The organism is Streptomyces sp. NBC_00457, assembly GCF_036014015.1.
Lineage (GTDB): Bacteria > Actinomycetota > Actinomycetes > Streptomycetales > Streptomycetaceae > Streptomyces.
The window spans coordinates 7095012-7152682 of the sequence record NZ_CP107905.1 but is presented as its reverse complement, the minus strand read 5'-3'; the positions used below and the strand labels follow the sequence as shown (position 1 = coordinate 7152682).

Sequence of the window (57671 nt, the reverse complement as noted above, 5' to 3'; positions counted from 1 at the left end):
CACGGTAAAAAGGTTGTACCGGTTGCTTCTAGTAATCAAACGCCATGCAAATTTAACGTGAACGCCGTGCCACCTAAAGATCGCCAGGGCGCCCGTGTGCAGCGCATTCTGCTCCGTTCCGGGAAGAGCCCGTACGACGTCGTCCCCATCGAGGAAGCCCTTCACCGGGACGTGTTCGCCACCAACTCCGGCAACCTGATCTTCAGCGACGCCGCGCACAAGATCCTCGAGACTCCGGATACCGAGGTCGTCTCCAACGGCATCCGTACGGACGTCTCCGCGGCAGCCCGGATCAACGAGGAGTACGACGCCTTCGTCGTGCCGCTGGCCAACGCCTTCCGGCCGTCGTTCGAGCAGCAGCTGAAGCGGCTGACGCGGCTCATCGGCCGGCTGCGGATCCCGGTCGTCGTGCTGGGCGTCGGCGCGCAGACCGGGCTGACCTACGACCCGGCACGGCTGAAGCCCATCGAGCCGACCGTGCGTGAGTTCGTCTCGGCGGTGCTGGACCGCAGCGCCTCGATCGGTGTGCGGGGCGAGTTCACGGAGACGTACCTCAAGGACATGGGGTTCAGGGACGTCGAGGTGATCGGCTGCCCGTCGCTGTTCCTCTACGGCAAGGAACTCGCCGTGTCCAAGCGGCAGCCGGAGCTGTCCGCCGCTTCCCGGATCGCCGTCAACGGCTCACACAGCGCCGTACGGTCGCAGGGCCTGGACCGGATCATCCGCCACGCCCACGAGCGCTACCCGCACCTCCGGTTCATCGGCCAGAACCTCAGCGACGCACGGCAGTTGCACTGGCGGGACCTGTCCGACCCCAACGGCCGGATCACCGCGATGCCGACGCACCCGGACCATCCGATGTACCGGGAGGACAAGGCCCGCGTCTACGTCGATCCGATCACGTGGATCGACGATCTGCGCCCGTTCGACTTCTCTTTCGGCTCCCGTATCCACGGCAACATCGCGGCGCTGCTGGCCGGTACGCCCGCGACCGTGCTGTGCGGTGACTCGCGCACGCTGGAGCTGTGCCGCTACTTCGGCATCCCGCACCGCAGGATCGACCAGCTGCCCGAGGACCCCGGAGCGACCGACCCCGCGCGGCTTTACGAGGAGGCCGACTTCGCCGAGCTGACGGGCGGCCACCAGGAGCGCTTCGAGCGGTTCACGGGGTTTCTGGACCGCAACGGGCTGCGGAACACGTTCACGCATGGTGACGGCGGTGCGGCCTTCGACGCACGCATGCGCTCCCTGGCCTTCCCGGCGGGCATCCGCCCCTGGAACGACGCGGACATCGCCTCGCTCACGTCCCGGTTCGGGTGGCTGCACAGCCGTATCGCCGAACTGGCGGTGGACAACGCGAAGTTGAAGCGGGAACTGAAGCGCGCGGCCACGCCGGCCGCGCCTGCGCCCTCGACCTCGGTCTATCGCAAGGCCCGGCGGGTCGTGGGACGACCGATCCGCCGGGCGCTGCAGTCGGGTCGCTAAGCGCTTCGCTGGAGGGCGGTGCTCTGAGCTCCGCAGGCAGTCCGTTGCGCGTCCGCGGGTCCGTCGTGGCTGGTCGCGCAGTTCCCCGCGCCCCTTCGGGGCGCTGCGGGCAGCGCCCTGCGTACCCGGCGGATCACCTTGCGCGCGAACCCGTCTGCGCCGCCCTCGCGGTAGCCGGGGGCGGCGCGGGCCTCGCGGGGCTCGGCGAGGTAGACGGAGTCGGGTATGGCGGCCGTGCGGTCGCGGAAGAGGGGGTAGGCGAGGTAGACGCGGCGGCCCTTCTTCTCCAGCAGGGGGGCGGCCTGCTTCTTCGTGCGGAGGAACTCCAGGACCTCTACGAGGAGTTCGGACCGCTGCCCGGCCACCAGGTGCAGCCGCAGCCGCTCCTCTACCTTGAGGCGGCGGGCCACCTCTTCGGTCCAGTAGGCCTCCATCAGCGGCTTGGCCAGCTCCATCTTGTGGCGCCGTACCTCCTCGCTGTCCTTGAGGTACTGGGGGCCGAACTGCGGCAGCAGCGTGACCGTGAAGGGCCGGACCATGAGCATGTCGCGGCGCGGGCCGGCCGGGACGAGGTCGGTGATCAGGCGCATCAGGGCGCGGGCGGAGTCGAAGCGCAGGGTGTAACCGCCGCTCTTCGTCACATGCTTGCCGTCGTCGCGGCCGACCAGGTAGTAGCAGACGTGGTCCGCGACCACCGAGACGCCGTCGGCCCGCAGATACGCCTCCATCGTGAACAGCGCGTCCTCGCCGGTCCACAGGGACTCGTCGAACCGCATGCCGTGCCGGTCCAGCAGCGCGCGGCGGAACAGCTTCTGGGCGCTGAGCGTGAACTTGATGTTGGAGGAGTAGACGTCGGTGCGCTCCAGCGTCTTGCCCCACATCGACCTGGGCGCCTTGCGGTTGATGCCCTCGACCTTGCCGAGGACGACGTCCGTGCCGTTGCGGTCGGCCATCGCGACCATCCGCTCCAGGGCCTCGGCGCCCAGCCGGTCGTCGGCGTCGAGGAAGAAGACGTACCGCCCGGCCGCCTTGCCCAGGCCGACATTGCGCGGGCCGCTGGGGCCGCCCGAGTTCGCCTGCCGGATCACCGTCACGTGCATCGGCGCGCGGGCCGCGAACTCCTCCAGGTACTCCCCCGTGCCGTCCGTCGAGCCGTCGTCGACCGCGATGACCTCGATGCGCTCCGGGTCGATGGTCTGTGCCTCGACGGATGCCAGGCACTCGACCAGATACGGCATCGCTTCGTACGCCCCGATGATCACGGTCACATCAGGCTGCGCCACGGTCACATTTTCCCCCTCGCTAACGGGACATTCCCCCCGTATCTCTTTATTGCAACCTTGTAGACGGGCGAGTGGGTGAAGCGGTTGCTTCCAGGCCATGAATTAGTGACCTACGTCATACGAATTCCAGATGACGAAAAGGCCCCCGAGGAATTCGCTCCTCGGGGGCCCTGTCGGGCTTGTGGCGGTCGGTCAGCCCGTCAGCTCCGCCTCCGTCGCCGCGGTCCGTGCCTCCTGGCCGAGGTTGCGGGTCTGGGCCTTCAACGCCAGGTTCGCCACGGCGGTGTTGAACTGCTCGATGGACTTCGGCTCGTCCGGGCCGAGCAGATACCGCTTCAGCTCCTTGCGGTCCGCGGCCAGCGGATCGGCGGCCCGGTCACGGACGGCGGCCAGCAGCCCGCCCAGCTCGGCGGCGCTGTTGCTGAGAATGACGGCGGCCCGCACGGCGGTGTTCTGCCGCTTGAACTCCTCCTCGCCCAGCTCGGCGGAGTCGGTGACCGCGTACGGCTTGCCGCTGGCGATGAAGTCCGAGACCACGCTGGAGATGTCGGAGACCATCGCGTCGGAGACGTTGAAGCAGTCGTACAGGCGCGGTTCGGCGCCCTCGATGACACGGTGCTCATGGGCGGGGAAGGAGCGCCAGTAGGCGTCGTTCCACTCGGCGCGCAGCCGGGCGAGCTCCTCGTGCTGCGCCACGTCGACCACGCCGTCCCGGGTGGCCTCGGCCTCGTCGCGCTTCTCGGCGCCGGTGCCGGACAGCTCCGCGATACGGGCCTCGATACGGGCCAGCTCGGCCTTGGCGGCGTCCTGCGCGGCCTCGTCGACCGGGCCCCGGGCCTCGGCGGCGGCCTTCTCGACCAACGCGGTGATGCGCTGATGGGCGGTCTTGGCGGCGGCGCTGCGGGTGCCGGTGAAGGGGTGCGGCTTGTACAGGACGCGGACCGGCGGGTCGGCGGTGATGAGGGTGCGGACGATGTTCTCGCCGGCGAGCAGCAGGGAGGTGTTGCCGGGGTTGTCGTCCCAGCCCTCCCAGGTGGGAGCGTAGAGAACGGTCGGGATACGGCCGCCCTCCGGCACGCCCTGCCACGTCTCGATCGGCGCCAGCTGCGGGCGGCCGACCTCCACGATGTCCTCGTCGCGGACGCCGACGTCGGCGATGGCGTAACGGTCGCGGCCCGCCCGCCCGGCGGTCCACACCTCGTCGTACACCTTGCTGAACGGGTTGACGCTGGCCAGCTTGTCGCTGTCGCCGTGGCCGATGAAGACGTGCTTCATGGTCGGGACGCGCAGCATGTGGATGTTCTTGCCGACGTTCGCCGCGTACAGCGTGACGCGCACCGTGGAGAGGTCCATGTTCATCAGGTGCACCCCTCCGGGCACGCAGATGACGGGGACCGTGGTGGGCGCCATCCGTTCCAGGACGGCGCGCTCACGCAGGATGATCAGCGGCCTGGAGTCCAGCTGCTCCATGGTCTCCAGCCACATGTTGACCTGGTACGCGGAGTCCTTGGACCCGGAGAAGTACAGCGCCGTCTGAGGCCGGTACTCGCCCAGCCAGCCGTCCACGGCGGCCAGCACCTTCTCCGCGTTCGGCGGGATCTTCGAGCCGCGGACGTACGGCACCAGCGCTAGGACGTACAGGCAGCCCAGGAACAGCGTCACGCCGATGCCGATGAAGCCCGCCGCGGCCGACTTCATGCCCGCGGAGACGATCACGCCGGTGACGGCCGCGAGGTCGAGGTGGAGCATCCTCTCCGCGGAGCGGTGCAGCAGCGGGCGCGGCGGGGCGTCCGGGATGCGGATGCGGGAGGCCAGGTCGACATTGCGGGTGGCGACCGGCATCCGGCGGCGGTTGCGGATGAGGGTGACCAGCGCGCCGTGCGGGGCCTGGAGGCCGTAGAAGGCGATGAAGCCGGCTATCGCGCCGTAGAAGATCAGGTCGTCCGCGAGGGAGAGGCGGGCCAGCAGCAGGACCAGCAGGAGCTGCCGGATCAGGAAGCGGATCGACAGACCCGCGCGCACCTTGCTCAGGCGGTTGATCAGATAGCTGCCCTTGTGGTGCAGATAGTGGTCCGCCAGATACGTCACGGCGGCCGCGGCCGCGAAGGTGGGAACGCTCGGGACGAGCGCGGCCAGCATGAGCGCCGGGTAGCCCAGCATCATGAGGGCCGCTGCGGCCAGCTCGGCCGTGCTGCCCACCCGGGCGACGCGAATAGCGGTGGAAATCACGGAGAAACCTGCTCCTGGAGGGGGAATGCCGGTTTTGTTCTGTACGGCTTCAGGCCTCTGTGAACACCCCGTAAATGGGTATCCACAAAGGCCTGAATTGAAGATCTATTTGGCGGTAATTATTACACGCCGTCCTGGCGGTCGAGGACCGAGGCCAGCGCCGCGTCGAAGCCGGAGGCCTTCGCCGCACCCGCCGTCGGGTCCTGCTGACGGACGTCGATGACATGGCCGGTCAGCTCGGACAGCAGCACGTCGAGCGAGGTGCGGGCGACGGCCTCGGAGGACAGCAGGCTGCCCGCGGGCTCCTGGCCGAAGGCCTTGGTGCGCATCGGGGTGGCGGTGCGCTCCGGGTTGATGCAGTTGACGCGGATGCCGTCGCCGGCCCACTCGTCGGACAGGGCCTGGGTGAGGTTCACCATGGCGGCCTTGGTGGAGGAGTAGAGGCTGTACTCGGCACGGCCGCGGGTGTAGCTGCTGGAGGTGTAGAGCAGCAGCTGGCCCTTGGTCTCCGCGAGGTACTTGTACGAGGAGCGCGCGATCTGCACCGGGGCCAGGTAGTTGACCTTCAGCGCTTCCTCGATGGTGGCGTTGTCGGTCTCGGCGAGCTTGCCGATGCGCAGCACGCCCGCCGTGTTGACGACGTAGTCGATGCGCCCGGTCTCGGCGTACGCCTTGGACAGCGCGTCGTCGACCTCCTCCGGGTTCTCCACGTGCGTGCCGGTGGTGGAGCGGCCCAGCGCGTAGACGTGGGCGCCGTACGCCTGCGCGAGTTCGCAGATGTCCTTGCCGATGCCGTACGAGCCGCCGAAGACGACGACCGTCTTGCCGCCGAGCAGCTCACGGTAGGCCTCCTCGCCGAACTGCTCGGGCGTGGCGGTGGAGGCCAGCTGGAACAGCTTGTCGGCGATGAACACGTCGACGGGCTGGGTGACCTTCATGTTGTACTCGTCGCCCGCGACGACGTGGATCGGCACGTCCGGCAGATAGCGGAGTACGACGGTGCAGTCGTCCGTGGCCTGGAAGTTGGGGTCGCCGGCCGCGACCTCGTAGGCCCGCTTGATCGTGGACAGCTTGAACGCCTGGGGCGTCTGGCCGCGGCGCAGCCGGGAGCGGTCCGGGATCTCGGTGATGAACTCGCCGTCCTCGCCGTGCGTGCGGGTCACGATGATGGTGTCGGCGGACGGGATGGCGACGTCGACGGCCTGGTAACGCTCCAGCGCGGTCACGCAGTCGTCGATCACGCGCTGCGACAGCAGGGGGCGTACGGCGTCGTGGAACAGGACGTTGCGGTCCTCGCCCTCGGCCAGGCCCTCGCTGAGCGCCTCGATGGCGCGCTCGGTGGTCTCGTTCCGCGTCGAGCCGCCTTCGATGATCCTTGAGACCTTCTGGAACCCGGCCTTGGCGACGATCTTCTCTACGTCCGGCACATAGCCCGGCGCCATCAGCACAATGATGTCGTCGATCGAGTCGGCCTTCTCGAAAGTGGTCAGGGTGTGCTCGATGACTGCCTTGCCGGCGATCTTCAGCAGCTGCTTGGGGATCGAGAGACCCACACGCTGGCCGGTGCCACCGGCCAGGATCACTGCGGTGGTACGGGGCTTGGCAATGTGCTGTGACACAGGTGACCTACCTCGGGGCGACTGGGGACCTGGAAATGGTCCCACTTGTGGTCACCGCAGTGCAAGGTGAGCGCCCTCCACTGCATATGTGCGCGCAACCTGGTATTCACCTTGCACGCCTGGTCATGAGCGAGAACGTTCCATGACCGGGCGTGCAATTGCTGTGAGTAACTCCACAGGTGATCGGCGTCGCGGAGCGTGACGAATTAAGAAGAGCCTGGAACTCAGATGAGTCCCAGGCTCTCCCCCAAAACGTTTACACCACGTGCACGCCCGGCTTGCCGGACTCCACCCACAGCTTGGCCAGCGTGCTCGCGGCCGCCGTCGGCTGTCGCACCGTGTCCACGACCCGCACCCGCGCGTCGATCCCGTCGCGGCGGAGGTCGAAGAGGTGGTAGCCGCGGTGGGCGTCGAGCAGCTTCCAGTGCGGGTTGTCCGGCATCCGCGGGTCCCACTCCTTGCGGAAGGCCGCCTGGTCCTGGTCGCCGTTGCTGGAGATGGACGTGCCCACGAACTCGGCGCCGACGACGTCGGAGCCCGGGTCCGCGTAGTCCTTCTTCAGGTCGCTGATCATCGTCAGATGGCGGTCACCGGTGAGCACCACCGGGTTGCGGACCTCGGCGAACTCCGCCATCAGTGCGTTGCGTTCGACCTGGTAGCCGTCCCAGGCGTCGTAGAACCACTGCTTGCCCTCGCCGATCAGCAGATCCGTCTCGGCGACCATGATCTGCGAGGCGACCAGGTTCCAGCGGGCGGGCGAGCCGTGCAGCCCGTCCAGCAGCCACTGCTTCTGCTCGGCGCCGAGCATGGTGAGCGACGGGCTCTTGGCGGCTTCCTGGCTGGTCACCTGGTCGCTGCGGTACTGCCGGGTGTCCAGCACATTGAGCCGGGCGAGACGGCCGAACTCCAGGCGGCGGTACATCTGGATGTGCGGTCCGCTGGGGATCGCGCTCGCCCGGACCGGCATGTGCTCGTAGAACGCCTGGTAGCCCGCGGTCAGCCGGGCCACGAACGCGTCGTGGGTCTGCTTGTCCGGGTCCTGCGGGATCTCGCCGGCGAAGTCGTTGTCGATCTCGTGGTCGTCGAAGGAGACCACGAAGGGCGCGTTGGCGTGCATCGCCGCGAGATCGGGGTCGGTGCGGTACTGCGCGTACCGGTTGCGGTACTGGGTGAGGCTGTACGGCTCACCGGTCCCCTCGTGCTTGCGCAGCGCGGTCGCCGACGGCGTCGACTCGTAGATGTAGTCGCCGACGAACACCACGACGTCCGGGTCCTGCGCGAGCATGTCGGCGTACGGCGTGAAGTAGCCGTGCTGCCAGTTCTGGCAGGAGGCGAGCGCGACGCGCAGTTGTCCGCCGGAGCTGAGGCGCGAGGGCGCGGTGCGGGTGCGGCCGACCGGCGAGAGCTGGCCCGAGGTGCGGAAGCGGTACCAGTACGTACGGCCCGGGCGCAGTCCCCGTACATCGACGTGAACGCTGTGCCCGTACTCGGGCCGCGCCTGGGCGAGCCCCCGGCGCACTCCCTTGCGGAACCGCTCGTCCTCGGCGATCTGCCACTCCACCGGCACGGTGCGCGCGGGCATGCCGCCGCCGTTCAGCGGGTCGGGGGCGAGCCGGGTCCACAGCACGATGCCGTCGGGCAGCGGGTCACCGGAGGCGACACCGAGGCTGAACACCCCGTCGGGAAGCGGGTTTTCGGCTGCTCGGGCGGCCGCAGGCAGCCACAGCTGGGCGGAGGCGGCGGCGCCCAGGACGGCGGCTCCCGCGGTCAGAAAGCGGCGTCGGTCGGGGGATACGGCTGGGGTCATGCGCGAACTCCCTTGCCTCGCTGGCCTCTTGGACACTGCAAGGCTCACAATTCCGGGCAGTCCACCCGTTGAACACAGGGGTTCGCGTGCATGACAAATAGGAAGACAAGAGGAGACCCGTTGCGGCATGGATGGTGAAACGACCGATGCGATCGCGCCGTAACGCCCTGATGGCCCGTCAGGCGGTAGGACCAGCGCCCCGAAGGGGCGCGGGGCTGTATCGATTTGCGGCTCCGCCGCGTGGGCGCGACCAGCCCCCACACACCCGCAGACAAAGGACGGCCCCCGCGAAGCGCTATCGCGCGAACTCGCCGCCGAGGTTCGCGTCCGCCGGCTCAGCGCCCAGCGTCCCCGCGCCGAAGCTGAGGGAGCCGGTCGTGGTCGGGCCGGTCGCGTTGGAGCGGAACGCCCAGACCGCGCCGTCGCCCTGGTTCTCGCTCGCGACACCGGCGTACAGGTCGGCCCTGCCGTCGCGGTCGGTGTCGACCAGCGCGGTGTGGGCGCCGAAGTAGTCGTTCTGCTCCGCCGTACCGGGCACGTTCGCGGTGTTCTGGCTGAAGGACTTCGCGCCGCTCCCGGTGAGCCCGGCCGCGCTGCCGCGCAACACGTTCACCTGGCCGGCCGCGATCACGTTGCCGAGATCCTCGCCCGCCGAGCCCGCGGCGACATCCGCGTAGCCGTCACCGTCGACGTCGGCCACCGCGATGTCCGAGCCGAACAGGTCGCTGTACTCGGCGGCGCCGGGCACGCCCGGGGTGTCCTGCGTGATGGTCGTCGTACGGGAGGTGTCGGGCCCGGCGGCCGAGCCGTACACGACGCCGATCTGACCGCCGATCAGCTGCGGGTCGACGTCCGGGACCTCGCCCCACCCGTCCTTGGTCCGGCCGATGACGACATCGCCGTACCCGTCCTTGTCCACATCGCCGACGCCCACGCTCTCGCCGCCGCGCATCACGGTCCCGTCGGGGTTCTTCAGGGTGGCCGGGGCGGACAGGCCGTCCGGGGTGCCGCGCAGGTGGACGGCGCGGCGGTTGAAGGCGTCCGGGTCGTGCGTGTCGCTGTCGCTGGGGTCGTGGAGGAGCGCGACGAGGTCCGTGACGCCGTCGTGGTCCACGTCGCCGGCCGCTATGTCGTCCGTGACGTAGGAGGCGTCGAGCTGGAGGGCGGTGGTGCCGGCCGCACCGGTCGTACGGCTGAAGGGCCCGGCCAGAACGCGGTCGGGCGTGGCGAGGTCGAGGTGGCCGTCGCCGTCGAAGTCGCCCACGGCGGTCCGGACGTCGAGGTCGTCGGTCTGTTCGCCGCTCGCGATCCCGGTCCCGCCGGACAGCCCCTCCGATCCGCCCCACAGCACCGCGAGCGTGCCCGGGTCGCGGATCTCCCCGACATCCTCGCCGGAGGAGCCGACCACGAGGTCCGCGTAGCCGTCGCCGTCGAGGTCGCCGGTGGCGAGGCTGTCGCCGTAGGAGTCGTCGGCCTCGGCGACACCAGGTACACCGGGGCTGTTCTGGGTGACGACCTGCCGGTGCGCGAGGTCGAGTCCCTCGGCCGAGCCGTACACCACGGCGACGTACCCGGCACGCGCCTTCCCGTCGACCTTGGCGCTGGGCGCGGCGACGGCGAGGTCCTGATATCCGTCCCCGTCGAAGTCGCTGCGCAGCTTCACCGCGGTGGGCCGCGCCTCGGCCGCCGTCGCGGTCACCGGCGCGATGACGGCACCGGCGACGGCGATGGCGGCGGCAAGTCCGATACGACGGAGTGACGTGCGCTTACTCATATGGCTCCTGGAGTCGGGAGGTAGAGCTGTCACTTTCTACGACCCACCCACGAGCGACGGGGTTGCCTCACGGCAGCCCCAACTTTCCCCGCCGTTAACCCAGTTCACCGCCCGGCGGCGCTCACAGGGCCCCTTCGGCTGCGCCTAGAACGGATTGAAGTCGTCGAACTCCTGCTCCGACTCGTCCCGCTCCGCCTGCCGGTCCCGGCGCCGCTGCGCCGCGGGCCTCGGCTCCTCCAGGCGATGGTCCTCGCCCCGTCGGCCCAGCATCTCCGCACCGGCCATCACCGTCGGCTCCCAGTCGAAGACGACCGCGTTCTCCTCGGGTCCGATGGCGACGCCGTCTCCGGTCCGGGCGCCCGCCTTCATCAACTGGTCTTCCACACCGAGGCGGTTGAGCCGGTCGGCGAGGTAGCCCACTGCCTCGTCGTTGTTGAAGTCGGTCTGGCGCACCCAGCGTTCGGGCTTCTCGCCCCGGACCCGGAACAGCCCGTCTTCCTCACGTGTGACGGTGAAGCCCGCGTCGTCCACGGCCTTGGGCCGGATGACGATCCGCGTCGCCTCCTCCTTCGGCTTGGCGGCCCGTGCCTGCCCCACCAACTCCGCGAGCGCGAACGACAGTTCCTTCAGCCCGATGTGTGCCACCGCGGACACCTCGAAGACCCGGTAACCACGGGCCTCCAGATCCGGCCGCACCATCTCGGCGAGGTCCTTGCCGTCCGGTACGTCGACCTTGTTCAGGACGACCATCCGGGGCCGGTTGTCCAGCCCGCCGTACTCCCGCAGCTCGGCCTCGATGACATCGAGGTCGGACACCGGATCGCGCTCGGACTCCAGGGTGGCGGTGTCGAGGACGTGCACGAGCACGCTGCACCGCTCCACGTGGCGCAGGAACTCCAGGCCGAGCCCCTTGCCCTGGCTGGCACCGGGAATGAGTCCCGGCACGTCGGCGATCGTGTAGACGGTGGACCCGGCGGTCACGACACCCAGGTTCGGGACGAGGGTCGTGAACGGGTAGTCCGCGATCTTCGGCTTGGCGGCGCTCAGCACGGAGATGAGGGACGACTTGCCGGCGCTCGGGTACCCGACCAGCGCCACGTCGGCGACCGTCTTCAGCTCCAGGACGATGTCCTGCAGATCCCCCGGCTCACCGAGCAGCGCGAAGCCGGGCGCCTTGCGGCGGGCGGAGGCGAGAGCGGCGTTGCCGAGCCCGCCCCGGCCGCCCTGCGCGGCGATGTACGACGTGCCGTGCCCGACCAGGTCGGCGAGCACATTGCCCGCCTTGTCGAGGACGACGGTGCCGTCCGGCACGGGAAGGACCAGGTCCTGCCCGTCCTTGCCGGAGCGGTTGCCGCCTTCGCCGGGCTTGCCGTTGGTGGCCTTGCGGTGCGGGGAGTGGTGGTAGTCGAGCAGCGTGGTGACGGACTGGTCGACGGTGAGGATGACGTCGCCACCGCGCCCGCCGTTACCGCCGTCGGGCCCGCCGAGCGGCTTGAACTTCTCACGGTGGACGGAGGCACAGCCGTGGCCTCCGTTACCCGCGGCGACATGCAGTTCGACGCGGTCCACGAAGGTGGTCATGGGGGGTGCCTCCAGTTACGTACGCGAATGTCTTCTGATCAACACGCGAAAGGCGGACCCGCTTCCCGTGAGGGAAGTGAGGTCCGCCTCGCGAAAGCTTCCGATCAGGCGACCGGAACGATGTTCACGACCTTGCGGCCACGGGCGGTGCCGAACTCCACAGCACCGGCCTGCAGCGCGAACAGCGTGTCGTCGCCGCCACGGCCGACGCCCGCACCGGGGTGGAAGTGGGTACCGCGCTGGCGGACCAGGATCTCGCCCGCGTTGACGACCTGACCGCCGAAGCGCTTCACGCCGAGGCGCTGAGCGTTGGAGTCACGACCGTTACGGGTGGACGATGCGCCCTTCTTGTGTGCCATCTCTCCTCAGTCCCTTACTTCGCAGCCGCGGGGATCTCAGTGACCTTGATCGCCGTGTACTGCTGGCGGTGGCCCTGACGACGGCGGTAGCCGGTCTTGTTCTTGTAGCGAAGGATGTCGATCTTGACGCCCTTGTGGTGGTCCACGACCTCGGCCTGGACCTTGATGCCGGCCAGCACCCACGGGTCGCTGGTGACGGCCTCGCCGTCGACAACGAGCAGGGTCGAGAGCTCGACCGTGTCGCCAACCTTGGCAGTGGAAATCTTGTCAACCTCAACGATGTCGCCGACAGCAACCTTGTGCTGGCGACCACCGCTGCGCACGATGGCGTACACGCGGATCTCACTCTCTCGCTCGGGAACGGCACCCCCGCAGTCCAGCCGCCCGGCAGAGCGAGCAGCCTCTCCCGGCCGGTACTGGCCCGAGAGGAAGAGGTTTACGGGGATGTGGCTTGTCACCTGTGGACACGCCGACGGTCAAGGCTACGGGGCCGAGGCCGAACGGGTCAAACCGGGCCCCGGCGCCCGAGGCTCGCCCGGTGGGCCACGCACTGCTCGTAGGAGGGCAGCAGGCCCTGTTCCCGGGCCTCGGCCAGGGTGGGCGCCTGCTCGTCCTTGGCGGAGAGCAGCGGCGCGAGATCGGCCGGCCAGTCGATGCCGAGGGCCGGGTCGAGCGGGTGAATGCCGTGCTCGCGTTCGGGGGCGTAGCCCTCGGAGCAGAGGTAGACCACGGTGGCGTCGTCGGTGAGTGCCATGAAGCCGTGGCCGAGGCCCTCGGAGAGGTAGACGGCGTGGTGGTCCCGGTCGTCGAGGCGGACTATCTCCCACTGGCCGAAGGTGGGCGAGCCGGTCCGGATGTCCACGATCACGTCGAGGACCGTGCCGCGCACGCACTTGACGTACTTGGCCTGGCCGGGCGGCACATCGGCGAAGTGGATGCCGCGCAGGGTGCCCCGGGCGGAGACGGACATGTTGGCCTGGGCCAGCGTGAGCGGGTGGCCGGCTGCCTCGGTGAAGAGGGGTGCCTTGAACCACTCGTGGAAGCTGCCCCGGCCGTCGGGGAAGACCTTCGGCTCGTGCACCCACGCGCCGTCGATCGAAAGAGGTCGCATTACGGGGTCCTCAGCTCTTCTTCTGCTGGTTCGACAGGGCACGCCTGAGCCGCCCCGCAGCCCGGCGCCACAGCGGACGCGGCGGTGCGGGCTTCTTCTTCGGCGCGGGCTTCGGCGCGGGCTTGGCCGGCGGGGTGTGCCGGTCGATCACCTGGGCGTTGCCATCGGCGTCCACCACCACGTCGACCGGAAGCCGGGTCCATTTCGCCTGCCCCCGGGCGGCGGACGGCACACCGATCCGCACCGCCCAGCGCATCCCGGTGAGCTTCTCCAGCGGCAGCGGGGCGCTCACCGTTCGGCCGTCCAGCACGGCGTCGGCGGGGTACTTGCCCACGTTCTTGCGCTCGAAGCGGAGCCGCACCGGGTCTCCCGCATCCGCCGCGAGGTGCAGCGGCAGCCGGAGCCGCACGGTGGAGCCGTCGACCACGGCCACAGCCGGGTCCATCAGCGCCACGGCCTCGCGCTCCAGCTTGTCGGTGTGCTGGTCGACGTCGAGGGAGAGGTTGCCGGGTCCGTCGGTCCAGTACGGGAGGACCAGCCGCCGCGGCTCACCGGTGAGCGCGGCAAGCCGCCCGGCCTCCACGTCCTCGCCGCGTACGGCGCCGAGCCGGGTCTCCTTGCTCCAGCCGCAGGTCTTGATGCGCAGATGCAGGTCCCAGATGCCCCGGGTCAGGGGCGTACCGCCGGCCGCGGTCTCCGGGTCGAGCACGGCACGCGCGGTGATCCGCTGGCGGAAGGAGCCGTCCCCGGCGTCCGCGCGGTGCCGCTCGCTGTCCAGCGGGAGGTAGAACTGGGTGGCCTCCTCGCGGTGCCGGACCACCAGGTCGACGTCACTGGCGTCCACCGGGGCGTCCAGGGTGATGCCCTGTCCGGTCAGGGCCTCGATCGCCTTGTCGGAGAGCGGCAGGCCGAGCAGGTCGCGCTCGCCGTCCCGACGGAAGGTCATCGGCGTGCCGTCGACCTCGTACTCGGCACTGAAGCCGATGTTCAGGGTGCCGTTCTCCCAGGCCAGGGAGTCCAGGGTGCCGGTGGGCCTGATACCGGCCTCCCAGCGGGCCAGTTCCCGGATGTCCTGGTAGAGGTCGGCGGCGATCAGCCCGGCCACCACCCGCTGCGTCGGAGCGATGTGGGCGAAGACGCCCGGTCCGAAGCGTTCGACGACCACGCCGCGGATCTCGCGGTAGAGCTCCTCGGCGTAGTCCTCAGGGAGCTTCAGGAGCCGGTTGCCGCGCAGCCGCTCGACCATCTCGTTGCGCAGCCAGCGGCTGAACATCCGGTCGCGCAGCGGGCCTGGCTCGGTGAGCTCCTCGACCACGTCGAGGGCCTCGCGGAGGTTGTTGAAGTAGCCGACCGGGTCGAAGCGCTGGAAGCCCGCGTTGGAGCCGTCGTCGCGGGTGATGTGGTAGTAGCACAGGTAGTCGCCGAGGACGGCGACGCTCTTCGCCCGCAGGTACGCCTCGACGACGAAGACGTGGTCCTCGAGTCGGCGGCGGCCCTCCTTGAAGCGCATGTCGTGTTCCGCGAGGAACTCCCGGCGGAACATCTTGTGCGGGGTGAGGCTGTCCATCAGCGGCGCGTTCGCCACCGTGGCGCGCGGCCGGTTGATCCGGAACAGCTCCTGCGGGACCGGGCGGCCGATGCCCGCCATCTTGCCGATGACCACGTCGGCGTCGTTCGCCTTGCCGTACTCGTACATCCGCTCCAGGGCTTCGTCGCCGAGCCAGTCGTCGTGGTCGACGAACATCACGTACTCGCCCCGGGCGGCGTCGATGCCGGTGTTGCGGGGGCGGCCGGACCAGCCGGAGGCGTCCTGGTGGATGACGTGGAAGTGGGAGTGCTCGGCCGCCAGCCGGTCCAGGCGGGCCGGGGTCTCGTCGGTGGACCCGTCGTCGACGAAGAAGACCTCGAACTCGTCCGGGGTGAGGCTCTGCCGCAGCAGGCCCGTGATGCAGTCCTCCACGTACTTGCCGGGGTTGTAGACCGCGATGACGACGCTGACCTTGACCGTCACGCCGGATTCTCCTTCGTCTGGGCCCGGTGGATCTCCGGGAATGCCTCGGCGAGCGCCGCACGCCAGTCTCGCGGCGGCTCGATGCCGGCCGCGCGGAAGCGGTCGTGGCCGAGGACGCTGTACGCCGGGCGGGGCGCCGGGCGTACGAATGCCTCGCTGGTGGTGGGACGGACCCGGTCCGGGTCGGTGCCGAGCAGCCGGAAGATCTCCCGGGTGAAGCCGTACCAGGTGGTCTCGCCGGAGCTGGTGCCGTGGTAGACGCCGGCGGGGGCGGTGCCGGCCAGGGCGCCGCACCCGAGGGCGAGCAGCAGGCCGGCCAGGTCGGCGCTCCATGTGGGCTGGCCGCGCTGGTCGTTCACCACGTCCAGGGTTTCGCGCTCGCCCGCCAGGCGGATCATGGTGCGGACGAAGTTGGGGCCGCCCGTGCCGTACAGCCAGGCGGTGCGGACCACATAGCCGTGCTCCGGGAGGGTCTTCAGGACGGCCTGCTCACCGGCGAGCTTGGTGCGGCCGTAGGCGCTGCGCGGGGCGGTGGGCGCGTCCTCGGCGTACGGCTCCTCGGCGTCCCCCGCGAAGACGTAGTCGGTGGAGACGTGGAGCAGGACGGTGCCGGTGCTTGCGCAGGCGGCGGCGAGGTGGGCCGGGCCGTCGCCGTTGATCGCGAGCGCTTCGGCCTCGCGGGTCTCGGCGTCGTCCACGGCGGTCCAGGCCGCGCAGTTGACGACCACGGCGGGGCGGTGCAGCTCCAGCGCCTGCTGTACGGCGGCCCGGTCGGTGAGGTCCAGCGCCGCGCGGTCCAGGGCGACGACCTGCTCGCCCGCCTCGGCCAGCCGGCCCAGGACGTCCTGGGCCAGCATCCCGCCCGCACCCGTGACCAGCCAGGGGCGATCGTCGGTCACAGCGCGGCCCGCTCCTTCAGCGGCTCCCACCAGGCACGGTTGTCGCGGTACCACTGGACGGTCTCCGCGAGTCCCTGCTCGAAGCTCTTGCGCGGCTGGTAGCCGAGTTCCTCGCGGATCTTCGTGCAGTCGACGGAGTAGCGGCGGTCGTGGCCCTTGCGGTCCTCGACGTACTCGACGCTGGTCTCCCAGTCGGCGCCGCACGCCTTCAGCAGCAGCTCGGTGAGCTCCTTGTTGGACAGCTCGGTGCCGCCACCGATGTTGTAGACCTCGCCCGCGCGGCCCTTGGTGCGGACCAGCTCGATGCCCTGGACGTGGTCGTCGATCTGCAGCCAGTCGCGGACGTTGCCGCCGTCGCCGTACAGCGGGACCTTCTTGCCGTCGAGGAGGTTCGTGACGAAGAGCGGGATGACCTTCTCGGGGAAGTGGTGGTGCCCGTAGTTGTTGGAGCAGCGGGTGACGCGGACGTCCAGGCCGTGGGTGCGGTGGTACGACAGCGCGATCAGGTCGCTGGACGCCTTCGCCGAGGAGTAGGGCGAGTTGGGCTCCAGCGGGTGGGTCTCGGGCCAGGAGCCCTCGTCGATCGAGCCGTAGACCTCGTCGGTGGAGATGTGCACGAAGGTCTTGATCCCGGCCCGGTGGGCCGCGTCGATGAGCGTGTGCGTGCCGACCACATTCGTCCGGACGAACTCGGCGCCGCCGTCGATGGAGCGGTCGACGTGCGACTCGGCGGCGAAGTGCACCACCTGGTCGTGCTCGGCCATCAGCTTGCCGACCAGCTCGGGGTCGCAGATGTCGCCCTGCACGAAGGCGAACCCGGGGTGCTCGCGCACCTCGTCGAGGTTGGCCGGGTTGCCCGCGTACGTCAGCTTGTCCAGGACGGTGATCGCGACATCACCGGGGCCCTCGGGGCCGAGCACGGTACGGACGTAGTGCGAACCGATGAACCCGGCACCGCCGGTCACCAGAATGCGGGTTGTCATGAGGAGATCTGCACCTTGCTGTGATCACCGAGCACGAGTCGGTGGGCCGAGGGGTTACGGGGAGCGGGCGTGACCTCGACGTCGCGCCCGATGAGCGAGGCCTCCACCCGGCGCACGCCGATCACGGACGAGCCGCGCAGCACGATGGAGTACTCGATTTCGCTGTCCTTGATCCGGCAGTCCTCGGAGACCGAGGTGAAGGGGCCGATGTACGCGTCTTCGACCACCGAGCCGGCACCGATGATCGCGGGGCCGACGATCCGGCTGCCTTCGACGCGGGCGCCGGCCTCGATGCGTACCCGGCCGATGATCTCGCTGTCCGCGTCCACCACACCCTCGTTCAGCGGCGCCACGGTCTCCAGGACGGACCGGTTGACCTCCAGCATGTCCGTGACGTTGCCGGTGTCCTTCCAGTAGCCGGAGATCGTGGTGGAGCGGACGTCACGCTTCTCGTCGATCAGCCACTGGATGGCGTGCGTGATCTCCAGCTCGCCACGCCAGGACGGCTCGATGGAGCGGACGGCCTCGTGGATGGCCGGGGTGAACAGATAGACACCGACGAGCGCCAGATCGCTCTTGGGCTGCTTCGGTTTCTCCTCCAGGCCCACCACCCGGCCCTCGCCGTCGAGTTCGGCGACACCGAACGAGGTGGGGTTGGGAACCTTGGTCAGCAAGATCTGCGCGTCGGGCCGCTCGGCCCGGAACTCCTCCACCAGACCGGTGATGCCACCGACGATGAAGTTGTCGCCGAGGTACATCACGAAGTCGTCGTCACCGAGGAACTCCCGGGCGATCAGCACGGCGTGGGCAAGCCCCAGCGGTGCCTCCTGCGGGATGTAGGTGACCTTGATCCCGAGCCGGGAGCCGTCTCCCACCGCCTCGCGGATCTCGTCCGCGGTGTCACCGACGACGATGCCGACCTCGCTGATCCCGGCGTCCGCGATCGCTTCCAGGCCGTAGAAGAGCACGGGTTTGTTGGCGACCGGCACGAGCTGCTTGGCCGAAGTGTGGGTGATCGGGCGGAGGCGCGTGCCCGCTCCCCCGGAGAGCACGAGTGCCTTCACGTATTGAGCCCCAACTAAGTTGATTTGTCGCAATTCTCGGATCACATCGTAACCGAGCGGCGCAAACGTCGATTCTCCGGTCGTTCACCCATTCGACACTTGTATGACGGCTCGAACCCCGGAGTGGTTGTGCAAGCAATGGAAAAAACTGATCCGCCCCCGGTCGGACCGGGGGCGGATCAGGTACTTCGTCCGAAGAGGCGTCAGCTCTCGTCGGCGGAGGCCGTGACGGACGGCTGCGCCTGCTCCGCCGCCGCGGTCTTCTTCGACGTCGACTTCGCGGCCTTCTTGGTGGCGGTGGACTTCGCCGCCTTCTTGGCCGTCGCCTTCTTGGCGGCGGTCTTGGGGGCCGCCGTCTTCTTGGCGGCGGTCTTCTTCGCCGTGGCCTTCTTCGCGGTCTTACGGGCCGTCTTCTTGGCCGGAGCGGCCTCCTCGGCGCCCTCTGGTTCAGCAGGGGCCTCGGAAGGAGCCTCCGCGGCCGACGGCACGACCACGACGGCCGCGTCCTCGGATGTGGTCGGCGCGGTGGCCTTCCGTACCGCGCGGCGCCGCGTACGGGCCGGAGCGGGGCTCTCCTCGGCGGCCGGAGCCTCGACCGGTGCCTCGGCCCGCGGTTGTTCGGCGACCGCCGTGGGCGCGGACTCGGCGACCGTCACCACGGCAGCCTCGGCGCCCGCGGGGGAACCGGCCGGTGCGGAGACCTTGCGGGTCGCGCGGCGACGCGTACGGCCCTTGGGCGCGGCCTCCTCGGCGGCCGGAACGACCGGGTCCTCGACCGCGACCGGCTCGGCCTGCGCCTCGGCGGCCGACTCCGGCTGCACCGGACGCTCGACCTCCCGCTCGACCTCGGCGGCCCGCTCCGCGCGGTCGGCCCTGTCCGCCTCACGCTTGGGCGCACCCGCCGGAGCCGAAGCCCGACGGCCGGCCCGGCGCCGCGAACGGCCTCGCCCGACCGCGGCCTCCGCCTCGGCGACGCTGCTGTACAGCTCCTCGTCCGGCGCATAGTCAGGAGCGGTCAGCGCGACCGGCTCGGCGACCTCGGCGGCCACCTCGGCCTCGCTCTCCGCCTCCTGCTCCACGGTCTCGAAGACCTCGGCGCCCTCGACGACGGCCGCGGCCTCGTGCTCGTGGACCTGCCCGTCACCGCCACGTCCGCGCTTACGGCGCTTGCCGCCGCCTCCGGTGGAGGTCGGCTGCTCCATGTGCACGATGACACCGCGCCCGTTGCAGTGGACGCAGGTCTCCGAGAAGGACTCCAGCAGCCCCTGTCCGACCCGCTTACGGGTCATCTGGACCAGGCCCAGCGAGGTCACTTCCGCCACCTGGTGCTTCGTACGGTCCCGGCCCAGGCACTCCAGCAAGCGCCGCAGCACCAGGTCCCTGTTGCTCTCCAGCACCATGTCGATGAAGTCGATGACGACGATGCCGCCGAGGTCCCGCAGCCGCAGCTGGCGCACGATCTCCTCGGCCGCCTCCAGGTTGTTCCTGGTCACGGTCTCTTCGAGGTTGCCGCCCTGACCGGTGAACTTGCCGGTGTTGACGTCGATCACGATCATCGCTTCGGTCTTGTCGATCACCAGCGAACCGCCGCTGGGCAGCCAGACCTTGCGGTCGAGGGCCTTCATCAGCTGCTCGTCGATCCGGTACGTGGCGAAGACGTCGACCTCGGAGGTCCACCTCTGCAGCCGGTCCGCGAGATCGGGCGCGACATGGGCGACGTATCCGTGGACGGTGTCCCAGGCCTCGTCACCGCTGACGATGACCTTGGTGAAGTCCTCGTTGAAGATGTCGCGGACGACGCGGACGGTCATGTCCGGCTCGCCGTACAGCAGCGTCGGCGCGTTGCCGCTCTTGGCCTTCTTCTGGATGTCCTCCCACTGCGCCTGCAGCCGCTCGACGTCCCGGCGCAGCTCGTCCTCGCTCGCGCCCTCGGCGGCGGTGCGCACGATGACGCCCGCGTCCTCGGGGACGATCTTCTTGAGGATGGTCTTCAGCCGCGCCCGCTCGGTGTCGGGCAGCTTGCGGCTGATGCCGGTCATCGAGCCCTCGGGGACGTACACGAGGTAGCGGCCCGGGAGGGAGACCTGGCTGGTGAGCCGGGCGCCCTTGTGTCCGATCGGGTCCTTGGTGACCTGCACGAGGACGGACTGGCCCGACTTCAGCGCGGACTCGATGCGCCGCGGCCCGTTGGCCATGCCGAGCGCCTCGAAGTTGACCTCACCGGCATAGAGCACGGCATTGCGGCCCTTGCCGATGTCGATGAAGGCTGCCTCCATCGAGGGCAGGACGTTCTGCACCTTGCCGAGATACACATTGCCGACGTACGAGGTCGCCTGCTCCTTGTTGACGTAGTGCTCGACGAGCACGCCGTCCTCCAGGACGCCGATCTGCGTACGCTCACCGCTCTGCCGGACGACCATGACGCGCTCGACGGCCTCGCGGCGGGCCAGGAACTCGGCCTCGGTGATGATCGGGACGCGGCGGCGCCCCTGCTCACGGCCTTCGCGGCGGCGCTGCTTCTTGGCCTCCAGACGCGTGGAGCCCTTGATGGACTGCACCTCGTCGGACGGCTCAGCCTTCGGGCGGGGCTCGCGGACCTTGACGACGGTACGCTCGGGGTCGTCCTCGGACAGCTCACCGGCATCCCCGCCGTCACCGGAGCGACGGCGACGACGGCGCCGGCGACGGCTGCTGCTGGAGCCGCCGGACCCACCGCCCTGCTCCTCGCGGCCCTCGGCCTCTTCCTCGTCTTCCTCGACCTGCTCGGCGGTGTCCTCGGCGTCCTGCACGGCCTGCTCGGCGGCGACCTCCTCGGTCTCCTCCGACTCGTCCTCGCCACCCGACTCCGCGGACTCACCACGGCGACGGCGACGGCCGCCACGACGGCGGCGACGACGCGAGCCGGTCTCCTCGGCCTCGTCACTGTCGACGGTGTCCTCGGCCTGCTCCTCGGCCTCGTCCGCCGCGTCCTCCACGGCGGTCTCGGCGGCGGCCTGCGGCTCGGCCTCCTCAGCGAAGGCAGCCCCCCGGCGCCGGCGCCGACGCCGCGTCCCGGCCGGCTCCTCCTCCGGGAACTCCTCGGGCTCCACGACCTCGGCCTCCGCGGCCGCCTCGGCGGCAGCCCGCTGGGGCGTCTGGAACTTCGGCTCGGTGAAAACGGGCGCCTGGAACACCGGCGCGACCGGCCGCCTCGGCCGACGCGTCTTCCCTTCCTCGCCCTCGGCGCCCTCCGCCGCCGCAGGCTTCGCGGGCTCGGCGAACCCGACGGCAGCCGAACGCACGGAACGGCGACGCGAACGCTTGGGGGCAGCCCCTTCGGCAGCCTCGGCGACGGGCTGCTCCGCAGCACGCGGCTCTTCCGCGGCCTCCTCGGCAACCTGCTCCGCCTCAGCGGGAGCAGCCTCTACGGCGGACTCGGCGGCGGTCACCCGCCGGGTGGCCCGGCGACGCGCACGACGCGGGGCGGCCTCCTCGGCGACTTCGGCGACCGGCTCCGCCTCAGCGGCGGGCACCTCCGCGGTCTCGGTGGACTCCACGGCCGCAGGAGCGGCGGCAGGCGCGGACACCCGCCGAGTGGCACGCCGACGCGCACGGGGCGGAGCGGCGTCCTCGGCGGCGTCCCCAGCCGCGACCGGCTCGGCGGCCACGTCGGCAGCAGGCTCGACGGTCTCAGCCGCGGGCACGACCGCCTCGGCGGCCGGTACGACGGTCTCGGCGGCCTCGGCCGCCGCCGGAGCCCCGGCAGGCGCCGACGCACGGCGGACAGCACGGCGACGCGTACGACCGGCGGGCGCGGCCGTCTCCGCGGCCTCAGCAGACTTCTCAGCCTCTTCGGCCTCTTCAGCCTTTGCGACCTCAGCGGCCTCTTCAGCCATCACGGCGTCTCCGGCCTCTTCAGTCTCTTCGGCCGCCGCAACCGCCGCGGCCTCTTCGATGTTCTCGGTCACGTCACTCACGACGCTCGCCTCAGGCGCAGCGGTCGCAGCGGCCCCGACTGCCTCTTCGGCAAGGTCGGCGGACTCGGCCACGGCCGGTATGGCCGGCGCGACGGTCTCCGCCGCGGCCTCTGTGGTGCCGGCGGGCGATCCCGCCGGGCGGGAAGCGGCACGGCGCCGACGACGCGGCGGCAGGGTGTCGCTGGGAGTGTTCGGTTCGGAGTCCGTGACGGACTCGTTCGGTTCGGTCGGCTCGAGCATGCGGGGGTTTCTCCCGTCAGGCTCCCGGGCGCCGCACCTGGTCCGGCGTGGATGCCGGTGACGTCCGCGGCTCGCGCGATGCGCGGTGCCGCCGTCCGGGGCGCGGGCGCCGCTCGGGAGCTCTCTGTGTCCTGTCTCGCCGGTTCCGTACGCCGATTTGCGTACGGCCTGGCGAAAGTCTTGTGGTCGGTGCGCTGCCCGACCCAGGTGGCTCCCGAGTACCAGGGCGGCGCTACGACGTCCGTCCTACGCGGAACCTTCCTTACGCCGGCGCCTTCGCGGCGGCAGACGATGGTTCGGCCGATGGGGGGGCCGTGTCTGCCTCGCGGTCGGGCGCGAGCGGGTCGGTCACCGTGCCGGTCTCTTCATCGAACAGCCCCTGCGCCAGCCTGGTCACCCCTGCGGGGACCGGCGGCGCCAGGTCGGCCACGGCGCGGAGACCGGACAGGACGTCGTCGGGTCGTACGGCAGGCGTCACGTGCCGAACAACCAGCCGCAGTATCGCACAGGGCTGGTCGGTCGGCCTATCAGCTGCCGAACTGTGCGTTTCAAGGCTGACGACCGCCGGGCGGGCGTCGAAGGTCCGTAGGCCGTTCTTGGTTCTCCGCTGGACCTCTACGGACTCGGCGGCGGTGAAGGCCCGGACCGCGCGCTCGGCGTCGGCCGGGTCCACTCCGTCGAGCCGCAGCTCCCATTCGGATGCCGTGAGCCGGTCGGCGAGCCCCGAGGTGCGGGACTCGACCGCCTCGATGATGTCGAGCCCGGCGGGCATCGACTCGTCGAGCAGAACCTTCAGCTTCTCCGGGTCGCGCGCCTCGGTGAGCGCGATCTCCAGGTACTCCGCCTCACTGCCCGTGCCGGTGGGTGCGGCATTGGCGTACGACACCTTCGGATGCGGCGTGAACCCCGCCGAGTACGCCATCGGCACCTCGGCACGGCGCAGCGCACGCTCGAAGGCGCGCTGGAAGTCACGGTGGCTGGTGAACCGGAGGCGGCCGCGCTTGGTGTAGCGCAGTCGGATGCGCTGCACCGCGGGTGCGGGCGGCGGGCCTTCGGGCTGTCGCTTGCCCAGTGTCGTTCAGTCCTTCGTGAGAGCGGTCGTACTGCTACCAAGAGTACGTGTCTCGGCGCCCGCAGGTTCCCGCCGTACGACCTCCTCCGGCTCCGGCGGCCGGCCGAACAGCATCTGCCGGACGTCGGCCCTGGCCCGCCGCACGGACTCCCGCGCGGATTCCAGCGCCTGCCGGGCGACCCGCCCCACAGCGCGCGCGGCCTCGGCGGCGGGCCGCAGCACGACGTCCCGCACCGCATGCCCCACCGGCGTCAGCACACTCCGGTACACCCACCGCACCGGCTCGACGAAGATCCACCGCAGAAGCGTTCCGAGGAACCGCCCCACGGCCCGCGAGATCCGCCCCGCGACCCGCCACGCATGCCCGAGCGCCTCCCCGATCTCCCGCCCGATGACGGCGAGCACTTGACCGACGGGCACGAGGATGTACCGCCACAATCCGAGGGCGGGCAGCACGATCAGAATCCGCGCGGTCCAGTACAGGGCCGTGCCGATCCCGGTGACGGTGATGCGCACGACCCACACGAGCCCGTTCACGCACCACGCGATGGCCTGTCCGATGGGCGTGAGGACCCACATGATCCCGTGTCCGAGAGGCGTCAGCAGCCGTACGTAGATCCACTCGAGACCGGCTCCGATCCCCCGGGCCACCCAGGCGATCGCGTGCCCGACCGGAGTCAGCACATACCGATACAGCCACACACACGGCACGACGACGAACACGTTCCCGAGCCATGCGAGCCCCTTGCCGAGGGGCACGACGACATACCGCCACAACCCCACGAACGGCCACACGAAGACCGCCCGCCCCACCCACAGCAACGCCCGCCCGAGCGGCCGGAACACCGTGTCGTTCAGGAACCGCCCGGCGACGACCAGCCCGTCCCACACCATTCGTACCGGCACGACCAGCACAAGCACCACGATCCGTACGGGTATCCGAATCGCGACGACAAGGCACCCCTCGGGGTTCTGCTGCTGCGGCGGGGGTGACTTCTCGAGATCCATACCTGCGTAGACGCTGCAACGCCCCGTCCGGATGCAGTAAGCATCAAGGGCCGGAACTGGAGGCGGCAGTACCCGGGGCTGTGAGGATCTCGATCAGCGCTGTGGTGGCGGGTGGGTCCGGCGGGTCGCCGTACGTGGCGGCGTAGATCCGGCGGGCGTTGCCGGTGAGCTGTGTGGTGTGGATGCCCGGCGCCCGGTGAGCCTGCAACGCGAGTCCGTTGAGTATGGCGACACCCATCCCGGCGGCCACCAGCGCCTGGGCGACGACCGTGTCGTCGCAGGAGTAGGCGATGCGTGGGGAGAAGCCGGCGCGTTCGCATGCCGTGACCGTGGCGGCTCGGCAGCGTTCGCAGCCGCCGACCCAGGCGGAGTCACGGTGGTCTTCGAGGCGCGGACGGGGCTGGTCGCTGATGAGATAGAGGGGGTCGTCCAGCAGGTGGGTGAGCCGGATTCCCTCCTCCTCCAGCGGAGTGTCGGCGTGCCGGAAGATCAGGGCGATGTCGACGTGTCCCGAACGCAGCATCTGCAGGCCCTCGACCGGGTGGGCGTCGACGAGGTTCAGCTCGATTCCCGGGTACGAGCGGGACAGTTCGGCGGCGGCCCTCGGTACGAGGGTGCTGAGGACGGTCTGGAAACCGGCGAGCCGTACCCGTCCGGCGCGAAGACCCACACGGGCGGCCAGCTCGACAGATGCGGCGTCGACGCGGCCCAGTATCTCTGTGGCCCGTTGGGCGAGGAGTTCACCTTCGGGGGTGAGCCGGATACCGCGGCCGGCTCGTTGGATGAGCCTGGCTCCGGTGGCTGCTTCCAGCCGCCCCAGGTGATGGCTGACCGACGGCTGGGAGTAGTGCAGTTCCTTCGCTGCCTCGGTCACCGATCCATGACGGGCGACCGCCTCCAGCACCTTGAGATGCGTCAGGTTCAGCATGGATTAAGTTTATCTATGAGACCTGGGAAGAAATGACATTAGACGTCATGGCACCGGGACGGCCATCATCGCTTCATGAAGAGCTGACCCAACGACAGCTGACGCAAGGGAGCACCAGCCATGTCGCTCGCCCGTGTCCACAACTTCTCCATCTCCCTCGACGGCTTCGGCACCGGTGACGGTCTGAGCCTTGACGCACCGTTCGGCCATGCCGGCGAAAGGCTGCACGAGTGGATGTTCACCACCGGGTTCTGGCACAACATGACCGGCCGGCCCGGCGGGACCCGCGGCCTCGACGACGCCTTCGCGCGGCAGTTCGAGCCCGGGGTCGGTGCCGAGATCATGGGCGCCGGCAAGTTCGGCTACCCCGGATGGCACGAGGACCCGGACTGGAAGGGATGGTGGGGGCCCAACCCGCCGTTCCACACACCGACGTTCATCCTCACCCACCACACGCGCCCGCCGATCGAGATGGAAGGCGGCACCACCTTCCACTTCCTCGACACGTCGCCCGCCAAGGCACTCGAGACGGCCCGCGAGGCCGCGGGCGGCCAGGACGTACGCATCGGCGGCGGCCCCACCGTGATCCGCGACTTCCTCGCCGCCGGCCTCATCGACCACATGCACGTCGTGGTGACCCCCATCCTGCTCGGCCGAGGCGTCCGCCTCTGGGACGGACTGGAGGCCACCGAGGAGAACTACAAGATCGAGTCCGCCTCCTCACCCAGCGGGGTCACGCACCTGACCTTCACGCGCGCGGGCCTCTGAACCATGTCGGCGGCCTGCGCAGACGGATTCAGTGAGTGTGTCCGCTGGTGGCAGTCTCAGACTTCTTGACCGTCAGCGGCAGCAACTTCTTCCCCGTAGGCCCGATTTGGATGGACGTGTCCATCTGCGGGCACACCCCGCAATCGAAGCACGGCGTCCACCGGCAGTCCTCGACCTCCGTCTCGTCGAGGGCGTCCTGCCAGTCCTCCCAGAGCCAGTCCTTGTCGAGGCCGGAGTCGAGGTGGTCCCAGGGGAGGACTTCCTCGTAGGTGCGTTCGCGGGTGGTGTACCAGTCGACGTCGACGCCGAAGGGGGCCAGCGCCTTGTCGGCGGACTGCATCCAGCGGTCGTAGGAGAAGTGTTCGCGCCAGCCGTCGAAGCGGCCGCCGTCCTCGTAGACCGCGCGGATGACCGCGCCGATGCGGCGGTCGCCGCGGGACAACAAGCCCTCCACGATGCCCGGCTTGCCGTCGTGGTAGCGGAAGCCGATCGAGCGGCCGTACTTCTTGTCGCCGCGGATCTTGTCGCGGAGCTTCCCGAGGCGGGCGTCCGTCTCCTCGGCGGAGAGCTGGGGGGCCCACTGGAAGGGGGTGTGGGGCTTGGGGACGAAGCCGCCGATCGAGACCGTGCAGCGGATGTCGTTCTGGCCCGAGACCTCGCGGCCCTTCTGGATCACGTTCATCGCCATGTCGGCGATCTGGAGGACGTCGTCATCCGTCTCGGTCGGCAAGCCGCACATGAAGTACAGCTTCACCTGGCGCCAGCCGTTGCCGTACGCCGTCGCCACCGTCCGGATCAGGTCCTCTTCCGAGACCATCTTGTTGATGACCTTGCGCAGGCGCTCCGAGCCGCCCTCGGGGGCGAAGGTGAGGCCGGAGCGGCGGCCGTTGCGCGTCAGCTCGTTCGCCAGGTCGACGTTGAAGGCATCGACACGGGTCGAGGGGAGGGACAAGCCGATCTTGTCCTCCTCGTAGCGGTCCGCGAGGCCCTTCGCGATGTCGCCGATCTCCGAGTGGTCGGCGCTCGACAACGAGAGAAGACCCACCTCCTCGAAGCCCGTCGCCTTCAGGCCCTTGTCGACCATCTCGCCGATGCCCGTGATGGAACGCTCACGGACCGGGCGGGTGATCATGCCCGCCTGGCAGAAGCGGCAGCCGCGGGTGCAGCCGCGGAAGATCTCCACCGACATGCGCTCGTGGACGGTCTCCGCGAGCGGGACGAGGGGCTGCTTGGGGTACGGCCACTCGTCCAGGTCCATCACCGTGTGCTTGGACACACGCCACGGGACGCCCGACTTGTTGGGGACGACGCGGGCGATGCGGCCGTCGGGGAGGTACTCGACGTCGTAGAAGGCCGGGATGTACACGCCGCCGGTCTTCGCGAGGCGGAAGAGGACCTCCTCGCGGCCGCCGGGACGTCCCTCCGCCTTCCACTCGCGGATGATCCGCGTCATGTCGAGCACGGCCTGCTCGCCGTCGCCGATGATCGCCGCGTCGATGAAGTCGGCGATCGGCTCGGGGTTGAAGGCGGCGTGGCCGCCGGCCAGGACGATCGGGTCGTCGAGGCCGCGGTCCTTCGACTCCAGCGGGATGCCCGCCAGGTCCAGGGCCGTCAGCATGTTCGTGTAGCCGAGCTCCGTGGAGAAGGAGAGGCCGAAGACGTCGAAGGCCTTCACCGGCCGGTGGCTGTCCACCGTGAACTGCGGGACAGCGTGCTCCCGCATCAGCGCCTCCAGGTCCGGCCAGACGCTGTAGGTGCGCTCGGCGAGGACGCCCTGCTGTTCGTTCAGAACCTCGTAGAGGATCATGACGCCCTGGTTGGGCAGCCCGACCTCGTACGCGTCCGGGTACATCAGGGCCCAGCGGACGTCGCACGACTCCCACGGCTTGACCGTGGAGTTGAGCTCTCCGCCGACGTACTGGATCGGCTTCTGCACATGGGGGAGCAGAGCTTCGAGCTGCGGGAACACGGATTCTGCGGCCGCAGCGACTTCGGAGGGCATCTCGCGAACCTTCGTGGGCTGGACGGTACTGACAGGGGTGACCATCCAGCCTAACGCGGCCGACGACCTCCCCCGCCCACCCAGCTGTCCGTCCGGGCCTTGATCTCGGCCCAGAGTCCGGGCAGCTCCGCCTCGTCCGCGGCGGCGCGCTGCTCCTCGCGTCCGTACAGCAGCCCGTAGGTGAAGGCGCTCTCCCCCGCCGCGTGCGCCTGCTGCGCGAGCTCCCGCAGGGCCTCCCGGGCCATCACGCTGTCCTGGTGGTCGCCGAGCAGGTTCTGCAGGGACTTCATCGAGTTCAGCAGGGCGGCAGCCGGATCGCCGAGTGCCGGGACCGCGGACTCGGCCGAGTAGCGGGTCCGCTTCGCCTCCTTCCGCGCCTCGTGCAGCGGGACGTCGCGGTCATGGCCCGACGGAAGACCGAGGCCCTCCTCGACCAGCGCGGACACTCTCGAGAAGTCCTTGCGTACGGCCTTCCCGATCACCTTCTCCGGACTGCCGGCCGCCGCTGCCAGCAGGGGCGGGTCGGCGATCAGGGCGTCGAGGGTTTCCAGCAGCGCGAGATACCGCTTCCCGTCCAGTACGGCGATCAGCCGCCGCCGGGAGCCGCCGCGCCGGGCGTGGGACCAGGTGCGCAGCCGGGTGCGGACGGGGCCGGACACCAGGGTCCTGGGCAGTTCGTCCAGCGCGGCGGTGAGGCGCTCGGTCAGCACCTCCTGGTCGCGGTCGACGCCCAGCTCGCCGGCGAGCCATTTCAGTTCGTCGCCGATCGGGTCGGTGACGGTGCGGTCGAGGACTTTGCCGTACGACCTGAAGGCGCTGCGCATCCGGCGGGTGGCGACGCGCAGGCGGTGCACGGAGTCGTACACGTCCCGCCGGACGGCCGGGTCGAGCTCGACGATCGCGTCCCGCTGGGCCCGCAGATAGGCCAGCACATGGTCCCCGGCGGTCCGGGGCGCGGCGGTCGCGGGGGTCTGCTTCTCCTTGCGCCGCTTCTTCTTGGGGGCCGTGTCGGCCAGGGCGCGCGCCAGTTTGGAGGGCGATGCGGACGGTCGTACGCCTGCTTTGCGGAGTCGTTTCTCCACCTTGTCGAGGAAGGCCGGGTCGCCGCCGTCGGCGAGTTCCACCTCGATCTCGCTCCACTGGGCGGTGCCGCCGCCCTCGGTGAGCCGCTCGGCGCGTACGGCGTCGACGCTGACCTCGGCGAGCAGCCGACCGTCGGCGTCCAGGAGGTCGCGTACGTCGCGGGCGGAGCGGAGGCGGACGACGGGGACCAGGTCGGAGTCCCGGACGCGGGAGCGGACGAGCCCGGCGAGGGTGCGCGGCAGGGTGTCGGAGAGGGGGGCCTGGATCTCGTCACGGACCCCGGGGCCGACCGGGAACTTCAGATGCCAGCCGGCGTCCGAGCCGCCGGTCCTGCGGCGCAGGGTGATCGAGGCCGCCGCGAGGCGGGTGTCGACCGTGTCGTAGTAGGTGGCGTCGAGTTCGGCGACACCTTTGTCCATGACGGCCGCGACTCCGGCGACGCCGGTGAGGTCGGGAAGACCACTCTCGTCGGATTCGTACTTGCGCTCGATTTCGCGCTTCGTGTCCGCCATGGACCGAATCTAGTGGCAGTCGGGATCAGATGACAGTGCCTACAGGAGGTGAATCGTGAATGAACGTCAGGGTTCCGGGAGGTTGAATGACTTACGCCGACATGGGTCTTTGCACCCGAATCGACTGCAGCAGTCCCACTGCCACCCACACCGCGAACATGGACGAACCTCCGTACGACACAAACGGCAGCGGCAGCCCCGCCACCGGCATGATCCCGAGCGTCATCCCGATGTTCTCGAAGGACTGGAAGGCGAACCAGGCGATGATCCCGGCGGCGACGATCGTGCCGTACAGCTCGGTCGTCTCACGGGCGATCCGGCACGCGCGCCACAGCACCACACCCAGCAGCGCGATGATCACGACACCGCCGACGAAGCCCAGCTCCTCCCCCGCGACCGTGAACACGAAGTCGGTCTGCTGCTCCGGCACGAACTGGCCGGTGGTCTGCGAGCCGTTGAACAGGCCCGAGCCCGTCAGTCCGCCCGAACCGATCGCGATACGGGCCTGGTTGGTGTTGTAGCCGACGCCCGCCGGGTCCAGCTCCGGGTTGGCGAAGGCGGCGAAGCGGTTGATCTGGTACTCGTCCAGCACACCCAGCTGCCAGACCGCGATCGCGCCCGCGACGCCGACGCCGAGCAGCCCGAAGACCCAGCGGTTGGAGGCGCCGGAGGCCAGCAGCACGCCCAGCACGATGATGACCATGACCATGACCGAGCCGAGGTCGGGCATGAGCAGCACGATCAGTATCGGCACGGTGGCCAGGCCGAGGGCCTGCAGGACCGTGCGATGGTCCGGGTACTGCTTGTCGCCCGCGTCCACCCGTGCCGCCAGCAGCATCGCCATGCCGAGGATGATCGTGACCTTCACGAACTCCGAGGGCTGGAGCGAGAATCCGGCGCCGAGCACGAGCCAGGCGTGGGCGCCGTTGATGGTCGCGCCGAGCGGGGTGAGCACCAGCAGCACCAGGAACACCGAGAGGCCGTACAGGATCGGCACGGCGGTGCGCAGGGTGCGGTGGCCGAGCCAGACCGTGCCGATCATCAGGGCGAAGCCGATGCCGGTGTTGAGCAGATGCCGGACCAGGAAGTAGTACGGGTCGCCCTCGTTGATCTCGGTGCGGTTGCGGGTCGCCGAGTAGACGAGGGCCGCGCCGATCAGCGACAGCGCGATGGCCGACAGCAGTATCGGCCAGTCGAGCCGGCGGGCGAGGGAGTCACGGGCGAACAGCCGGGTCCAGCCCGCGCGCTTGGGACCGTACCCGGAGACGGAGAAGCTGTTGCCGGTCATGTGCGCCTCCTGAGACGCCGCTGCCTCCTGCGGGTGTCACGGTTGCCCGTCGCCGGCGTCTGCACGGTCGCCGCCTGCTGGGCCGCGTCCGACTCGGCCGCACCCTTCTGGCTGGCCTGCTGCTCCTTCGCCGGGTCCCCCTTGACCTTGGGCGCGGTGATCGAACCGTCTGTCTTGATCTTCGGCAGGCTCTTCTGCGGGGTGGGCAGCAGCGCGTTCTTCGGGTTGATCCGGCCGTCGTCGGAGACGCCGTACAGCGCGTCGTAGATGTTGCGGACGGCCGGGCCCGAGGCGCCGGAACCCGTACCACCCTGGGAGATCGTCATGACGACCGTGTAGTCCTTGGTGTACGTCGCGAACCACGACGTCGTCTGCTTGCCGTAGACCTCGGCGGTACCGGTCTTGGCGTGCATCGGGATCTTGTCCTGCGGCCAGCCGCCGAACCGCCAGGCGGCGGTACCGCGGGTGGCGACGCCGGCCAGGGCCTCGTTCATCTCGGCGAGGGTCTTCCGGCCGACGGGCAGCTTGCCGTGCGCGCTGGGCTTGATCGGCGAGACGGTCTTGCCGTCGGCGCTGATGATCGCCTTGCCGACGGTCGGGTCGTACAGGGTGCCGCCGTTGGCGATGGCCCCGTAGATGGTGGCCATCTGGATCGGGGTCACGAGGGTGTCGCCCTGGCCGATGGAGTAGTTGATCTCGTCACCGGCGCGCATCTTGTTGCCCTCGAGGCAGTTCTCGTACGAGATCTTCTCGACGTAACTGCCGTTCTTCTTCCCCGTCTTGCACCAGGCGTCCTTGTTGGCCTCCCAGTACGACTGCTTCCACTGGCGGTCGGGGACGCGGCCGGCGACCTCGTTGGGCAGGTCGATGCCGGTCTCCTTGCCGAGGCCGAACTGGTGGGCGGCCTTGTAGAAGTAGTCCTTGGGCTCCCCCTTCTTGGGGTTGATGCCACCGTCCTTCTGCCACTCGCTGTGCGCGAGCCGGTAGAAGACGGTGTCGCAGGAGACCTCCAGGGCCCGGCCCAGACCGATCGGGCCGTAGCTCTGCGACTCGAAGTTCTTGAAGACCTGGCCGCCGACGGAGTAGGAGCTGGAGCAGTCGTAGTTGCCGTCGAACGGGTAACCGGCCTCGACCGCGGCGGCCGTGGAGACCACCTTGAAGATCGAGCCGGGCGCGGCCTGACCCTGTATGGCCCGGTTCAGCAGCGGGTAGTTGGAGGACTTGCCGGTGAGCCGCGTGTAGTCCTTGGCGGAGATACCGCCGACCCAGGCATTGGGGTCGTACGTCGGGTTGGACGCCATGGCGACGAGGCGGCCGGTCTTGGCCTCCATCACGATGACGGCACCGGAGTCCGCCTTGTAGTTCTCGCCGGTGTTGTCGTCGAACACGTCGCGGGCCTTCTTCATCGCCTCGTTCAGCTCGTACTCGGCGACCCGCTGGACCCGGGCGTCGATGCTGGTGACGAGGTTGTCGCCGGGCTGGGCCTCGTCGGCCTCGGCCTGGCCGATGACGCGGCCGAGGTTGTCCACCTCGTAGCGGGTGACGCCGGCCTTGCCGCGCAGCTCCTTGTCGTACGCCCGCTCCAGACCCGAGCGGCCGACCTGGTCGGAGCGCAGATAGGGCGAGTCGGTGTCCTGCGCCTTGGTGATCTCCTCGTCGGTGACCGGGGAGAGATAGCCGAGGACCTGCGCGGCGTTGGCCGCGCCGGGACTGGTGTACCGGCGTACGGCCTGCGGCTCGGCGGTGATGCCGGGGAAGTCCTCGGAGCGTTCACGGATCTGCAGGGCCTGGCGGGGCGTGGCCTCGTCGGTGACCGGGATCGGCTGGTACGGCGAGCCGTTCCAGCAGGGCTGCGGGGTCTTCGCGTCGCACAGCCGGACCTTGTCCATGACCTCCTTGGGCTTCATGCCCAGGACGCTCGCGAGCTTGGTGAGGACGGCCTTGCCGTCGTCCTTCATCTTCAGCAGCTCGGTGCGCGAGGCGGACACCACCAGCCGTGTCTCGTTGTCCGCGAGGGCGACTCCGCGCGCGTCCAGGATCGAGCCGCGTACGGCGGGCTGGACGACCTGCTGGACGTGGTTGCCGGACGCCTCCTTGGCGTACTCGTCGCCCTCGCGGATCTGCAGGTACCACAGGCGTCCGCCGAGGGTGCCGAGCAGGGAGAGGACGAGGATCTGGATGACGACGAGCCGGATCTGCACGCGTGGCGTCCGGCCGGTCTCCGGGATGTTGGTCACTACTGCCTCCCCCTCTCAGTACGTGTGCGACGTCTTCATATCCGACGGACCTGTGCGCGCTGTCGCCAACTGCCTGGGGATCACAGTCGCTTGACCCCCTTGATGCGTCCGGCGCGGGCCACCCGGGCGCGGGCCGCCTTCACCTTGAGGCCGCCTCGCTGGCCGCCGATCCGCAGGCCGGTGCCGGAGGAGAGCCAGCCGGTGGAGATGTCGGACTTGGCGGCCGAGGTGGTGTCGGCGAGCGGATCGTTCTCCGCGCGCCGGGCCAGCGCCATGATCCCGGGGACGACGAAGGGGGCGAGCAGCAGGTCGTACAGCGCGGCCGTGAACAGCAGGCTGCCGAGGCCGACATGGCGGGCGGCGGTGTCGCCGACGAGGGCGCCGACTCCGGCGTACAGCAGGGTGGAGCCGATGGCGGCCGCGGCGACCACGACCATGGGGCCGGTGGCCGACTTCAGCCGGCCGTTCTCCGGTCTGACGAGCCCGGCGAGATAGCCGATGACGCACAGCACCAGGGCGTACCGGCCGGCGGCGTGGTCCGCGGGCGGGGCGAGGTCGGCGAGGAGACCGGCGCCGAAGCCGACGAGGGCCCCGCCGACATGGCCGTACACCAGGGCCAGGCCCAGGACGGTGAGCAGCAGCAGGTCGGGGACGGCGCCCGGGAGGTGGAGGCGGGCGAGGACGCTCACCTGGAGCACCAGGGCGACGACGACGAGCGAGGAGGAGAGCAGGATCCGGTTGACACGCATGACTCAGCTCCTACTGCTCTTGCTCGTACTGGCCGCCGAGGGGCGCTTCGGCGGACGGCGTGACCGTCACCGTCACGGTAGGCGTGGGTTTGGGCTGCGGCTTGTCCGGCAGCACCGTGTCGCGCGGATCCTGCTTCGGGGTCTCGACGACCACGCCGACGACGTCGAGCTTGGTGAAGCTGACATACGGCGTGACGTACAGCGTGCGGGTCAGGTCGCCGCCGGAGGGGTCGACGCGGGAGACCACGCCGACCGGGACGCCGGGCACGAACGGCTTGTCGGCCTGCGAGCCGAAGGTGACCAGCCGGTCGCCCTTCTTCACCTCGGCCTTGCCGTTGAGGAGTTCGACGCGCAGCGGACGGTCGCCCTGCCCGGAGGCGAAGCCGAGCTCGTCGCTGGCTTCCATCCGGGTGCCGACGGTGAAGTCGGGGTCGCTGGCGAGCAGCACGGTGGCGGTGTTGGGGCCGAGTGTCGTCACTCGCCCGACCAGGCCGTCGCCGTTGAGGACGGTCATGTCGCGCTTGATGCCGTCGTTGGCCCCCGCGTTGATGGTGATGGTCCAGGAGAAGCCCTGAGCCGCCCCTATGGCGATGACCTCGGCGCCCTTGATGCCGTACTGGCCCTTGCCCGCGATCTTCAGCATCTTGTCGAGCTGGGCCAGCCGGCTGCGGTTGCGGTCGTCGCTGCCGAGCTTCGCCTTGAGGGCCGCGTTCTCCTGCTCCAGTGCGGCGAGCCGGTCATGCCGCTCGCCGGAGTCACGGATCGCGGAGACGGCGTTGCCGACCGGATCGACCGCACTGGACACGCCGTCCTCGATCGGGCCGAACACGGCCGCCGCTCCCTGGCGCGCACCGTCGACCGGTGAGTCCTCCCCGCCGCGGATGTCCACCGTGATCAGTGCGAACGCGATGGCGATCAGCAGCACCAGAAGCAGCCGGCTCTCTTTCGTGTCCCTCACGTGCGGCGGCCGTGCCTTCCCTCTAGGAATGTGCAGGTGTTGAAGAGCAGCGTTTATGAGTGAGCTTATGTCTCTATATCAACGATCCGCCGTACAAGAAGAGATCGTCTCGTACGGCGGAATCGAAGAGTTACGTCATCTGCGGGGCTGGGCGTCGAGCACCTGCTGCAACGCCTCGAACTCCTCGACACACTTACCGGAACCGAGCGCCACGCTGTCCAGCGGATCCTCGGCGATATGGATCGGCATCCCGGTCTCCCGGCGCAGCCGCTCGTCGAGGCCGCGCAGCAGAGCACCGCCGCCGGTGAGCACGATTCCGCGGTCCATGATGTCGCCGGACAGCTCCGGCGGGCATTTGTCGAGGGTCGTCTTCACGGCGTCGACGATGGCGTTGACCGGCTCCTCGATCGCCTTGCGCACCTCGCCGGCCGAGATGACGACGGTCTTGGGCAGCCCGGAGACCAGGTCCCGGCCGCGGATTTCGGTGTGTTCGTCGGCATCGAGGTCGTACGCGGAACCGATCGTGATCTTGATCTGCTCGGCCGTCCGCTCACCCAGCAGGAGCGAGTACTCCTTCTTGATGTGCTGGATGATCGCGTTGTCCAGCTCGTCGCCGGCGACGCGGATGGACTGGGCGGTGACGATGCCGCCGAGGGAGATGACCGCGACCTCCGTGGTGCCGCCGCCGATGTCCACCACCATGTTGCCCGTGGCCTCGTGGACCGGCAGACCGGAGCCGATGGCCGCCGCCATGGGCTCCTCGATGATGTGCACCTGGCGGGCGCCGGCCTGGGACGACGCCTCGATGACGGCACGGCGCTCGACACCCGTGATGCCGGAGGGCACACAGACGACGACCCGCGGACGAGCCAGATACCGCCGCTTGTGGATCTTCAGAATGAAGTAGCGGAGCATTCGCTCGGTGATCTCGAAGTCGGCGATCACGCCGTCCTTCAGCGGACGTACGGCAACGATGTTGCCGGGCGTGCGCCCGATCATCTTCTTCGCTTCGGCGCCGACCGCGAGAATGCCACCGGTATTGGTGTTGATCGCGACCACGGACGGCTCGTTGAGTACGATCCCGCGACCCCTGACGTACACCAGCGTGTTGGCGGTCCCGAGGTCGACAGCCATGTCACGGCCGATGAACGACATTGAGTTCCCCATCAGGATTCGTCTGGCCTTCCCACAGAGCTTTTGAGGGCTTTTCAGGACGGCGAAGTGGGTGCTGTGACGTGAAGGCTTCCATCGTAGACGCGCCTTCCCGAACACTGCGCGAGGGTCTTCGCCATTGTCAGCAGATGATGAGCCGCCTCGCTGCCTCAGACGGTCCATCGGGGGCTCTCGTTCCCCCGATCGGCACGCATATGCCGGGGGACGGCGGGAAATAGCCAGCCGTCCCAGGTCAAGCAGGGTGACATGGCGGAACTGACGGGCCCTCAGGTGACGGCTCGGTGACGCACGGGCCTACGGTCAGGAGCGGCCCGGGAAGAAGATCTTCACCTCGCGCTCGGCGGACTCCTCGGAGTCGGAGGCGTGGATCAGGTTCTCCCGGACGATCACGCCGTAGTCACCGCGGATGGAGCCGGGAGCGGCGGCGATCGGGTCGGTCGGACCGGCCAGGGCACGCAGCCCTTCGATGACCCGCTCACCCTCGACGATCATGGCCACAACCGGACCCGAGGCCATGAACTCCACCAGCGGCTCGTAGAAGGGCTTGCCCTTGTGCTCGCCGTAGTGCTGCTCCAGGGTCTCCTGGTCCAGCGTGCGCAGCTCCAGCGCGGTGATCCGCCAGCCCGCCTTGCGCTCGATACGGCCGATGATCTCGCCGGTCAAGCCACGACGTACGGCGTCGGGCTTGAGGAGGACGAGGGTGCGCTGGGTCACGAGCGAGCTCCTTTGAATCAAAGGTTGTGCGGGGTGGTGTTGGAGCCTGGGTCCCATCTCCGGCCGGATCAGCGCGCGGCGTCTGGTGCGTGCGATCGCAAGGCGCCGGATCGCCCTCGTGGCGGAGCCACGTGGGCGGTTCGGCAACGCGGCGAGCGTGCGTGCCAGGCGTCGCGCGCCCGGCCGGGGGTGGGACCCAGGCTCTGAGCATACGGGGCGCAACCTGGTGCTTGTTACGCAGCGTCAGGCTGATCCGCCTGGGCTGCCGCGAATCTGGCCTTCGCCTCGTCGATCTTCCGGCCGTAGTGCACCGAGGCCCACCACAGCGCCGCGAAGACCGCCCCCAGGAAGAACATGCTCGGCACGATGAAGCCGGAGGCGATGAGGGCGATCTGGAGGGCCCAGCCGAGGGCGACGCCGCCGGGGCGGGTCACCAGGCCGCACAGCACCAGGCACAGGAACATCGCGATGCCGCTGACCGTCCACACCGTGGTCATGGACAGATCGTCGTCCTTCATCGCGACCAGACCGGCGAAGCCGATGACGAACAGCTCGCCGATCAGGGTCGAGGAACAGAGCGTACGCATGCGTGGATTCAGCCCTTCCCCAGCAGCAGCCGGGCCTCGCCGACAGTGATGACAGAACCGGTGACGAGCACACCGCCACCGGCGAACTCGCCCTCCTCCTCGGCCAGCGTGATCGCGGCCTCCAGGGCGTCCGGCAGCCGCGGCTCGACCTGCACCCGGTCGTCCCCGAACACCTCGACGGCGATCGCGGCCAGCGCGTCGGCGTCCATCGCGCGATGGCTGGAGTTCTGCGTCACGACGACCTCGGCGAAGATCGGCTCGAAGGCCTCCAGCAGCCCCCGTACGTTCTTGTCCTCGCTCGCCCCGACCACCCCGATCAGCCGGCTGAAGTCGAAGGCCTCCCCGACCGCCTCGGCGGTGGCGCGGGCGCCCGCCGGATTGTGGGCCGCGTCCAGGACGACGGTCGGGGAACGGCGTACCACCTCCATCCGCCCCGGCGCGGCGACGGAGGCGAACGCCTTGCGGACGTGGTCGATGTCGAGCGGGTCGGAACGCTGCGCGCCGACGCCGAAGAACGCCTCGACGGCGGCGAGCGCCACGGCCGCGTTGTGCGCCTGGTAGGGGCCGTGCAGCGGCAGATACACCTCGGGGTACTCACCGCCGAGCCCGCGCAGGGTGACCAGCTGCCCGCCGACGGCGACCTGCCGCGCGACCACCCCGAACTCCAGCCCTTCGCGAGCCACGGTGGCGTCGACCTCGACCGCCTTCTTCAGCATCACCTGCGCCGCCTCGACGGGCTGCTGCGCCAGGATGACCGTCGCGTCCTGCTTGACGATCCCGGACTTCTCCCCGGCGATCGCGGCGGCCGTCTCGCCGAGCCGGTCGGTGTGATCGAGGTCGATGGGGGTGACGACGGCGACATCACCGTCGATCACATTGGTGGCGTCCCAGGAGCCGCCCATGCCGACCTCGACGACGGCCACATCGACGGGCGCGTCCGCGAAGGCGGAGTACGCCATGCCCGTCAGCACCTCGAAGAACGACAGCCGGAACTCCTGCTGGCCGTCCACCATCTCGATGTACGGCTTGATGTCCTGGTACGTCTCGATGAACCGCTCGGCGGAGATCGGCGCACCGTCCAGGCTGATCCGCTCGGTGATCGACTGCACATGCGGGCTCGTGTACCTGCCGGTGCGCAGCTCGAAGGCGCCGAGCAGGGCCTCGATCATGCGGGCGGTGGAGGTCTTGCCGTTGGTGCCGGTGATGTGGATCGAGGGGTACGCGCGCTGCGGCTCGCCCAGGACGTCCATGAGAGCGGAGATCCTGGCGACCGACGGCTCCAGCTTGGTCTCGCCCCAACGCGTCGCCAGCTCCCCCTCGACCTCACGAAGGGCCTTGTCGACCTCGGGGTCCTCGGGGCGCACCGGCACGGCGGCCTCCGGCGGGCCGCCCTGGGTCCGCAGGGTACGGCTGCCGGCCTCGATGACCGCGAGGTCGGGGTCGCGGTCGGTTTCGGCGGCGACGATCTCGTCGAACGGGTCGCTTTCACTCACGGGGTCAGTCTACGTACCCAGCCTGCGGGCAGTCGTGCCGCTGGGGCGGCACGGGTGGGCGCAGGCGGCACCCTGCAAGCGCGGGCTAGCGACTCGCCCCCTACGGCAACCAAAGGCCCCCGGTGCTCAACAGCTCCGGGGGCCTTCAGCAACGTACAAACCCTTACGCGGCCGGCAGACGATCCAGCTGCGCCTTGATCCGCGCGATGTCCTCGTCCGCCTTGACGAGCCGCGCCCGGATCTTCTCGACGACATGATCCGGCGCCTTCGCGAGGAACCCCTCGTTGCCGAGCTTGGCGGTGGACTGGGCCTTGTCCTTCTCCGCGGCAGCCAGGTCCTTGGCGAGGCGCTTGCGCTCCGCGGCCACGTCGATCGCGCCCGAGAGGTCCAGCGCGACCGTCGCCCCCGCGACCGGCAGCGTCGCCGTCGCCGAGAAGCCCTCGCCCTCCGGCTGCAGGCGCCCCAGCTGGCGGATGGCCGGCTCGTGCGGGGCGAGCCCCGTGCCGTCCAGGGTCAGGCGGGCCGGGACGCGCTGGCCCGGCTGGAGGCCCTGGTCGTTGCGGAAGCGGCGGACCTCCGTGACGAGCTGCTGCAGCGCCCCGATCTCCTGCTCCGCGGCCGCGTCACGGAAGCCGCTGTCCTTCGGCCAGTTGGCGATCACGAGGGACTCGCCGCCCGTCAGCGTCGTCCACAGCGTCTCCGTGACGAAGGGTACGACCGGGTGCAGCAACTTCAGGGTGACGTCCAGGACTTCGCCCAGGACGCGCTTGCTGACCTCCGCCGGCTCGCCGCCCGCGTTGAACGTCGTCTTGGACAGCTCGACGTACCAGTCGAAGACCTCGTCCCAGGCGAAGTGGAACAGCGCGTCGGAGAGCTTCGCGAACTGGAAGTCCTCGTAGAGCGCGTCGACTTCGGCGACGACGGAGTTGAGGCGGGAGAGGATCCAGCGGTCCGTCGCCGACATCTGCTCCGGAGAAGGCAGCGGGCCCTCGACCGTCGCGCCGTTCATCAGCGCGAAGCGTGTCGCGTTCCAGATCTTGTTGGCGAAGTTGCGGGAGCCCTGGACCCAGTCCTCACCGATCGGGACGTCGGTACCGGGGTTGGCACCGCGCGCGAGCGTGAACCGGAGCGCGTCGGAGCCGTACTTGTCCATCCAGTCCAGCGGATTGACCGCGTTGCCGAAGGACTTCGACATCTTCTTGCCGAACTGGTCGCGGACCATGCCGTGCAGGGCGATGGTGTGGAACGGCGGGGTGCCGTCCATCGCGTACAGGCCGAACATCATCATCCGGGCGACCCAGAAGAAGAGGATGTCGTAGCCGGTGACCAGGACGGAGTTCGGGTAGAACTTCGCGAGCGACTCGGTCTGTTCGGGCCAGCCGAGGGTCGAGAAGGGCCACAGGCCGGAGGAGAACCAGGTGTCGAGGACGTCGGTGTCCTGGTGCCAGCCCTCGCCGGAGGGGGGCTCCTCATCCGGCCCGACGCAGACGACTTCACCATCGGGCCCGTACCAGACGGGAATCCGGTGACCCCACCACAACTGCCGCGAAATACACCAGTCGTGGAGGTTGTCGACCCAGTCGAAGTACCGCTTCTCCATCTCCTGCGGATGGATCTTGACGCGCCCGTCGCGGACCGCGTCGCCGGCGGCCTTCGCGAGCGGGCCGACCTTGACCCACCACTGCATGGACAGGCGCGGCTCGATGGTGGTCTTGCAGCGCGAGCAGTGGCCGACGGAGTGGACGTACGGCCGCTTCTCGGCGACGATCCGCCCTTCGGCGCGCAGCGCCGCGACGATCGCCGACCGCGCTTCCAGCCGGTCCTGGCCCTGGAAAGGCCCGTGAGCGGTGATGACCGCGCGCTCGTCCATGATCGTGATGGCGGGCAGGTCGTGCCGCTGGCCGATCTCGAAGTCGTTCGGGTCGTGGGCCGGGGTGACCTTGACGGCGCCCGTGCCGAACTCGGGGTCGACGTGCTCGTCGGCGACGACCGGGATGGAACGGTCGGTCAGCGGCAGCTTGATGAGCTTGCCGACCAGGTGCTTGTACCGCTCGTCCTCGGGGTGAACGGCGACGGCCGTGTCGCCGAGCATGGTCTCGGCACGGGTGGTGGCGACGACGATCGTGTCGTCCCCGTCCCCGTACTTCATGGAGACCAACTCGCCGTCGTCGTCCTGGTATTCGACCTCGATGTCGGAGATGGCGGTCAGACACCGGGGGCACCAGTTGATGATGCGCTCGGCGCGGTAGATCAGCTCGTCGTCGTAGAGCCGCTTGAAGATGGTCTGAACGGCCTGGGACAGGCCCTCGTCCATGGTGAAGCGCTCACGCGACCAGGCGACACCGTCACCGAGCCGCCGCATCTGTCCGGAGATCTGCCCGCCGGACTCGCCCTTCCACTGCCAGACCCGCTCGACGAAGGCCTCACGGCCCAGGTCGTGCCGGGACTTGCCCTCCTTGCCCAGCTCGCGCTCGACGACGTTCTGCGTCGCGATGCCCGCGTGGTCCATGCCGGGCTGCCACAGGGTCTCGTACCCCTGCATGCGCTTACGACGGGTCAGCGCGTCGATGAGGGTGTGCTCGAAGGCGTGCCCGAGGTGGAGCGAGCCGGTGACGTTGGGCGGCGGGATGACGATGGTGTACGGAGGCTTGTCGCTCTTCTCGTCCGCCTCGAAGTAACCCCGTTCTACCCAGCGCTCGTACAGCGGCCCCTCTACATCGGCCGGCGCGTACTGGGTCGGCAGTTCGGTGTCGGGCGCTGGTGGCTGCTGCTGAGCGTTCTCGGTCACCCGCTCAGTTTAGAGGTGTCGCGGGCGTGTCCCGAAACGCCTTTGTTCTGTAACACTGCGCACCCCGACGCCGTGCGGTCCCTGTGCCTGCGCCAGGATGTCGGGAACACGTAAGCATCTGGAGGGGAACCCAGAAATGAGCTACAACCAGCCGGGCCCGTACGGCGGGCAGCCCCAGCAGCCCGGACCGTACGGCCAGCCGGGTCCGTACGGCCAGCAGCCGCAGGCCCCCCAGCCCGGCTATGGCTACCCCCAGCAGGCTCCGCCCGCCCAGCCCGGTTACGGCTACCCCCAGCAGCCCCCGCAGGGCGTCCCGCCCCAGACCCCTCCCTACGGTCAGCAGCAGCCCTACGGCCAGCAGCCTCCGTACGGCCAGGCCCCGTACGGCGCCCCGCAGCCGCCGGCTCCGGGCGGCGGCAAGAAGAAGGCGGGCATCATCATCGGCGCGGTCGCCGTCGTGGCGGCGATCGGCGTGGGCGCGTTCTTCGCCATCGGCGGGGCCAGGGGCGGCGGCTCGGGCGGCATCGAGGACGACGGCGCGCACAAGCTGACGACGCCGGAGACAGTGCTCAGCGAGTACAAGCTGTTCACCAAGGACTCCGAGGGCTCCGGCACGGACACGGCCGAGGACCTGGCGAAGAGCGGCGTCAAGAACGGCACCGCGGTCTCCGGCATCTACTCGACGGCCGACCTGAGCGACTACGACCCCAGCGACCCCTCCACCGCGCCCGACCCCAGCGAAATCGCGACGGCCAAGGGCATCACCTACATCGGCGCCTACGGTGAGATCGCCGATCCCGAGAAGTCCCTGGACGAGTTCTTCGCGCTGATCAAGAAGGAGTCCCAGGACAACTCCTCGGCCTCGGGCAGCACGGCCGCTCCGAAGACCGAGATGGTCGGCGAGCCCGAAGCGGTCGAGATCGACGGTGCGGTGATGAAGTGCCAGGCGGCCAAGGGCACCAACCTGGCGACGCAGAAGGCGAAGACCGACTGGTTCTGTGCCTGGGCCGACTACAGCACGATGGCCATGGTCTCCCCCGGTGACGCCAGCAAAGGCATGACGAAGGATGTCGCCGCCGACCTCACCAGCAAGCTCCGCGAGGAAATTCGCGTCAAGGCCTGACGCCTCGCGCACGCTCGTCGAGCGCGAAGGGGCCCCGGTCGGATGACCGGGGCCCCTTGCCGTATGCGTTCGGCGGCTACGCCGACTTCTGCTCGCCCGAGCCCCGCCCTCGCGCGTCGCGCGGGATCAGGGTCGGGTTGACGTTCGAGTGGACGACCTCGGCGGTGATGACGACGCGGGCTACGTCCTTGCGGGACGGGATCTCGTACATCACGCCCTGGAGGACTTCCTCCATGATGGCGCGCAGGCCGCGGGCGCCGGTCTGGCGGAGGATGGCCTGGTCGGCGATGGCTTCGAGGGCCTCGCGTTCGAAGTCGAGTTCCACGCCGTCGAGTTCGAAGAGGCGCTGGTACTGCTTCACCAGGGCGTTGCGCGGCTCGACGAGGATCTGGAGCAGGGCCTCGCGGTCCAGGTTGTGGACGCTCGTGATGACGGGGAGGCGGCCGATGAACTCGGGGATCATGCCGAACTTGACCAGGTCCTCCGGCATGACGTCCTCGAACTGGTCCTTGGCCTCCAGCTCCCGCTTCGAGCGGATCGTCGCGCCGAAGCCGATGCCCTTCGCGCCGGCCCGGGACTCGATGATCTTCTCCAGTCCGGCGAAGGCGCCGCCCACGATGAACAGGACGTTCGTCGTGTCGATCTGGATGAACTCCTGGTGGGGGTGCTTGCGCCCGCCCTGCGGCGGCACGGAGGCCGTCGTGCCTTCGAGGATCTTCAGCAGCGCCTGCTGGACGCCCTCGCCGCTCACATCCCTGGTGATCGACGGGTTCTCGCTCTTGCGGGCCACCTTGTCGATCTCGTCGATGTAGATGATCCCGGTCTCGGCCTTCTTGACGTCGTAGTCGGCCGCCTGGATGAGCTTCAGCAGGATGTTCTCGACGTCCTCGCCGACGTACCCGGCCTCCGTCAGCGCCGTCGCGTCGGCGATGGCGAACGGAACGTTGAGCATGCGCGCGAGGGTCTGGGCCAGCAGGGTCTTGCCGGAGCCCGTGGGGCCGAGCAGCAGGATGTTGGACTTCGCCAACTCGATGGCGTCCTCGCGGCTTTGGGCGCCGCCGTTCTCACCGGCCTGGACCCGCTTGTAGTGGTTGTACACCGCGACGGAGAGCGCCTTCTTGGCAGCCTCCTGGCCGACCACATAGCCCTCGAGGAACTCGTAGATCTCGCGCGGTTTGGGGAGTTCCTCCCAGCGCACCTCGCTGGTTTCCGCGAGTTCTTCCTCGATGATCTCGTTGCAGAGATCGATGCACTCGTCGCAGATGTACACACCGGGGCCTGCGATGAGCTTCTTGACCTGCTTCTGGCTCTTGCCGCAGAACGAGCACTTGAGCAGATCGCCGCCGTCACCGATGCGTGCCACGGTGTGCTTCCCCTTCGCCTGGGAGACGCCTAGGTCCAGCGGCTCCTGGTGCTGCCTTATGTCCGACGGTACCTTGCCGGGGCCCTCGTTCGGGCCCCCCTTGGCACGGTTCACTTCCACGCGCGCTTTGTCGTGCACAGTCCCGAACCGTGCCAAGGAGCGGCAGACGATACAGCCTTCCGCGTCAGCGGACCGATTCGTTGTTAATCTTCCGGGTCGAGATGATCTGATCGATCAGGCCGTACGACAGCGCGTCCTCGGCCGTGAGGATCTTGTCGCGCTCGATGTCCTCGCGGATCTTCTCGATCGGCGTGGTGGAGTGCTTGGCCAGCATCTCCTCCAGCTGCGCACGCATCCGGAGGATCTCGTTCGCGGCGATCTCCAGGTCGGAGACCTGACCGCGGCCCGTCTCGCTGTAGGGCTGGTGGATCAGGATGCGGGCGTTCGGCAGCGCCATGCGCTTGCCGGGCGAGCCGGCCGCGAGCAGGACGGCCGCGGCGGAGGCCGCCTGGCCCATGCAGACCGTCTGGATGTCCGGCTTCACGAACTGCATCGTGTCGTAGATCGCAGTCAGCGCCGTGAAGGAACCGCCGGGGCTGTTGATGTAGACCGAGATGTCCCGGTCGGGGTCCATCGACTCCAGGCACAGCAGCTGCGCCATGACGTCGTTGGCGGAGGCGTCGTCGATCTGCACGCCGAGGAAGATCACGCGCTCCTCGAAGAGCTTCGCGTACGGGTCGTACTCGCGGACGCCCTGCGAGGTGCGCTCGACGAAGCGGGGGATGACGTACCGGGACTCGGCGACGGGCACCTTGCTCTCGGCGCGTGCGCGGTCGTACATGCCGCGGCCGGGGAAGTCGTTCACTGTCTGTCTCCTAGAAGGCTGAGGCGGTCGGCTGGGGGCTGCGCGGGGGCCTCAGGCCCCGGTGCCGCCGCCGCCCGGCAAGCTCGCGGCGTGCGTGATGACATCGTCGATCAGGCCGTACTCCTTGGCCTCGTCGGCGTCGAACCACCGGTCGCGGTCGGAGTCGCGGGTGATCTGCTCGATGCTCTGGCCGGTGTGGAAAGACGTCAGCTCCGCCATGCGCTTCTTGGTGTGCAGCAGCCGCTCGGCGTGGATCTTGATGTCCGAGGCCGAACCGGCGAGGCCTGCGGAGGGCTGGTGGATCAGGATCTCGGCGTTCGGGAGCGCGAAGCGCTTGCCCGGGGTACCCGCGCTGAGGAGGAACTGGCCCATCGAGGCGGCGAGGCCCATCGCGATCGTCACCACGTCGTTCTTGATGAACTGCATGGTGTCGTAGATCGCCATGCCGGCCGTGATCGAGCCGCCGGGGCTGTTGATGTAGAGGTTGATGTCCTTGTCCGGGTCAGCGGCAAGGAGCAGCAGCTGCGCGGTGATCTTGTTCGCGATGTCGTCGTCGACCGGCTGGCCGAGGAAGATGATCCGCTCGTTGAGCAGCCGGTTGTAGACCTGGTCGCCGAGGCCACCGAAGGAAGGCTCGCCGGCGGCTGTAGGCATCAGATTCGTCACGTATCCACCTGCTCGTCTAAAACGACGGCGCCGGGCCGTCTTCACGTATCCCTGCGGGGGCCTCCGGCGGTTTGGCCGAGGTTCTGGCCCCCTATTCATGGACCCTAACGCGCTGGTCCCTTCGGGGAATCCCGGAGAGGTGAGTGTTCGCCGGGGGCGTAGAGGGTTCGGCGGGTGGGGCGGTTGCTACTCGCCGTGATTGTGCGGGTACGTGGGCGGGTGCGGGTGCGTCGTGGTTGCTCGCGCAGTTCCCCGCGCCCCTGGGTGGGCTGCCTCGCCGCATGACAGAAGGGCCCCTGGGTTCGCACCACCCAAGAGCCCTTCCGTACGACCTACCTGGCGCCGTGGGCTCAGCCCTCGGTCTTCTGCTCGGCGGGGGTCTCGGCGTCGGTCTCCGCGAGTTCGACCGTCTCCGTGGTCTGCTCGTCCTCGTCCTCGTCGTCCAGGTCGATGATCTCGCCGTTGGTGTCCTTGACGGTGGCCTTCTCGACGACGACGGCCAGGGCCTTGCCGCGGGCGACCTCGCCGACCAGGAGGGGGACCTGGCCGCCTTCGACGACGGCCTGGGCGAACTGGTCGGGGGACATGCCGGAGGAGGCGGCGCGGCGCATGAGGTGCTCGGTGAGCTCCTCCTGGTTGACGTTGAGCTTCTCCTGCTTGACGAGCTCGTCGAGCACGAACTGGGTCTTGATGCCCTTGACCGCGGCCTCGCGGGTCTCGGTCTCGAACTCCTCGACGGTCTTGCCCTGGATCTCCAGGTACTTCTCGAGGTCGAGGCCCATCTGGCCGAGCTGGTGGTGCTCGAGGTTGTGCTTACGGGTGTTGATCTCGTCCTCGAGCAGCTTCTCGGGGACGGGCACCTCGACCAGCTCGAGCAGCTTCTCCAGGACGCGCTCCTGGGCCTGCGTGGCCTGGTCGTACTGCTTCATGTTCTCGAGGCGCTTGCGGCTGTCGGCCTTGAGCTCGTCGAGGGTGTCGAACTCGGAGGCGAGCTGCGCGAAGTCGTCGTCCAGCTCGGGGAGCTCGCGCGCGGCGACCTGGGAGACCTTGACGGTGACCTCGGCCTCCTTGCCGGCCGCGGAGCCGCCCTTGAGCTCGGAGGTGAAGGTGGCCTCGCCACCGGCCTCCAGGCCCTTCACGGCGTCGTCGATGCCGTCGAGGAGCTCGCCGGAGCCGATGGTGTAGGAGACACCGCTCGCCACGCCGTCCTCGAGGATCTCGCCCTCGGCCTTGGCCTCCAGGTCGAGGGTGACGACGTCGCCGTCCTCGGCGGCACGCTCGACCGGGGAGGTGGAGGCGAAGCGCTCGCGGAGCTGCTCGACGGACTCCGCGATGTCGTCCTCCGTCACCTCGACGGCGTCGACCTCGACCTCGATGCCGGAGAAGTCCGGGATCTCCAGGGTCGGGCGGATGTCGACCTCGGCGGTGAAGTTCAGCGTCTCGCCGTCCTTCAGCTCGGTGATGTCGACCTCGGGCTGGCCCAGGACGTCGATCTCGGCCTCGTTGACCGCCTCGGTGTAGAACTTGGGCAGCGCGTCGTTGACGGCCTCCTCCAGAACCGCACCGCGGCCGAACCGCTGGTCGATGATGCGGGCGGGGATCTTGCCCTTGCGGAAGCCCTTCACCGTGACCTGCTGGTTGATCTTCTTGTACGCCGCGTCGAGGCTGTCCTTGAGCTCCTCGAAGGGCACCTCGACAGTGAGCCGAACCCGAGTCGGGTTCAGGGTCTCCACGGCGCTCTTCACGGTTCGGTCTCCTTGTGGCTGACTTCTTGGTTTCTGCCGGAGCCAGACTGGCCCGGCGGATTTCGCCGCCCGGAGGACTTCAGTGATCTTCACTGCCGAGACACACGGACGCGCAGCTTGCATAGTAGCCGTAGCCGCCGGACGCCCCCAAAGGCGATCATGCGAGGTGATCCGTACGTGGTCGGGGTGGCGGGATTTGAACCCACGGCCTTCCGCTCCCAAAGCGGACGCGCTACCAAGCTGCGCCACACCCCGTGCTGGTGCGACACGTAGGGTACATGCCCGCAGGCAGTGCGGCTGCCGCAATTATGGGGTGTGCGATGAGGGGGCACGACCCGCTACGATGCCTGCAGTGCCGCGGTCACCTGACCTGCGGCGCGTGTTGTGCGGGCGTAGCTCAATGGTAGAGCCCTAGTCTTCCAAACTAGCTACGCGGGTTCGATTCCCGTCGCCCGCTCCATGAGGGCCCGGTTCTTCGGAACCGGGCCCTTTCGCATGTCACGAGTGCATGTCACGAGGCCGGCCGGTCAGAACTGGATCTCGTTGATCGTCTGAGCTATCGAGTCGAGGAAGCGCTGGATGTCGTCGGCCATACCCGTCGAGGCGAGGAAGAAGCCGAAGAGGACCGCGACGACCGCGGGGCCGGCCTTGATGTTCCCTGCCCGGATCATCACCACCAGGATGATCGCCAATAGCAGCACCACTGACAGTGAAATGGCCACAACTGATCACACCCTCGGTCGGATCCGCTCTCCCGGCCCGGGATGCCGCCCCGCGCACCCCCGCCAGAACCATCGTGCCACCAACGGGGCCCCGGTATGCGGCCCGTGACGCATCGTCTGCCACGCCTGTATCCGACAAGTCTGGATCTGTCCGTACGAACTCATATCTCTGCCACAGCTTGCGACACAATTCGCCGGTCAACTGCGCAAGGAATTCGGCCGGTTCGTTTCGGTGTCCACACAACGCGTTCGCAGGGAATTCGATTTGTTGCGCACAAAGACAACGGAAGCGGACATTCCGGCTCTCGGCGCAAGTGACCCACTGTGTTCACCGTCACGTCATCCGCGATGCCAACTTCCGGCAAACACAGGCGGTCGGACCGGAAAAGCAGGAATGACGTCGGGGTTTTACGAGAGCCCACAGGCAACGCTAGGGTGCCTCAGATGTTCCACGCCGCCACGCCCTCCACCAGCGGTCACACCCGAACGCCGCTCCCCCCGGCACAGTCGCCGACAGCGGGAGCGCCGAGTACGGGAGCACCGCAGAGACAGCAGAAACAGCAGCGCGACGCTTTCTTCGACAACGCCAAGTATCTGGCGATCGTGCTGGTGGCGATCGGCCACTCCTGGGAACCGCTCAAGGCCGACAGCCGGATCCTGGAGGCCGTGTACTCGGTCGTGTACTCGTTCCACATGCCGGCCTTCATCATCATCTCCGGCTTTTTCTCGCGCAGTTTCGACATGCGCCCGGACCGGCTGAAGAGATTGATCACCGGTGTGGCGGTGCCGTACATCCTCTTCGAGACGGCCTACCCGCTCTTCAAGCGTGTCGTCGCCGACGATCCCGGCCAGGAGGTCAGTCTTCTCGACCCCTGGTACCTCACCTGGTTCCTGTGCGCGCTGTTCATCTGGCGGATGACGACGCCGATCTGGAAGCTGGTGCGTTGGCCGCTGCCCCTCGCGCTCGGTATCGCCATGCTGGCGTCGGTGACCCCGGAGATCGGCAACGACCTCGATCTACAGCGGGTGTTGCAGTTCCTGCCGTACTTCGTGCTGGGTCTGTGCATGAAGCCCGAGCACTTCCAGCTGGTGCGCCGGCGTTCGGTGCGGATCGCGTCCGTGCCGGTGTTCGCGGCGGCGCTGGCGGTCGGCTGGTGGGCCGTGCCGCGGATGAACACCGCGTGGTTCTACCACCGTGACGCCGCGCAGAACCTGGGCGCTCCCTGGTGGTCCGGGCCGGTGATGGTGCTCGCGACGTTCGGCTGCTCGACGCTGCTGACCGCCTGCTTCTTCGCCTGGGTGCCGCGCCGCCACATGTGGTTCACGGCGCTCGGCGCGGGCACGCTGTACGGCTATCTGCTGCACGGATTCCTGGTCAAGGCAGGTGACTACCAGGGCTGGTTCGACCACGCCTGGCTGCACCGGCCGCTCGGCGAGATCATCGTGACCGTCCTCGCGGCTGCCGTCGTGACCCTGCTCTGCACGGCGCCGGTGCGGCGGGTGTTCCGGTTCGCGATGGAGCCGAAGATGGAGTGGGCGTTCAAGCGCGACGCGACCGAGCTGGCCCGGGAACGTGAGAAGACCAGGGAACCCGAGAAGGCCCGGGAACCGGAGAAGGCACGCGCCTAGGCGCTATTCGCCGCTCGATTCACCCTTCAGACCGAGAAGTGCGCGCATCCGTGCGTACTTCTCGGTCAGTCGTGTGCGGGTGGGCGCGTCGAGTACGGCGAGCCGTGCCGGGTCCGCGTTGTGTGCCAGGTCGGCCTCCTTGACCAGCAGGGCGCCCGGGGTGGCGAGGATGCGCGCGGCGTACGCCTCGGGGGGTTCCCCGGCCCGCTTGGTGACCGCGCGCACGATGTCCTTCGTACGAGGGCTCAGCGCGGCCTCGTCCAGCCACTGCTCGGAGAGCTTGTCGTCCTCGACGGCGTCGTGCAGCCAGGCCGCCGCGATCTGCTCGTCGTCCCCGCCGCGTGCGCGTACGCCCTCGGCGACGGCCCTCAGGTGCTCGGCGTAGGGCTGTCCGGCCTTGTCGGTCTGGCCCTGGTGGGCGGCGCGGGCGAGGGCTTCTACTTCAGGGAGGGTCAAGGGCGTTGGAGTCACCCCTCCAGTGTGAGTCACTCCTCAGCCAGTGCGAGTCACCGCTCAGCGGGCCGCGGCCTGAGCCGTCGGGCCCTCGCGGCAGATCAGCAGCAGTGCCCGGTCGTCGTTGACGTCCTTCGCCACCGCCTCGATGAGATGCCAGGCCGCGCCGTGGAATCCGCCGGCGACATAGCGGTCGGCCTCGCCGGTGAGGCGGTCGATGCCCTCGACGATGTCGCGGTCGGACGTTTCCACCAGACCGTCGGTGAACAGCATCAACACGTCACCGGGGCGCAAAGATCCCTTAACCGGGTCGAACTGGGCACCGTCGTACACGCCCAGCAACGGCCCCTCCGCCGCCTTCTCCTCCCAGCGTCCGCTGCCCGCGCTGAGCTGGAGCCCCGGTGGATGCCCGGCGGAGTACAGCTCGTAGTCACCGGAGTCGAGATCGAGGACGAGGTGGATGGAGGTGGCGAAGCCCTCGTCCCAGTCCTGGCGCAGGAGATAGCCGTTGGCGGCGGGGAGGAAGGCGTGCGGCGGCAGACTGCCGAGCAGGCCGCCGAACGCGCCCGACAGCAGCAGCGCCCGTGATGCCGCGTCCATGCCCTTGCCGGAGACGTCGGTGAGGACGACTTCGAGCGTGCGCCCGCCGTTCGTGCGGGCGGCCACCACGAAGTCGCCCGAGAAGGACTGCCCGCCGGCCGGCCGCAGCGCCATCTCGCGGTGCCACGTCACCGGCAGCTTCGGCAGCTTGCTCTGCACCCGGATACGTTCCCGCAGGTCGAACAGCATCGTGCCGCCGCGCCGCCAGGGCACGCCGACCCGGCTGCGGAACTGTGCGATGAGCAGCCCGAAGAACCCGCAGGCGGCGACCACCAGCACCACACCCGGCGTGACCCGGGACGGCCCTTCCGTGTACGGCCCGAGCTGCACCGACTCCACGATCAGCGCGGTCGCCGCCGCCGCGTAGAGGCCGAGCAGGCTGGCGGGGCGCAGCAGCAGCCCGCCCGCGACGATGGGCAGGACGAGCGCGGCCGGTGAGCACCACACGGAGTTGGCGAGCGTGGTGATCGCGATCAGCGGGATGGTGAGCAGCAGTCCGACCAGCGCGATCCAGTCCGAGCCGTCGCCGCGGAAGTAGTCGACGGCACTTCTGCGCAGGCCGGTGCGGACCCGGTGCACGTGCATCTTCCACCGGGCCGTGAACGTCTCGGCGGCCGTGCGCCGCTCTCGTCCTGCTGCCATTAGTTCGGGACCCTATCCATCCGACCAGCCGCTTGGCACGGGAGGTCCCACTTGTCCCCCGTCCGAGGCTGGACTTCACAGTGAACTTCACAGAAACCCGTCGCGCCCCCGCCCCGGCAAAATTCCCTCGCCCGTCCCGCAACACCCTGATAGGCATGGGCCATGGGCACAGACAGCGCGACGGGCGCCAAGACCGACCTGCGGGTGCTGCGGCAGGACGAGTGGAACACCTTCTACGACCACCTGATCCGCGCCTTCGGCGGAGTCCCGGAGTCGGCCGAGGAGCGGGAGCTGTGGAACTCGCTCACGGAAACGGACCGTTCGATCGCCGCCTGGGACGGTGACCAGTGCGTCGGCACGGCCGGGGCCTTCACCTTCCGGCTGACCGTGCCCGGCGGCGCCTCGGTGCCCGCGGCGGGCGTCACCATGGTCAGCGTGGCCGCCACCCACCGGCGGCGCGGCGTGCTGACGTCGATGATGCGGCGGCAGCTGGACGACGTCCGCTCCTGGGGCGAGCCGCTCGCCGTACTGACCGCCTCCGAGCCGGAGATCTACGGGCGGTTCGGGTACGGCGTCGCGACATTTCACGCCAATGTCGAGATCGACACGAATCGTGTACGGCTGTCCGTGCCGCCCGGCACCGATGACGTACGCCTGCGGTACGCGGCGCCGGCCGACGTGCTCGACGTGTGCGAGGCGGTGTACGCGCGGGAGGTGTCGCTGCGGCCGGGCATGCTGGCCAGGCGTCCGGGCTGGGAGCGGGCGGGGCTGCTCGACCCGGAGAGCGAGCGGGAGGGCGCGTCACCGCTGCAGTGCGTGGTGGCGGAGCGGGACGGCGAGGTGGTCGGGTATGCGCGCTTCCATGTGAAGCCCGGGTGGCACATCACCGGGCCCAAGGGCACGGTGCAGCTGCGGGACGCCTTCGGGGTGGACCCGGCGGCGCACGCCGCCCTGTGGCGTTTCCTGTGCGACATCGACCTCACCTCGACGCTGAGTGCGCGCGGGCGGCCGCTGGACGAGGCGTGGCAGTACATGGTGTCCGACATCCGGCGGTGTTCACTGCAGGTGCGGGACTCGCTGCACGTACGGCTGGTGGATGTGGGGGCGGCGCTCGAGGCGCGGACGTATCAGGCCCCGGTGGACGTGGTGTTCGAGGTCGAGGACGCGTTCTGCCCCTGGAACGCGGGGCGTTGGCGGCTCACCGGGGACGCGAAGGGGGCGTCCTGCGCGCGGACCGAGGACGCGGCCGATCTCGCCCTGTCCGTACGGGAGTTGGGGGCGGCGTATCTCGGCGGCGTGACCCTGGGCGCGCTGGGGGCGGCCGGGCGGGTGCGGGAGCTGCGGGACGGGGCGCTGACGGAGGCGTCGGTGGCGTTCGCGTCAACCGTGGCGCCCTGGCTGCCGCACGGCTTCTGACGCCTGATCAGCTCCCCTGACATTTCTGGCAGTCGGGGCACCAGAAGAGATTGCGGGCGGCGAGATCGGCGGTGCGGATCTCGCCGCCACAGATGTGGCAGGGCAGGGTGGCCCTGCGGTACACGTAGACCTCGCCGCCGTGGTCGTCGACGCGGGGCGGGCGGCCCATCGCCTCCGGGGTGTGCTCCGGGCGGACGGTGTCGATGCGGTTGTTGCGGACGCCCTCACGCATCAGCTCGACGAGGTCGGTCCAGATCGCGTCCCACTCGGCCGGGGTGATGTCCTTGCCTTCGCGGTACGGGTCGATGCCCTGCCGGAAGAGGACCTCGGCGCGGTAGACGTTGCCGACACCGGCGATGATCTTCTGGTCCATGAGGAGCGCGGCGATGGTCATGCGGCTGCGGGAGATACGCCGGTAGGCCGCGTCCCGGTCGGCGTCCGTGCGCAGGGGGTCCGGGCCGAGGCGGGCGTGTATCGCGTCCTTCTCGGCGTCCGTGATCAGGGCGCAGGTCGTGGGGCCGCGGAGATCGACGTACGACGTGCTGTTCGCGAGGCGGAGACGGACCGTGTCCGTCGGCGGGGGTGCGGGGGCGTCGCCGAAGTTCACCTTGCCGAAGAGGCCGAGGTGGATGTGGATCCAGTCGGCGTCCCGGAAGCCGAGGAAGAGGTGCTTGCCGTGAGCGTCGGCGCGGCGGAGGGCTCCGCCGGTCAGGAGGGCGGCGGCGTCGGAGAACTTGCCCTGAGGACTGGTGACTTGGGCTGTACGGCCGGAGAAACGGTCCGCGTAGTCCAACGCCAGCCGGTGAATTGTGTGACCCTCGGGCAAGTCCCGCGATCCTTTCCCACCCACCCGCCTGTCTCGGTCTCCTGACAGGCGGGCCTCGAAAAAACCTCTACTGCTGCGGGTGGTGCGCCGGGATCGGCGGCAGGTCGCCCGTCGTCTCGTAGCCGGCCAGCATCTCGATGCGCCGTGCATGGCGCTCGTCGCCCGAGAACGGTGTGCCCAGGAAGGTCTCGACGAACTTCGTCGCCTCGTCCTGCGTGTGCATGCGCGCGCCCACCGCGACGACGTTGGCGTTGTTGTGCTGCCGGCCGAGCGACGCCGTCTCCTCGCTCCAGGCGAGGGCCGCACGGACGCCCTTGACCTTGTTCGCGGCGATCTGCTCGCCGTTGCCGGAGCCGCCGATCACGATGCCGAGGGCGTCGGGGTCGGCCGCGGTGCGCTCGGCGGCGCGGAGGCAGAAGGGCGGGTAGTCGTCCTGGGCGTCGTAGATGTGGGGGCCGCAGTCCACGGGATCGTGGCCGGCCACCTTGAGCCACTCGACGAGGTGGTTCTTGAGTTCGAAGCCCGCATGGTCGGAGCCGAGGTACACGCGCATGGGGAGAGTGTGACACGGCTGTTTCCGGGCGGCAGCCTCGGGGCCGGTTCAGGAAAAGTGTGAGCAACACTACAGAACCTCAGGAAAACCTCAAGTAACGATCCGGAATCAAAGGTTCAATAATCCATTCACCTCCGATTCACTGGACCGATTCGTACGCCCCCGTGCACCGCTCGCACGGGAATCTGCTCGTCCGGCGCAAAGGAAATCCCCTCCATGACCTCGCAGCCGACCCTTTCCAAAGCCAGCACGGAACCTGGGGCCACCGGCGATCCCGGTAACGGCCTCCAGGCAGGTCTCAAGAACCGTCATCTGTCGATGATCGCCATCGGCGGTGTCATCGGAGCCGGGCTCTTCGTCGGCTCCAGCTCCGGTATCGCGACCGCCGGACCCGGCATCCTCCTGTCGTACGCCCTAGTCGGCACGCTCGTGGTGCTGGTGATGCGGATGCTCGGTGAGATGTCCGCCGCCAACCCGACGTCCGGCTCGTTCTCGGCGCACGCCGACCGGGCGCTCGGGCGCTGGGCCGGGTTCTCCATCGGCTGGCTGTACTGGTTCTTCTGGGTCGTCGTGCTGGCCGTCGAGGCGACCGCCGGTGCGGTGATCCTGGAGGGCTGGATACCCGCCGTCCCGCAGTGGGCCTGGGCCCTGATCGTGATGGTGGTGCTGACCGCCACCAACCTCGTCTCCGTCGGGTCGTACGGCGAGTTCGAGTTCTGGTTCGCCGGGATCAAGGTCGTGGCGATCGCCGCGTTCATCGTGATCGGCGGTCTTGCCGTGTTCGGGCTCCTGCCGGGCGTCGACAGCGAGCAGGCCGGGCTGAGCAACCTCACCGACCACGGCGGATTCCTGCCGAACGGGCCGGGTGCGATCCTCACCGGTGTGCTGCTCGTCGTCTTCTCCTTCATGGGAAGCGAGATCGCCACACTCGCCGCCGGTGAGTCCGAGAACCCGCAGCAGGCCGTCACCAAGGCCACCAACAGCATCATCTGGCGGGTCGCCGTCTTCTACCTCGGCTCGATCTTCGTCGTGGTCTCCCTGCTCCCCTGGGACAGCAAGTCGATCGCCGACGACGGCTCGTACGTCGCCGCCCTGGACTCCCTCGGCATCGCGCACGCCGGTCAGATCATGAACTTCATCGTGCTGACCTCGGTGCTGTCCTGCCTCAACTCCGGCCTCTACACGGCCTCCCGCATGGCCTTCTCGCTCGGTCAGCGCGGTGACGCGCCCAAGGCCTTCGCGAAGACCACCAGCCGTGGTGTGCCGCTCGCGGCGATCATCGCGTCCGTCGTCTTCGGCTTCGTCGCGGTCTTCTTCAACTACAAGTTCCCGGACTCCGTCTTCCTCTTCCTGGTCAACTCGTCCGGCGCCGTGGCGCTGTTCGTCTGGCTCGTCATCTGCTTCTCGCAGCTGCGCATGCGGAAGATCATCCAGGCCGAGGCACCGGAGAAGCTGGTCGTCCGGATGTGGCTGTACCCGTATCTCACCTGGGCCACGGCCGCGCTGATCGTGTTCGTCCTCGGCTACATGCTCACCGACACCGAGCACGACGGACGCAAGACGGTACTGCTGTCGCTGCTGGTCGCCGCGGTCGTCCTGGCCATCGCCTTCGCGAAGGAGAAGCTGGCCCGCACGACGAAGGCGCCTACAGCACGGTGAAGGTGTCCTTGACCTTCTTGTATGTCTCCAGCGCCTGCGCCTCGATGTCCGGCTGATACCACGTGTTGACCTGGTACGACGTACCCTCCACGGTGAAACCCAGGAGCTCGGCGTGCCAGGCGACGCCCTTGATGGTGAAGGCGTACTCCCAGACGACCGCCGGGTAGCCGCGGAAGGTCGTCTCCTCCAGGCGGATCGTGTCGTACTGCCCCTCTTGGGCGTTCTGCTCGGAGCGCCGCCAGGTCTCCAGCAGGTCACCGCGGGCCACCGCGGACTTCGTGGCGAGTTCCTGCTTGGCGTCCGGGGAGGTGTAGTGCACCTCGGAGCCCGTCTTCACATCGCGCCGCCAGCCCTCGGGCGGCACCCAGGCGTATCCGCCCGCTTCCTTCCGAGCGCCCGGCGGCAGGGTCTGCGGCCTGGAGGTGCCTTCTACGGTGGCCGAGGGGGTGTCGCTCGAGGGCGTGGACCCTCCCGCCTTCTTGTCGTCCGGCGACCCGGAGTTCAGCATCAGAACGACCGCGATCACGGCACCGGCGGTGACCGCCGCCACGGCCGCCAGCAGGCCCGTACGACGGTGTCGGCGCCCGGGGCCGGGGGCGGCAGGGACGGCGGGGCCCGGGAGTTCACCGGGCGGACCGTGCTCCTGCGTCGCCGCCTCGGCGCGTACGAAGGAGACACCGGTCCTGCCGCGTGCCGCCGAGTGGGCGGCCGGGGTCTCGGAACGGGTCTCCGAGCGCAACTCGGAGGCGGCTTCGGTGGAGGCGGATGCGGGAGCGGGGGCGGGGAGGGAGGTGCGGCTGCGGCCGAAGTTGTGGGCATCGGCGGGTCGTTGAGGCTGAGGGAGCGGCTGGGTCTGGGGAGGTTTCGCGTCCTCGATGGGTTGCGACTGCCGGGGGTCGCGCGGGGCGGGGATGCGGTGGGGCTCGATGAGGGCCGGAGTGGGTGGCTCCGGAGGCGGCGGGGCGGCCTGCGGCTCCAGTTGCGCGTCCGTGGGCGCCGCTTCTTCCTGCTCTTCCCCTTCTACGGCTTCCGCGGCGACGGAACGCAGCGTGGACTCCAGGTCGTCCAGGCCCGGCCGGACCGACGGCTCCTTGTCCAGGAGGGAAGCCAGGATCGTGGCCAACGTGCCTGCGGAGGAGGGGATTTCGGGCTCCTCGTACAACACCGCGTGCAGTGTGGCCAGGGTGGTGTCGCGGGAGAAGGGGGAGCGGCCGCCCATCGCCGCGCAGAGTGTCGCGCCGAGGGACCAGATGTCGGAGGGCGGGCCCTGGGGGCGGCCGGAGACGCGCTCGGGGGCCATGTAGTCGGGCGAGCCGACCAGCATGCCGACCATGGTGAGCGCCTTGGCGTCCTGGATGGCGGCGATGCCGAAGTCGGTGAGGACGACGCGCTGTCCGCCGCTCTCGACCAGGACGTTCCCGGGTTTGATGTCGCGGTGCAGTACGCCGCGTGCGTGCACCTGGCGCAGCGCCTCCACGAGGCCCAGTCCGATCCGTGCCGCCTCGCGCTGTCCGAGCGGCCCGTCCTCGGCCATGATCCGTTCCAGGGAGCGGCCGGCGATCAGCTCCATGACGATCCACAGGCGCTCGCCCTCGTCGACCACGTCATACACCCGCACGACGTTGGGGTGGTCGATCCGGGCGGTGGC

44 protein-coding genes and 2 tRNA genes (1 of these 46 only partly in view) are annotated in these 57671 nt (G+C 69.2%); 7 read left to right on the top strand and 39 right to left on the bottom strand.

Features of this window, described 5'->3' with window-relative positions:
- Positions 1-66: 66 nt before the first annotated feature.
- A complete protein-coding gene (locus OG828_RS32605) occupies positions 67-1485 on the top strand; it encodes a polysaccharide pyruvyl transferase family protein (protein ID WP_443062453.1) in 1419 nt (472 codons plus the stop codon).
- Here the strand turns inward: OG828_RS32605 and OG828_RS32600 are convergent.
- From OG828_RS32600 to OG828_RS32520, 17 genes are all read right to left on the bottom strand, one after another.
- On the bottom strand, positions 1482-2774 hold the full coding sequence (locus OG828_RS32600; protein WP_328503167.1) for a glycosyltransferase family 2 protein: 1293 nt from the start codon (positions 2772-2774) through the stop codon (positions 1482-1484). The genes OG828_RS32605 and OG828_RS32600 overlap by 4 nt on opposite strands.
- A 186-nt stretch (positions 2775-2960) precedes the next feature.
- Complete coding sequence (locus OG828_RS32595) at positions 2961-4997, bottom strand: hypothetical protein (protein WP_328503166.1); 2037 nt, start codon at positions 4995-4997, stop codon at positions 2961-2963.
- Between the two features lie 122 nt (positions 4998-5119).
- Positions 5120-6616, bottom strand: coding sequence for a bifunctional cytidylyltransferase/SDR family oxidoreductase (locus OG828_RS32590; RefSeq protein WP_328364541.1), 1497 nt, complete (start codon positions 6614-6616; stop codon positions 5120-5122).
- Between the two features lie 256 nt (positions 6617-6872).
- Entirely contained in the window at positions 6873-8423 is a 1551-nt protein-coding gene (locus OG828_RS32585; RefSeq protein WP_328503165.1) for an alkaline phosphatase D family protein, read from the bottom strand.
- Between the two features lie 295 nt (positions 8424-8718).
- Positions 8719-10197, bottom strand: a complete 1479-nt coding sequence (locus tag OG828_RS32580) for an FG-GAP-like repeat-containing protein (protein ID WP_328503164.1) — start codon at positions 10195-10197, stop codon at positions 8719-8721.
- Positions 10198-10341: 144 nt separating this feature from the next.
- Positions 10342-11778: a GTPase ObgE gene (gene obgE, locus OG828_RS32575; RefSeq protein WP_328364535.1), complete on the bottom strand. Its 1437-nt coding sequence runs from the start codon at positions 11776-11778 to the stop codon at positions 10342-10344.
- Positions 11779-11882: 104 nt separating this feature from the next.
- Positions 11883-12137 (bottom strand): 50S ribosomal protein L27, encoded by a 255-nt coding sequence (gene rpmA, locus OG828_RS32570; RefSeq protein ID WP_328364533.1) that lies wholly within the window; start codon positions 12135-12137, stop codon positions 11883-11885.
- Positions 12138-12151: 14 nt separating this feature from the next.
- Positions 12152-12472, bottom strand: coding sequence for a 50S ribosomal protein L21 (gene rplU / locus OG828_RS32565; protein ID WP_030601628.1), 321 nt, complete (start codon positions 12470-12472; stop codon positions 12152-12154).
- A gap of 170 nt (positions 12473-12642) precedes the next feature.
- A complete protein-coding gene (rfbC, locus tag OG828_RS32560; RefSeq protein ID WP_328503163.1) occupies positions 12643-13248 on the bottom strand; it encodes a dTDP-4-dehydrorhamnose 3,5-epimerase in 606 nt (201 codons plus the stop codon).
- A 10-nt stretch (positions 13249-13258) separates the two neighbouring features.
- Positions 13259-15259 (bottom strand): glycosyltransferase family 2 protein, encoded by a 2001-nt coding sequence (locus tag OG828_RS32555; protein WP_328503162.1) that lies wholly within the window; start codon positions 15257-15259, stop codon positions 13259-13261.
- Positions 15256-16158 carry a dTDP-4-dehydrorhamnose reductase gene (gene rfbD, locus OG828_RS32550; protein ID WP_328503161.1) on the bottom strand — a complete coding sequence of 301 codons (903 nt, stop codon included), beginning with the start codon at positions 16156-16158 and terminating at the stop codon, positions 15256-15258. Before rfbD ends, OG828_RS32555 begins: the two co-directional genes overlap by 4 nt.
- Positions 16155-17141 carry a dTDP-glucose 4,6-dehydratase gene (rfbB, locus tag OG828_RS32545; RefSeq protein WP_328503160.1) on the bottom strand — a complete coding sequence of 329 codons (987 nt, stop codon included), beginning with the start codon at positions 17139-17141 and terminating at the stop codon, positions 16155-16157. The genes rfbD and rfbB overlap by 4 nt, the downstream gene beginning before the upstream one ends.
- Positions 17138-18205, bottom strand: a complete 1068-nt coding sequence (locus OG828_RS32540) for a glucose-1-phosphate thymidylyltransferase (protein ID WP_328503159.1) — start codon at positions 18203-18205, stop codon at positions 17138-17140. The genes rfbB and OG828_RS32540 overlap by 4 nt, the downstream gene beginning before the upstream one ends.
- A 203-nt stretch (positions 18206-18408) precedes the next feature.
- On the bottom strand, positions 18409-22401 hold the full coding sequence (locus OG828_RS32535; protein ID WP_328503158.1) for an Rne/Rng family ribonuclease: 3993 nt from the start codon (positions 22399-22401) through the stop codon (positions 18409-18411).
- 262 nt (positions 22402-22663) lie between these two features.
- Positions 22664-23431 (bottom strand): TIGR03936 family radical SAM-associated protein, encoded by a 768-nt coding sequence (locus tag OG828_RS32530; RefSeq protein WP_328364521.1) that lies wholly within the window; start codon positions 23429-23431, stop codon positions 22664-22666.
- 48 nt (positions 23432-23479) lie between these two features.
- Positions 23480-24481 (bottom strand): hypothetical protein, encoded by a 1002-nt coding sequence (locus OG828_RS32525; protein ID WP_328503157.1) that lies wholly within the window; start codon positions 24479-24481, stop codon positions 23480-23482.
- Between the two features lie 43 nt (positions 24482-24524).
- Positions 24525-25409 (bottom strand): LysR family transcriptional regulator, encoded by an 885-nt coding sequence (locus tag OG828_RS32520; RefSeq protein WP_328503156.1) that lies wholly within the window; start codon positions 25407-25409, stop codon positions 24525-24527.
- Positions 25410-25529: 120 nt separating this feature from the next.
- Between OG828_RS32520 and OG828_RS32515 the strand changes: the two genes are divergently transcribed.
- Positions 25530-26177 (top strand): dihydrofolate reductase family protein, encoded by a 648-nt coding sequence (locus OG828_RS32515; RefSeq protein ID WP_328503155.1) that lies wholly within the window; start codon positions 25530-25532, stop codon positions 26175-26177.
- Between the two features lie 28 nt (positions 26178-26205).
- On the opposite strand, the gene OG828_RS32510 is transcribed toward OG828_RS32515, so the two are convergent.
- From OG828_RS32510 to OG828_RS32460, 11 genes are all read right to left on the bottom strand, one after another.
- The gene (locus tag OG828_RS32510) at positions 26206-28179 is read right to left on the bottom strand and encodes a TIGR03960 family B12-binding radical SAM protein (RefSeq protein WP_328503154.1); all 1974 of its coding nucleotides are present in this window, start codon (positions 28177-28179) and stop codon (positions 26206-26208) included.
- Between the two features lie 50 nt (positions 28180-28229).
- The gene (locus OG828_RS32505) at positions 28230-29774 is read right to left on the bottom strand and encodes a CYTH and CHAD domain-containing protein (RefSeq protein WP_328503153.1); all 1545 of its coding nucleotides are present in this window, start codon (positions 29772-29774) and stop codon (positions 28230-28232) included.
- 91 nt (positions 29775-29865) lie between these two features.
- On the bottom strand, positions 29866-31062 hold the full coding sequence (rodA, locus tag OG828_RS32500) for a rod shape-determining protein RodA (RefSeq protein WP_328364511.1): 1197 nt from the start codon (positions 31060-31062) through the stop codon (positions 29866-29868).
- Positions 31059-33299, bottom strand: a complete 2241-nt coding sequence (gene mrdA, locus OG828_RS32495; RefSeq protein WP_328503152.1) for a penicillin-binding protein 2 — start codon at positions 33297-33299, stop codon at positions 31059-31061. The genes rodA and mrdA overlap by 4 nt, the downstream gene beginning before the upstream one ends.
- A gap of 80 nt (positions 33300-33379) precedes the next feature.
- Positions 33380-34048: a rod shape-determining protein MreD gene (gene mreD, locus OG828_RS32490; protein ID WP_328364507.1), complete on the bottom strand. Its 669-nt coding sequence runs from the start codon at positions 34046-34048 to the stop codon at positions 33380-33382.
- Positions 34049-34058: 10 nt separating this feature from the next.
- Complete coding sequence (gene mreC, locus OG828_RS32485) at positions 34059-35006, bottom strand: rod shape-determining protein MreC (protein ID WP_210577579.1); 948 nt, start codon at positions 35004-35006, stop codon at positions 34059-34061.
- Between the two features lie 135 nt (positions 35007-35141).
- Complete coding sequence (locus tag OG828_RS32480) at positions 35142-36161, bottom strand: rod shape-determining protein (RefSeq protein WP_005479350.1); 1020 nt, start codon at positions 36159-36161, stop codon at positions 35142-35144.
- Positions 36162-36479: 318 nt separating this feature from the next.
- The gene (gene ndk / locus OG828_RS32475; RefSeq protein WP_210577581.1) at positions 36480-36893 is read right to left on the bottom strand and encodes a nucleoside-diphosphate kinase; all 414 of its coding nucleotides are present in this window, start codon (positions 36891-36893) and stop codon (positions 36480-36482) included.
- Positions 36894-37126: 233 nt separating this feature from the next.
- On the bottom strand, positions 37127-37480 hold the full coding sequence (locus OG828_RS32470; protein WP_328364502.1) for a DUF4233 domain-containing protein: 354 nt from the start codon (positions 37478-37480) through the stop codon (positions 37127-37129).
- An 8-nt stretch (positions 37481-37488) separates the two neighbouring features.
- Positions 37489-38973, bottom strand: a complete 1485-nt coding sequence (gene folC, locus OG828_RS32465) for a bifunctional tetrahydrofolate synthase/dihydrofolate synthase (protein WP_328364500.1) — start codon at positions 38971-38973, stop codon at positions 37489-37491.
- Between the two features lie 163 nt (positions 38974-39136).
- A complete protein-coding gene (locus OG828_RS32460; protein ID WP_328503151.1) occupies positions 39137-41761 on the bottom strand; it encodes a valine--tRNA ligase in 2625 nt (874 codons plus the stop codon).
- A 136-nt stretch (positions 41762-41897) separates the two neighbouring features.
- Between OG828_RS32460 and OG828_RS32455 the strand changes: the two genes are divergently transcribed.
- Positions 41898-42884 carry a hypothetical protein gene (locus OG828_RS32455; RefSeq protein WP_328503150.1) on the top strand — a complete coding sequence of 329 codons (987 nt, stop codon included), beginning with the start codon at positions 41898-41900 and terminating at the stop codon, positions 42882-42884.
- A 76-nt stretch (positions 42885-42960) separates the two neighbouring features.
- On the opposite strand, the gene clpX is transcribed toward OG828_RS32455, so the two are convergent.
- The 5 genes from clpX to OG828_RS32430 form a co-directional block, all read right to left on the bottom strand.
- The gene (gene clpX, locus OG828_RS32450; protein WP_328372359.1) at positions 42961-44247 is read right to left on the bottom strand and encodes an ATP-dependent Clp protease ATP-binding subunit ClpX; all 1287 of its coding nucleotides are present in this window, start codon (positions 44245-44247) and stop codon (positions 42961-42963) included.
- Positions 44248-44431: 184 nt separating this feature from the next.
- The gene (locus tag OG828_RS32445) at positions 44432-45112 is read right to left on the bottom strand and encodes an ATP-dependent Clp protease proteolytic subunit (RefSeq protein ID WP_328364494.1); all 681 of its coding nucleotides are present in this window, start codon (positions 45110-45112) and stop codon (positions 44432-44434) included.
- Between the two features lie 51 nt (positions 45113-45163).
- Positions 45164-45778, bottom strand: coding sequence for an ATP-dependent Clp protease proteolytic subunit (locus tag OG828_RS32440; RefSeq protein WP_328364492.1), 615 nt, complete (start codon positions 45776-45778; stop codon positions 45164-45166).
- A 350-nt stretch (positions 45779-46128) separates the two neighbouring features.
- Positions 46129-47523, bottom strand: a complete 1395-nt coding sequence (gene tig, locus OG828_RS32435) for a trigger factor (protein ID WP_328503149.1) — start codon at positions 47521-47523, stop codon at positions 46129-46131.
- 178 nt (positions 47524-47701) lie between these two features.
- Positions 47702-47778, bottom strand: a tRNA-Pro gene (locus OG828_RS32430).
- Positions 47779-47909: 131 nt separating this feature from the next.
- Between OG828_RS32430 and OG828_RS32425 the strand changes: the two genes are divergently transcribed.
- Positions 47910-47983, top strand: a tRNA-Gly gene (locus OG828_RS32425).
- Positions 47984-48050: 67 nt separating this feature from the next.
- Here OG828_RS32425 and OG828_RS32420 read toward each other — a convergent pair.
- A complete protein-coding gene (locus OG828_RS32420) occupies positions 48051-48245 on the bottom strand; it encodes a hypothetical protein (protein ID WP_210577588.1) in 195 nt (64 codons plus the stop codon).
- 444 nt (positions 48246-48689) lie between these two features.
- Between OG828_RS32420 and OG828_RS32415 the strand changes: the two genes are divergently transcribed.
- Positions 48690-49874 (top strand): acyltransferase family protein, encoded by a 1185-nt coding sequence (locus OG828_RS32415; protein WP_328503148.1) that lies wholly within the window; start codon positions 48690-48692, stop codon positions 49872-49874.
- Positions 49875-49877: 3 nt separating this feature from the next.
- Here OG828_RS32415 and OG828_RS32410 read toward each other — a convergent pair whose 3' ends face one another.
- Together OG828_RS32410 and OG828_RS32405 are read right to left on the bottom strand one after the other, a co-directional pair.
- Positions 49878-50345 carry an HD domain-containing protein gene (locus OG828_RS32410; protein ID WP_328364486.1) on the bottom strand — a complete coding sequence of 156 codons (468 nt, stop codon included), beginning with the start codon at positions 50343-50345 and terminating at the stop codon, positions 49878-49880.
- A 42-nt stretch (positions 50346-50387) separates the two neighbouring features.
- On the bottom strand, positions 50388-51569 hold the full coding sequence (locus tag OG828_RS32405; protein WP_210577591.1) for a PP2C family protein-serine/threonine phosphatase: 1182 nt from the start codon (positions 51567-51569) through the stop codon (positions 50388-50390).
- A gap of 162 nt (positions 51570-51731) precedes the next feature.
- Between OG828_RS32405 and OG828_RS32400 the strand changes: the two genes are divergently transcribed.
- The gene (locus OG828_RS32400) at positions 51732-52985 is read left to right on the top strand and encodes a GNAT family N-acetyltransferase (protein ID WP_328503147.1); all 1254 of its coding nucleotides are present in this window, start codon (positions 51732-51734) and stop codon (positions 52983-52985) included.
- Positions 52986-52992: 7 nt separating this feature from the next.
- Here the strand turns inward: OG828_RS32400 and OG828_RS32395 are convergent, their stop codons facing one another.
- Positions 52993-53811: an Fpg/Nei family DNA glycosylase gene (locus OG828_RS32395; protein ID WP_328364480.1), complete on the bottom strand. Its 819-nt coding sequence runs from the start codon at positions 53809-53811 to the stop codon at positions 52993-52995.
- A 67-nt stretch (positions 53812-53878) separates the two neighbouring features.
- Complete coding sequence (locus OG828_RS32390; RefSeq protein ID WP_328503146.1) at positions 53879-54364, bottom strand: ribose-5-phosphate isomerase; 486 nt, start codon at positions 54362-54364, stop codon at positions 53879-53881.
- Positions 54365-54580: 216 nt separating this feature from the next.
- Here OG828_RS32390 and OG828_RS32385 point away from each other — a divergent pair, with 216 nt between their 5' ends.
- Positions 54581-56023, top strand: coding sequence for an amino acid permease (locus OG828_RS32385; RefSeq protein WP_328503145.1), 1443 nt, complete (start codon positions 54581-54583; stop codon positions 56021-56023).
- On the opposite strand, the gene OG828_RS32380 is transcribed toward OG828_RS32385, so the two are convergent.
- Positions 56010-57671, bottom strand: the 3' portion of a protein-coding gene (locus OG828_RS32380; RefSeq protein ID WP_443062452.1) for a protein kinase domain-containing protein. Its footprint extends 129 nt past the window's final position; only the last 1662 of its 1791 coding nucleotides appear in the window; its start codon lies off the right edge, out of view; the stop codon is at positions 56010-56012. The two genes, OG828_RS32385 and OG828_RS32380, sit on opposite strands and share 14 nt — an antisense overlap.

Bases quoted from the DNA above. Each gene is read 5' to 3' on its own strand.
- OG828_RS32585 (WP_328503165.1), bottom strand. From the start codon at position 8,423: ATGACCCCAGCCGTATCCCCCGACCGACGCCGCTTTCTGACCGCGGGA.
- OG828_RS32580 (WP_328503164.1), bottom strand. From the start codon at position 10,197: ATGAGTAAGCGCACGTCACTCCGTCGTATCGGACTTGCCGCCGCCATC.
- obgE (WP_328364535.1), bottom strand. From the start codon at position 11,778: ATGACCACCTTCGTGGACCGCGTCGAACTGCATGTCGCCGCGGGTAAC.
- rpmA (WP_328364533.1), bottom strand. From the start codon at position 12,137: ATGGCACACAAGAAGGGCGCATCGTCCACCCGTAACGGTCGTGACTCC.
- rfbC (WP_328503163.1), bottom strand. From the start codon at position 13,248: ATGCGACCTCTTTCGATCGACGGCGCGTGGGTGCACGAGCCGAAGGTC.
- rfbB (WP_328503160.1), bottom strand. From the start codon at position 17,141: ATGACAACCCGCATTCTGGTGACCGGCGGTGCCGGGTTCATCGGTTCG.
- OG828_RS32535 (WP_328503158.1), bottom strand. From the start codon at position 22,401: ATGCTCGAGCCGACCGAACCGAACGAGTCCGTCACGGACTCCGAACCG.
- OG828_RS32525 (WP_328503157.1), bottom strand. From the start codon at position 24,481: ATGGATCTCGAGAAGTCACCCCCGCCGCAGCAGCAGAACCCCGAGGGG.
- OG828_RS32520 (WP_328503156.1), bottom strand. From the start codon at position 25,409: ATGCTGAACCTGACGCATCTCAAGGTGCTGGAGGCGGTCGCCCGTCAT.
- OG828_RS32515 (WP_328503155.1), top strand. From the start codon at position 25,530: ATGTCGCTCGCCCGTGTCCACAACTTCTCCATCTCCCTCGACGGCTTC.
- OG828_RS32510 (WP_328503154.1), bottom strand. From the start codon at position 28,179: ATGCCCTCCGAAGTCGCTGCGGCCGCAGAATCCGTGTTCCCGCAGCTC.
- OG828_RS32505 (WP_328503153.1), bottom strand. From the start codon at position 29,774: ATGGCGGACACGAAGCGCGAAATCGAGCGCAAGTACGAATCCGACGAG.
- rodA (WP_328364511.1), bottom strand. From the start codon at position 31,062: ATGACCGGCAACAGCTTCTCCGTCTCCGGGTACGGTCCCAAGCGCGCG.
- mreD (WP_328364507.1), bottom strand. From the start codon at position 34,048: ATGCGTGTCAACCGGATCCTGCTCTCCTCCTCGCTCGTCGTCGTCGCC.
- OG828_RS32480 (WP_005479350.1), bottom strand. From the start codon at position 36,161: ATGTCGTTCATCGGCCGTGACATGGCTGTCGACCTCGGGACCGCCAAC.
- OG828_RS32470 (WP_328364502.1), bottom strand. From the start codon at position 37,480: ATGCGTACGCTCTGTTCCTCGACCCTGATCGGCGAGCTGTTCGTCATC.
- OG828_RS32455 (WP_328503150.1), top strand. From the start codon at position 41,898: ATGAGCTACAACCAGCCGGGCCCGTACGGCGGGCAGCCCCAGCAGCCC.
- OG828_RS32415 (WP_328503148.1), top strand. From the start codon at position 48,690: ATGTTCCACGCCGCCACGCCCTCCACCAGCGGTCACACCCGAACGCCG.
- OG828_RS32405 (WP_210577591.1), bottom strand. From the start codon at position 51,569: ATGGCAGCAGGACGAGAGCGGCGCACGGCCGCCGAGACGTTCACGGCC.
- OG828_RS32400 (WP_328503147.1), top strand. From the start codon at position 51,732: ATGGGCACAGACAGCGCGACGGGCGCCAAGACCGACCTGCGGGTGCTG.
- OG828_RS32390 (WP_328503146.1), bottom strand. From the start codon at position 54,364: ATGCGCGTGTACCTCGGCTCCGACCATGCGGGCTTCGAACTCAAGAAC.
- OG828_RS32385 (WP_328503145.1), top strand. From the start codon at position 54,581: ATGACCTCGCAGCCGACCCTTTCCAAAGCCAGCACGGAACCTGGGGCC.